This is a genomic window from Streptomyces sp. NBC_00536, from assembly GCF_036346295.1.
In the GTDB taxonomy this organism is placed as follows: domain Bacteria; phylum Actinomycetota; class Actinomycetes; order Streptomycetales; family Streptomycetaceae; genus Streptomyces.
Genome location: NZ_CP107819.1, coordinates 1,433,976 through 1,491,372, shown reverse-complemented (window position 1 = coordinate 1,491,372; position 57,397 = coordinate 1,433,976). Strand labels below are relative to the sequence as shown.

Annotated in this window: 47 protein-coding genes, 2 rRNA genes and 1 pseudogene (2 of these 50 only partly in view); 29 read left to right on the top strand and 21 right to left on the bottom strand. The window is 73.2% G+C overall.

The genetic code is table 11. The annotated features are described in order from the left end of the window. Positions 1–78: the start of an AAA family ATPase gene (locus tag OHS33_RS06245; RefSeq protein WP_330329370.1), read on the bottom strand. 1,878 nt of this gene lie to the left of the window's left edge; only the first 78 of its 1,956 coding nucleotides appear in the window; the start codon lies at positions 76–78; its stop codon lies beyond the left edge, outside the window. A 390-nt stretch (positions 79–468) separates the two neighbouring features. Continuing rightward, positions 469–1,086 (bottom strand): uridine kinase family protein, encoded by a 618-nt coding sequence (locus OHS33_RS06240; protein ID WP_330334929.1) that lies wholly within the window; start codon positions 1,084–1,086, stop codon positions 469–471. A gap of 246 nt (positions 1,087–1,332) precedes the next feature. On the opposite strand from OHS33_RS06240, the gene OHS33_RS06235 reads away from it, so the two are divergent. The 3 genes from OHS33_RS06235 to OHS33_RS06225 all read left to right on the top strand — a co-directional run bounded on the left by OHS33_RS06235 (position 1,333) and on the right by OHS33_RS06225 (position 3,539). Then, a complete protein-coding gene (locus OHS33_RS06235; RefSeq protein WP_330329369.1) occupies positions 1,333–2,712 on the top strand; it encodes a peptidase C39 family protein in 1,380 nt (459 codons plus the stop codon). Between the two features lie 91 nt (positions 2,713–2,803). Further along, complete coding sequence (locus OHS33_RS06230; RefSeq protein ID WP_330329368.1) at positions 2,804–3,238, top strand: SPW repeat protein; 435 nt, start codon at positions 2,804–2,806, stop codon at positions 3,236–3,238. 148 nt (positions 3,239–3,386) lie between these two features. Beyond that, a complete protein-coding gene (locus tag OHS33_RS06225) occupies positions 3,387–3,539 on the top strand; it encodes an SCO1431 family membrane protein (protein ID WP_330329367.1) in 153 nt (50 codons plus the stop codon). Here the strand turns inward: OHS33_RS06225 and OHS33_RS06220 are convergent. The 3 genes from OHS33_RS06220 to OHS33_RS06210 are packed head-to-tail and all read right to left on the bottom strand — an operon-like array spanning position 3,517 to position 6,067. Continuing rightward, entirely contained in the window at positions 3,517–4,467 is a 951-nt protein-coding gene (locus tag OHS33_RS06220) for a hypothetical protein (RefSeq protein ID WP_330329366.1), read from the bottom strand. The genes OHS33_RS06225 and OHS33_RS06220 overlap by 23 nt on opposite strands. Beyond that, complete coding sequence (locus tag OHS33_RS06215) at positions 4,464–5,432, bottom strand: DUF6114 domain-containing protein (RefSeq protein ID WP_330329365.1); 969 nt, start codon at positions 5,430–5,432, stop codon at positions 4,464–4,466. The genes OHS33_RS06220 and OHS33_RS06215 overlap by 4 nt, the downstream gene beginning before the upstream one ends. Further along, on the bottom strand, positions 5,423–6,067 hold the full coding sequence (locus OHS33_RS06210) for a DUF6230 family protein (RefSeq protein WP_330329364.1): 645 nt from the start codon (positions 6,065–6,067) through the stop codon (positions 5,423–5,425). The genes OHS33_RS06215 and OHS33_RS06210 overlap by 10 nt, the downstream gene beginning before the upstream one ends. A 114-nt stretch (positions 6,068–6,181) precedes the next feature. On the opposite strand from OHS33_RS06210, the gene OHS33_RS06205 reads away from it, so the two are divergent. The 6 genes and pseudogenes from OHS33_RS06205 (at position 6,182) to OHS33_RS06180 (ending at position 12,056) form a co-directional block, all read left to right on the top strand. Beyond that, a complete protein-coding gene (locus tag OHS33_RS06205) occupies positions 6,182–6,871 on the top strand; it encodes a TetR/AcrR family transcriptional regulator (protein ID WP_330329363.1) in 690 nt (229 codons plus the stop codon). Between the two features lie 164 nt (positions 6,872–7,035). After that, complete coding sequence (locus OHS33_RS06200; RefSeq protein ID WP_330329362.1) at positions 7,036–8,208, top strand: acyl-CoA dehydrogenase family protein; 1,173 nt, start codon at positions 7,036–7,038, stop codon at positions 8,206–8,208. 84 nt (positions 8,209–8,292) lie between these two features. Further along, positions 8,293–8,802: pseudogene (locus tag OHS33_RS06195) on the top strand (GNAT family N-acetyltransferase); the annotation flags it as partial. Between the two features lie 6 nt (positions 8,803–8,808). Next, positions 8,809–9,312 carry a GNAT family N-acetyltransferase gene (locus OHS33_RS06190; RefSeq protein WP_443065418.1) on the top strand — a complete coding sequence of 168 codons (504 nt, stop codon included), beginning with the start codon at positions 8,809–8,811 and terminating at the stop codon, positions 9,310–9,312. 442 nt (positions 9,313–9,754) lie between these two features. Further along, positions 9,755–10,888 (top strand): hypothetical protein, encoded by a 1,134-nt coding sequence (locus OHS33_RS06185; RefSeq protein WP_330329361.1) that lies wholly within the window; start codon positions 9,755–9,757, stop codon positions 10,886–10,888. A gap of 67 nt (positions 10,889–10,955) precedes the next feature. Then, positions 10,956–12,056, top strand: coding sequence for a phosphotransferase family protein (locus OHS33_RS06180; protein WP_330329360.1), 1,101 nt, complete (start codon positions 10,956–10,958; stop codon positions 12,054–12,056). Positions 12,057–12,074: 18 nt separating this feature from the next. On the opposite strand, the gene OHS33_RS06175 is transcribed toward OHS33_RS06180, so the two are convergent. Then, complete coding sequence (locus OHS33_RS06175) at positions 12,075–12,518, bottom strand: hypothetical protein (RefSeq protein WP_330329359.1); 444 nt, start codon at positions 12,516–12,518, stop codon at positions 12,075–12,077. Between the two features lie 213 nt (positions 12,519–12,731). Here OHS33_RS06175 and OHS33_RS06170 point away from each other — a divergent pair, with 213 nt between their 5' ends. From OHS33_RS06170 to fxsA, 4 genes are all read left to right on the top strand, one after another. After that, positions 12,732–13,172: an Lrp/AsnC family transcriptional regulator gene (locus OHS33_RS06170; protein WP_330334927.1), complete on the top strand. Its 441-nt coding sequence runs from the start codon at positions 12,732–12,734 to the stop codon at positions 13,170–13,172. 188 nt (positions 13,173–13,360) lie between these two features. Beyond that, on the top strand, positions 13,361–14,983 hold the full coding sequence (locus OHS33_RS06165) for an amidohydrolase (protein WP_330329358.1): 1,623 nt from the start codon (positions 13,361–13,363) through the stop codon (positions 14,981–14,983). A gap of 343 nt (positions 14,984–15,326) precedes the next feature. Next, positions 15,327–16,091: a polyprenol monophosphomannose synthase gene (locus OHS33_RS06160; protein ID WP_330329357.1), complete on the top strand. Its 765-nt coding sequence runs from the start codon at positions 15,327–15,329 to the stop codon at positions 16,089–16,091. A gap of 70 nt (positions 16,092–16,161) precedes the next feature. Further along, on the top strand, positions 16,162–16,728 hold the full coding sequence (gene fxsA / locus OHS33_RS06155; protein WP_330329356.1) for an FxsA family membrane protein: 567 nt from the start codon (positions 16,162–16,164) through the stop codon (positions 16,726–16,728). 108 nt (positions 16,729–16,836) lie between these two features. On the opposite strand, the gene OHS33_RS06150 is transcribed toward fxsA, so the two are convergent. The 3 genes from OHS33_RS06150 to OHS33_RS06140 form a co-directional block, all read right to left on the bottom strand. Next, the gene (locus tag OHS33_RS06150; RefSeq protein WP_007262928.1) at positions 16,837–17,211 is read right to left on the bottom strand and encodes an RNA polymerase-binding protein RbpA; all 375 of its coding nucleotides are present in this window, start codon (positions 17,209–17,211) and stop codon (positions 16,837–16,839) included. Between the two features lie 312 nt (positions 17,212–17,523). After that, the gene (locus OHS33_RS06145; RefSeq protein ID WP_330329355.1) at positions 17,524–18,963 is read right to left on the bottom strand and encodes an MFS transporter; all 1,440 of its coding nucleotides are present in this window, start codon (positions 18,961–18,963) and stop codon (positions 17,524–17,526) included. A gap of 67 nt (positions 18,964–19,030) precedes the next feature. Then, positions 19,031–19,801, bottom strand: a complete 771-nt coding sequence (locus OHS33_RS06140; protein WP_330329354.1) for a glycerophosphodiester phosphodiesterase family protein — start codon at positions 19,799–19,801, stop codon at positions 19,031–19,033. A gap of 161 nt (positions 19,802–19,962) precedes the next feature. On the opposite strand from OHS33_RS06140, the gene OHS33_RS06135 reads away from it, so the two are divergent. Then, positions 19,963–21,465 (top strand): SCO1417 family MocR-like transcription factor, encoded by a 1,503-nt coding sequence (locus OHS33_RS06135; protein ID WP_330329353.1) that lies wholly within the window; start codon positions 19,963–19,965, stop codon positions 21,463–21,465. A gap of 220 nt (positions 21,466–21,685) precedes the next feature. Here OHS33_RS06135 and OHS33_RS06130 read toward each other — a convergent pair whose 3' ends face one another. Further along, positions 21,686–23,317, bottom strand: coding sequence for a hypothetical protein (locus tag OHS33_RS06130; protein WP_330329352.1), 1,632 nt, complete (start codon positions 23,315–23,317; stop codon positions 21,686–21,688). Between the two features lie 53 nt (positions 23,318–23,370). After that, on the bottom strand, positions 23,371–23,565 hold the full coding sequence (locus OHS33_RS06125) for a hypothetical protein (protein WP_008743136.1): 195 nt from the start codon (positions 23,563–23,565) through the stop codon (positions 23,371–23,373). Between the two features lie 303 nt (positions 23,566–23,868). Between OHS33_RS06125 and OHS33_RS06120 the strand changes: the two genes are divergently transcribed. Further along, the gene (locus OHS33_RS06120) at positions 23,869–24,312 is read left to right on the top strand and encodes an ankyrin repeat domain-containing protein (protein ID WP_330329351.1); all 444 of its coding nucleotides are present in this window, start codon (positions 23,869–23,871) and stop codon (positions 24,310–24,312) included. A 304-nt stretch (positions 24,313–24,616) separates the two neighbouring features. After that, a complete protein-coding gene (locus OHS33_RS06115; RefSeq protein ID WP_330329350.1) occupies positions 24,617–26,014 on the top strand; it encodes a HEAT repeat domain-containing protein in 1,398 nt (465 codons plus the stop codon). Positions 26,015–26,475: 461 nt separating this feature from the next. Here the strand turns inward: OHS33_RS06115 and OHS33_RS06110 are convergent, their stop codons facing one another. From OHS33_RS06110 to OHS33_RS06100, 3 genes are all read right to left on the bottom strand, one after another. Beyond that, complete coding sequence (locus tag OHS33_RS06110; protein WP_443065417.1) at positions 26,476–27,324, bottom strand: biotin-dependent carboxyltransferase family protein; 849 nt, start codon at positions 27,322–27,324, stop codon at positions 26,476–26,478. A gap of 62 nt (positions 27,325–27,386) precedes the next feature. Continuing rightward, positions 27,387–27,998, bottom strand: coding sequence for a 5-oxoprolinase subunit B family protein (locus OHS33_RS06105; protein ID WP_330334926.1), 612 nt, complete (start codon positions 27,996–27,998; stop codon positions 27,387–27,389). Between the two features lie 125 nt (positions 27,999–28,123). Beyond that, positions 28,124–28,996, bottom strand: coding sequence for a LamB/YcsF family protein (locus OHS33_RS06100; protein WP_330329348.1), 873 nt, complete (start codon positions 28,994–28,996; stop codon positions 28,124–28,126). Between the two features lie 73 nt (positions 28,997–29,069). Here OHS33_RS06100 and OHS33_RS06095 point away from each other — a divergent pair, with 73 nt between their 5' ends. The 4 genes from OHS33_RS06095 to OHS33_RS06080 all read left to right on the top strand — a co-directional run bounded on the left by OHS33_RS06095 (position 29,070) and on the right by OHS33_RS06080 (position 36,455). Then, on the top strand, positions 29,070–30,620 hold the full coding sequence (locus tag OHS33_RS06095) for a hypothetical protein (RefSeq protein ID WP_443065248.1): 1,551 nt from the start codon (positions 29,070–29,072) through the stop codon (positions 30,618–30,620). Continuing rightward, on the top strand, positions 30,617–30,871 hold the full coding sequence (locus OHS33_RS06090; protein ID WP_330329346.1) for a hypothetical protein: 255 nt from the start codon (positions 30,617–30,619) through the stop codon (positions 30,869–30,871). Before OHS33_RS06095 ends, OHS33_RS06090 begins: the two co-directional genes overlap by 4 nt. Next, positions 30,868–31,767, top strand: a complete 900-nt coding sequence (locus tag OHS33_RS06085; protein ID WP_330329345.1) for a hypothetical protein — start codon at positions 30,868–30,870, stop codon at positions 31,765–31,767. The genes OHS33_RS06090 and OHS33_RS06085 overlap by 4 nt, the downstream gene beginning before the upstream one ends. 95 nt (positions 31,768–31,862) lie before the next feature. Beyond that, complete coding sequence (locus tag OHS33_RS06080) at positions 31,863–36,455, top strand: hypothetical protein (RefSeq protein WP_330329344.1); 4,593 nt, start codon at positions 31,863–31,865, stop codon at positions 36,453–36,455. 38 nt (positions 36,456–36,493) lie between these two features. On the opposite strand, the gene OHS33_RS06075 is transcribed toward OHS33_RS06080, so the two are convergent. Further along, positions 36,494–36,907, bottom strand: coding sequence for a hypothetical protein (locus OHS33_RS06075; protein WP_330329343.1), 414 nt, complete (start codon positions 36,905–36,907; stop codon positions 36,494–36,496). Positions 36,908–37,290: 383 nt separating this feature from the next. Here OHS33_RS06075 and OHS33_RS06070 point away from each other — a divergent pair, with 383 nt between their 5' ends. From OHS33_RS06070 to OHS33_RS06055, 4 genes are read left to right on the top strand one after another with little or no spacing between them, the layout of a single operon-like run. Next, on the top strand, positions 37,291–40,161 hold the full coding sequence (locus OHS33_RS06070; RefSeq protein WP_330329342.1) for a sensor histidine kinase: 2,871 nt from the start codon (positions 37,291–37,293) through the stop codon (positions 40,159–40,161). Beyond that, a complete protein-coding gene (locus OHS33_RS06065) occupies positions 40,158–40,598 on the top strand; it encodes a roadblock/LC7 domain-containing protein (protein WP_330329341.1) in 441 nt (146 codons plus the stop codon). The genes OHS33_RS06070 and OHS33_RS06065 overlap by 4 nt, the downstream gene beginning before the upstream one ends. 10 nt (positions 40,599–40,608) lie before the next feature. Continuing rightward, the gene (locus tag OHS33_RS06060) at positions 40,609–41,082 is read left to right on the top strand and encodes a DUF742 domain-containing protein (protein ID WP_330329340.1); all 474 of its coding nucleotides are present in this window, start codon (positions 40,609–40,611) and stop codon (positions 41,080–41,082) included. After that, the gene (locus OHS33_RS06055) at positions 41,063–41,683 is read left to right on the top strand and encodes a GTP-binding protein (RefSeq protein WP_330329339.1); all 621 of its coding nucleotides are present in this window, start codon (positions 41,063–41,065) and stop codon (positions 41,681–41,683) included. The genes OHS33_RS06060 and OHS33_RS06055 overlap by 20 nt, the downstream gene beginning before the upstream one ends. A 227-nt stretch (positions 41,684–41,910) precedes the next feature. On the opposite strand, the gene OHS33_RS06050 is transcribed toward OHS33_RS06055, so the two are convergent. The 3 genes from OHS33_RS06050 to OHS33_RS06040 all read right to left on the bottom strand — a co-directional run bounded on the left by OHS33_RS06050 (position 41,911) and on the right by OHS33_RS06040 (position 44,369). Then, positions 41,911–43,110, bottom strand: a complete 1,200-nt coding sequence (locus OHS33_RS06050) for a lipid-transfer protein (protein WP_330329338.1) — start codon at positions 43,108–43,110, stop codon at positions 41,911–41,913. Further along, entirely contained in the window at positions 43,107–43,592 is a 486-nt protein-coding gene (locus tag OHS33_RS06045; protein WP_330329337.1) for a Zn-ribbon domain-containing OB-fold protein, read from the bottom strand. Before OHS33_RS06045 ends, OHS33_RS06050 begins: the two co-directional genes overlap by 4 nt. Positions 43,593–43,661: 69 nt before the next feature. Next, complete coding sequence (locus OHS33_RS06040) at positions 43,662–44,369, bottom strand: M15 family metallopeptidase (RefSeq protein ID WP_443065246.1); 708 nt, start codon at positions 44,367–44,369, stop codon at positions 43,662–43,664. A 23-nt stretch (positions 44,370–44,392) separates the two neighbouring features. Between OHS33_RS06040 and OHS33_RS06035 the strand changes: the two genes are divergently transcribed. After that, positions 44,393–44,965: an NUDIX domain-containing protein gene (locus tag OHS33_RS06035; RefSeq protein ID WP_330329336.1), complete on the top strand. Its 573-nt coding sequence runs from the start codon at positions 44,393–44,395 to the stop codon at positions 44,963–44,965. Between the two features lie 164 nt (positions 44,966–45,129). On the opposite strand, the gene OHS33_RS06030 is transcribed toward OHS33_RS06035, so the two are convergent. Further along, positions 45,130–47,508, bottom strand: a complete 2,379-nt coding sequence (locus tag OHS33_RS06030; RefSeq protein ID WP_330329335.1) for a glycoside hydrolase family 31 protein — start codon at positions 47,506–47,508, stop codon at positions 45,130–45,132. A 302-nt stretch (positions 47,509–47,810) separates the two neighbouring features. Between OHS33_RS06030 and OHS33_RS06025 the strand changes: the two genes are divergently transcribed. Further along, the gene (locus OHS33_RS06025) at positions 47,811–49,793 is read left to right on the top strand and encodes an acetoacetate--CoA ligase (protein WP_330329334.1); all 1,983 of its coding nucleotides are present in this window, start codon (positions 47,811–47,813) and stop codon (positions 49,791–49,793) included. Positions 49,794–49,851: 58 nt separating this feature from the next. Continuing rightward, positions 49,852–50,808, top strand: coding sequence for a hypothetical protein (locus OHS33_RS06020; protein WP_330329333.1), 957 nt, complete (start codon positions 49,852–49,854; stop codon positions 50,806–50,808). Between the two features lie 67 nt (positions 50,809–50,875). Here OHS33_RS06020 and ptsP read toward each other — a convergent pair whose 3' ends face one another. Both ptsP and OHS33_RS06010 read right to left on the bottom strand, forming a co-directional pair. Then, entirely contained in the window at positions 50,876–52,546 is a 1,671-nt protein-coding gene (gene ptsP, locus OHS33_RS06015) for a phosphoenolpyruvate--protein phosphotransferase (RefSeq protein ID WP_330329332.1), read from the bottom strand. A gap of 88 nt (positions 52,547–52,634) precedes the next feature. Next, a complete protein-coding gene (locus OHS33_RS06010) occupies positions 52,635–53,084 on the bottom strand; it encodes a PTS sugar transporter subunit IIA (protein WP_330329331.1) in 450 nt (149 codons plus the stop codon). 724 nt (positions 53,085–53,808) lie between these two features. On the opposite strand from OHS33_RS06010, the gene OHS33_RS06005 reads away from it, so the two are divergent. Together OHS33_RS06005 and OHS33_RS06000 are read left to right on the top strand one after the other, a co-directional pair. Next, positions 53,809–55,333 (top strand): 16S ribosomal RNA (locus tag OHS33_RS06005). 288 nt (positions 55,334–55,621) lie between these two features. Further along, positions 55,622–57,397, top strand: a 23S ribosomal RNA gene (locus OHS33_RS06000); it runs 1,347 nt beyond the window's last position. The 16S and 23S rRNA genes sit together here, the layout of an rRNA operon.

Below are 57,397 nucleotides of genomic sequence, written 5' to 3'. Positions count from 1 at the left end.
CATCGTGCAGGCGTCCACTCCGCGCAGCCAGGCGAGTTCGGCCGGGGCGTAGGCGCTGCCCGGCATGCCGAAGTCCATCACATCCCCCACAAGCCTGCCCCCGTGGTGCGCGGCAACCCCCGTGTCGTGCACGCGAGTTGCCCCATGCGCCGATGAAATCAGGGTGGCATCGTACCTGCGGTCCCGGGCCATACCCAGGGTGCGGTGGACACGTGTCGGTGGTGCGCCCCGGGCGCGAGTGCTGACGGAAAGTGAAGGTTTGCGAGGGGGTCGGCGGCCTGGAGGGCCACCAGGGAGGGGCCCGGGGGCAGAACGAAGCCCCCGGTCACGGGGGAACAACCGGGGGCTTCGCGTCTGCGGCGGCCCTGAAAAACCGCTCATTCAGAACGTAAGGCCGCTGCGGGGGCCAGGTCAAGCGGCCCGGGACGGCGCCCGGGACGGCGAACGGACGGCCCCGTCGGGCTCGGGTCAGGACCGGGGGAGTTCGTCACTCCGGGTGACGAAACCGGCTCGCTGGGCGGTCGCACCCGTCCCGGAAGACCACTCGTATCCCGTACCGCTCTGGCGCACCACAGTGTCCGCGAAGGGGCGCGAAGGGTCGTCCGCGAAGTGCGCGCGCTCCGCGCGCTCCCACCCGTCCCAGAAGAGCGACAGTTCGCGCCCGTCCCGGTCCCGCCCGCGCCCCCACGACTGCTCCCGGGGCATTTCCATCCACACCAGGCGCGCCAGGTACGGCCGCAGCGCCCGGCGGCCCGCGCCGACACCCTCGACGAGCAGCACCGGAGCCGGTTCCAGCACCCGCTCGGGCCCGAAGCGGCGCGCCACCCAGTCGTACGGCGCCCAGTGCGCCGCCCGCCCGGCCGCGAGGGGGCCGAGGACCTGGGCGCGCAGCCGCTCCGTCCAGCCGAACAGCTCCTCGTGCGTGGCCACGTCGTCGAGGTGCAGGACCGGGGCGCCGCCCAGGGCCTCGGCCAGCCGCCCGGCGAAGGTGCTCTTCCCGGATCCGGCGTGCCCGTCGATGCCGATCACCCGTACGGGCCCCAGTGACGGCGCCAGGGTGACGAGTTCACGGGCGAGCGGGGCCAGGGAGGCGTGCGGGGCGGGGGGCGCGTGCGAGGTGAGCGGGCTGTGCGGGATCTGTGGTTCCACTCCGCCAGCCTAGTGCCGGCCCGCGACACGGCCCCGGCACCCTGGCCCCGGCCGCCCGCGAACTGGGAGGCTGAGCCGTCCGGCCGGGCCGCCGCGCGCGACCTCGGCAGACCGTGCGCCACCGCCGCCGACCCGCCCGCTCACCCGTACGTACGCCCGCCCGCACCACTGGGGGTTCCGCCCATGACCGCATTCACCCCGCGCCGGGCCGTCCTCGCGGCGGCCCTCGCCGCCGCCACGGCCGCCACCGTCTCCGCCACCCCGTCCGCGGCCGCGCCCGCCCCGAAGGGCGCCGGGGGAGCCCCGGCCCCGGGCAAGACGGTGGACAACCGGTTCTGGTACTCGTACGGCCACTGGCAGGCCGGGACGCACCAGGGGACCGCCGCGGCCGCGGGCCCGCTCCCCGGGCTGGGCATCGCCACCCCCGCCGGGCGCACCGAGTACGCCGACCCGCACACCGGGAAGAAGAGCACCTGGGAGTACGCGACCTGGACCTCCCCGGTGCACCGCAGCGCCGTACCCGCCACCGAGGCCATCGCCTCCTGGAACGCCCTCACCCCCGCCGGGACCTGGATCCAGACCGAGCTGCGCGCCACCTACACCAGCGGGGTCACCGGCCCCTGGTACGTGATGGGCCGCTGGGCCTCCGGCGACGGCGACATCCGGCGCACCTCGGTGGACGGCCAGACCGACGGCACCTCCACCGTCTGGACCGACACCCTCGCCCTCGACGGCTCCGCGAGCGCGAGCGGCCTGCGGATCGCCGCGTGGCAGCTGCGCCTGACCCTGCACCGCCGCCCCGGCGCCCCGCTCGGGCCGGTGGTCCGGCTGGCGGGCGCGATGGCCTCGGGCGTCCCCGACCGCTTCACGGTGCCCGCCTCGGTGCCCGGCGCGGGTGGCGGCACGGGCCGCGAGCTGCGCGTTCCGCGCTATTCGCAGGAGATCCACGCGGGCCAGTACCCCGAGTACGACAACGGCGGCGAGGCCTGGTGCAGCCCCACCTCCTCGCAGATGATCATCGAGTACTGGGGTCGCGGGCCCAGCCCCGCCGCCCTGGCCTGGGTCAGGAAGGAGTACGCCGACCCGCAGGTCTGCCACGCGGCCCGCGCCACCTACGACGCCGCCTACAAGGGCTGCGGCAACTGGCCGTTCAACGCCGCCTACGCCGCCTCCTACCCCGGCCTGGCGGCCGTGGTGACCCGGCTCGGCTCCCTCACCGATGTGGAGACCCTGACCGGGGCGGGCATCCCGGTCATCACCTCACAGTCCTTCCTCAAGGGGGAACTCGACGGGGCGGGCTACGGCACGGCGGGCCACCTGATGACGGCGATCGGCTTCACCCGCGAGGGGGACGTCGTCGCCAACGACCCCAACTCGCCCACGAATCCGGCCGTGCGCCGGGTCTACAAGCGCCGCCAGTGGGAGAACATCTGGCTGCGCACCAAGCGCTACAACGCCTCCGGCAAGGTCGTCTCGGGCAGCGGCGGGATCTGCTACCTCTACGCGCCGTCCGCCCCGAGCGCGGCGCAACTGCGGGCGCTGCGCGCGGTCGGAGTGCTCTGAGGACCGTGCCCTCCATGCGTTTCCGGCGCACGGAAGCGGGCACATACTGGGTTAAAGGGTACATAAAGGCTCCCGTAGGAGGCGGCCCGCCATGACCACCCACCCGAACATCGAACTGCACCCCGACCTGGCCGAGATGCGCACCCGCTTCGAGCGGGTCACCACCACCCCGCTCGCACAGGCCGTGGAAGCCCTCGCGCTCGTCACCGGCCTGTACATCGCCGCCTCGCCCTGGATCGCGGGGTTCAGCGGACTCTCCTCGCTGGCGATCACGAACCTGATCGCGGGCCTGGCGTACTGCCTGTGCATGGGCGGCCTCGGCTCCGCCTACGAACGCACGCACGCGATGGCCTGGACGGCCGTCGCCATCTCCGCCTGGACGATCGTCGCCCCCTGGGTGATCTCCGGCGACGTCTCCACCACGCGGACCGTGGTCAGCAACGTCATCGCGGGCGGCGTCGGCCTGGTGCTGGCCCTCGCCATGGCGGGCATGGCCGGCCGGGAGCGCACGACGCGCGCGGGCTGACCGCCCGTACGCCCCGAGGACCCCGGGTCCCGGCCGCACGGGCGGCCGGGACCCGGTGGCGTGCCCGGCCGGACAGGGGCTGTGACCGGCGCCACCAGTGACCATCGTCTCTACCGCGAAGGCGCGGAACGCTGTCACATTGGACGGTATGACCGCACACACCGCCGCTCTGACCGCCCGTGCCCGCGACCTCGTCCGCACCGGTGGCCCCAAGGACGATTCCGCCTGGCTGGAGCACGTGCTCGGCTGGACCCTGGTGGTCGTCCTCGCGATGCTCGTCACCCAGATCGGCTGGCTCTGACCGTCCCCCCGGAGGGCTGATCGCCGTCCGGCTCCGGCTCCACCCGCCAGTGCCGGTGCGGGACGCCCACCAGGCCGTAGAGCCCGCGCACCGGTGACCACCGCGGCAGCAGCACCACCCCGGCGAGCCCCGCGAAGAGGACGCCTCCCGGGGCCCAGCCCAGCAGCCGTACGAGGACGCTCGCGCCCAGCGCCCCGGCGAGCGGCAGCCCGTACACCCCGGCCCCCGCGATCATCACGGCCAGCGGCCGGGACACCCTGAGGTCCGCCGCCGCCCCTGGCAGCCGCCAGCCCTCCACCAGCCAGCCGATCTGGATCAGCAGCATCACCCCGAGCACCGCCGCGCCCAGGACCACCAGGGCCAGGAAGGTCCCGGAGGTGGCGAAGCGCAGGCAGTGGTTGACGAACGCCCGGCCGCCCGCGCCGCCCGCGCCGTCTGTCCCGCCCGCGGACCAGTCGGCGTAGCTCCCCGCGCCGGTGCTCAGCACCCGCCGGTAGCCCGTGCCGTCCCACCCGTGGATCAGGGTGAAGAACATCAGGAAGTACCCGGCGACGGCCTGCAGGTACCCCCAGTACCCGGCCCCCACCAGCACGAACAGCCGGGCCGCCAGGAATCCGAGCAGGGCGCCGACCACCACCGAGCCGGTCTGGAAGAGGGCGAACCCGGCCCACACCCCGCGGTGGTCGTGCGCCACCTGCATCGTCGCCCAGGCCGGGTTCTGCCACAGCAGGTAGGCCCCGCTCGGCGCGAGCAGCAGCGCCGCGTACAGCACGGTCAGCGCCAGGTAGGGCTGCGCCGCGCGGCTGCGCGTACGGACCCCCTCGCCCCGCACCGACCGCTCCCACCACTGGAGCTGGCGCCCGGCGGCGACCGCGAAGGTCGCGCCGATCCCGTAGGCCCACAGCGGCGCGGCCTGGACGGGGATCACGTCGCCTCCAGCCGGAGCCCGTCGGTGACGATCAGGTCGGAGGTGACCAGGGCCTGTTCGGCGCTGACGTTCGTCATGAAGACGAAGGGCGGGATGACGGGCGGCGCGGGCAGTCCGTCGGGGGAGAAGGTGACGCACAGCAGTCCCTCGATGCAGCCGCTGAACCTGGTGAGGTACAAGGTCACGTCACCGCTCAGGTCGAGGGTCCGGGCGGCGAGCCCGTACTCGTCGCGGCCGTCCCGGGTGCGCAGCCGGTAGTCGGTCAGCGTGGCCGCCCGCATCTTCAGCACCAGCACCCGCAGCGGCCCGTCCACCGTGGGCACCTGGGTGACCCCGGCGAGGGTGAAGCCCTGCGGGGCGAAGAGCGAGGTGGTGACCGTCGGGGGAACGCGCGGGGCCATCGGCGGACCGCCGCCCGCCGCCGCCCGGGCCGGGGGCGCGCCGCCCGCCAGCGCGGCGAGCAGCACCACCGGCAGCGCGGCGGCCAGCGTGCGCGGCCCGCTGCCGTCCAGGCTGGGTCGGTAGGGACTCTCCTCGCCGCGCTCCGGATCCGGCAGCGGGGTCCAGCCGAAGGCGAGGGCGCTGCCCGTGACGCCGAGCAGCATGCCGAGCAGGAAGCCGCCCAGGTTGGTCGCGACGAAGGACAGCACCGAGAGCAGCAGGGCGTGGATGCTGACGTACGTACGGGCCTGCGGCAGGAACCACAGGAAGAGGCCCGCGGCGATCAGGGCGAGCCCGATGCCGATCGCCGCGATCCCGCCGAGGCCCAGGCTGACCAGGATGGTCAGCGGGGAGAGCGGGACCAGCAGCAGCTCGGCCCCGCCCAGCACCAGCAGCAGCCCGCCCCAGAACGGCCGGGTCCGGCGCCAGGCCCGCAGCCGGGCCCGGCGCGCGGGCCAGGGCAGCCGCCGCTCCAGCCATCCCGTGGGCGGGCCGTCCCCCGCGGCGCGGCGGCCTAGAAGCACTGCTTGCCGTCCAGGGCCACGTCCAGCTTGAGCCCCCTGAGCCGGAAATCGCCGCCGGTCGCCGACCAGGCGTGCGAGCGCACGCCCGCGACCTCGATGTCCCCGGCCTGCAGGCCGAACTTCCCGGCGTCGCCCTTGACCCCCTCCACCTGGTCCAGGGTCGAGGCGTCGCGGCCGATCTGGGCGGTGCCGAAGCGGGCGTCACCGGTCAGGTCCTCGCCGTCGATGACCAGGTTGGTCGCGGTGACGTTCCCGGCGGGTCCGCCCGCGGTCAGTTTGAAGACCACCTTGCCGACCGGGGTGTCGACCACCGCGGACTGGCAGATGTCGGAGAGCGTCGCCTGCCCGATGCCGAGCAGGGCGACGGGGTGCCCCTTGCCGTCGACGGAGCGGTCCGTCTGCACGTAGGAGGCCAGGCCCTTGCTGCTGAGGTTGGAGGAGGAGACCTGGAAGCTCGTGCCGGAGACGGCGAAGGAGGCGGCGAGCGCGCCCTGGGCCATCACCATCGCCATCGCGCCGACCGCGACGAACGCGGGCAGTGCGGCGACGGCCGTCCTCTTCCAGTTGACCCGGCCCTCGGCCGGATTTCGGTCTGCGGTGCTCTTGGCGGCTGTGCTCATGGCGGTGGGGCTCATGGCGGTGGGGCCTCCCGTACGTCGTCCGGTGCGCAGGGGAAGTGCGAAGGAGCGGGGCCAGACAGGTCTGCCATACTGCGGGCATCCTGTGGCAGTTCGAGGCTAGGGCTGAATTTGAATAATAGTCAACAGCGCGGCAAGACCGAGCGATCGCAGGTCCGCCGGGCCGAACTCATGGCGACCGGCCGGAAGTTGTTCGCCGACACCTCGTACGACGCCTTGTCGATGGACGACATCGCCAAGCAGGCCGGGGTCGCCAAAGGGCTGATCTACTACTACTTCACGAGCAAGCGCGGCTACTACCTCGCCATCGTCGAGGACTCCGTCAACGAACTCGTCGCCCGGGCCGGCGGGGACACCGACCTGCCCTCCGCCGAGCGGGTCCGCCGCACCATCGACGGCTACCTCCACTACGCCGAGCAGCACCACGCCGCCTACCGCACCATCGTCACCGGCGGCGTCGGCTCCGACGCCGAGGTCCTCGCCATCCGCGACGCGGTCCGCGCGGAGCTGGTCGCCACCATCGCCGAGGGCGCCTGGGGGCACCGCGCCGTGCCCCCGCTCGCCCGGCTCGCCCTCGTCGGCTGGCTCTCCGGGGTCGAGGGCACCACCCTCGACTGGATCGGCACCGAGGGCGAACCGGACCGGCCCGACCGCCCCGCACTCGGCGCCCTGCTGGTGCGGCAGTTGCGCGCGACGCTGACCGTGATCGAGGAGTTCGTCCCGCAGTGCCCGGCCCCGCCGCAGGCGGAAGAGCTCGCCGGATCCGGCCCTGACCTGGGCAGCGATCAAGTGCACCCGTGACGGAACGCCCCCGATCGGGCATACTCAAGCCGCCGCAGCCGCTGGTCAGGCCCTTCTGTGATCCGGGAAGGCCCCATCGGCTGTAAGAGCACCGAGACCCGGCGGCGCGTCCCACCCCCTGTAGCGCGCCGCCGCCGTGCCCGATGAGGGAGGAGAGCGCCGCCATGACCGACCGCGCCCCGCAGCCGGTGGACCGTCAGCTGCCCACCGAGGAGTCCCGCGACCTGATCGCGCTCGTGCGCGAGATCGCGCAGCGGGAGATCCGCCCCCGGGCCGCCGAGGAGGAGGACTCCGGCCGGTTCCCCCGCGAGGTGTTCACCCTCCTCTCCGAGGCCGGGCTGCTGGGCCTCCCGTACGCGGGCGAGTTCGGCGGCGGCGAGCAGCCGTACGAGGTCTACCTCCAGGTACTGGAGGAACTGGCCGCGGCCCGGCTGACCGTCGGCCTCGGCGTCAGCGTGCACTCGCTGGCCTGCCACGGCCTGGCCGGGTACGGCACCAAGGAACAGCAGGGCGAGCACCTGCCCGCGATGCTCGGCGGCGGGCTCCTCGGCGCCTACTGCCTCTCCGAACCGGCCGCCGGTTCGGACGCCGCCTCGCTGTCCACCAAGGCCGTCCGCGACGGCGACGACTGGATACTGACCGGCACCAAGGCGTGGATCACCCACGGCGGGATCGCCGACTTCTACACGGTCCTCGCACGCACCGGCGCGCCCGGCCCCAAGGGCATCACCGCCTTCCTGGTCCCCGGAGACGCGCCGGGCCTGACGGCCGCCGTCCCCGAGAAGAAGATGGGCATGAAGGGCTCGCCCACCGCCCAGCTGCACTTCGACGGGGTACGGGTCTCCGACGCCCGCCGCCTCGGCGAGGAGGGCCAGGGCTTCAGCATCGCCCTGGCCGCCCTGGACGCGGGCCGCCTCGGCATCGCCGCCTGCGCGATCGGCGTGGCCCAGGCAGCGCTGGACGAGGCCCTGGCGTACGCCCTGGACCGCAAGCAGTTCGGGCACCCCATCGCGGACTTCCAGGGGCTGCGCTTCATGCTGGCCGACATGGCCACCCAGATCGAGGCGGGCCGCTCCCTGTACCTGGCGGCGGCCCGGCTGCGCGACGCGGGCAAGCCGTTCTCCCGCCAGGCGGCCATGGCGAAGCTCTTCTGCACCGACGCGGCCATGGCCGTCACCACCGACGCCGTCCAGGTCCTCGGCGGCTACGGCTACACCGCCGACTTCCCGGTCGAGCGCCTGATGCGCGAGGCGAAGGTGCTGCAGATCGTCGAGGGCACCAACCAGATCCAGCGGATGGTCATCGCCCGCCACCTCGCGGGGCCCGAGTCCCGCTGAGCGGGCGGCGTCCTGGCCGCCGGACCGTACCCGCGGGCAATATCCGGGTGCGGTCCGCGCGGCCGCTCTGATAGCCATCGGGTCATGGACGACCTTGTGACCGATGACCTTGTGCCCGTGCCCGGTGCGCCCGCGGCCGGTGAGCCCGCCGCCGGCGACCTCGTGACGGAGCGGCTCGTGCTCCATCCCTTCAGTCCCGCCGAGGCCGAGCGGATACTCGCCGGGGAGCGGGACGCCGCGGTGCCGTGGGCGCCGGGATACCCCTCCGAAGGCGACCTGGGCGTCCTGCGCCGGTTCCTGCGGACCTGCGCGGAGGCCGGGGACCCCCGGCCCTTCGGCCCGTACGAGATCCGGCTGCGCGGCGACGGCTCCGGGGCGGGCGGCGCGGCCGTGGGCGGGGTGGGCTTCCACGGGGTCCCGGACGCGGCCGGTGAGGTGCGGATCGGCTACGGCCTCGCGCCCTGTGCCCGGGGCCGCGGCCTCGCCACCGAGGCGCTGCGCGCCGTGCTCGCCCTGGCGCGCTCCCTGGGAGTCGCGGCCGTGGCGGGCGACGCCGACCTGGACAACACCGCCTCGCGCCGGGTGATGACCGCCGCCGGGATGCGGCCGACCGGGCAGGACGAGCGCCTGGCCCACCACCGGACCGACTGGGACGCGGTGGACCCCGCCGCCCCGGCCGGGCAGCCGCCGCGGGAGTGGGAGATCTCCACGGACCCCGCGCGCCTCGACGCCGCCCGGATCCACCGCTGGCTCTCCGAGGACGCCTACTGGGCGCTCGGCCGCCCGCGCGAAAAGCAGGACCTGGCCATCGCTAACTCCCTCAACTTCGGCGCATACGACCGCACTTCGGGCGACCAGCTGGCGTACGCGCGGGTGCTGACCGACCGGGCCACCTTCGCCTGGCTCTGCGACGTCTACGTCGACCCGGCCGCCCGCGGCGAGGGCCTGGGCACCGCCCTGGTCACGGCCGTCCGCGACCACCTCGCCCCGTACGGGCTGCGCCGCATCCTGCTGGCCACCGAGGACGCCCACGGGGTCTACGAGAAGATCGGGTTCGCCCCGCTGGCGGAGCCCCGGAAGTGGATGGCCCTCGGCGCCCAGTAGGGTCCGCGGCCCCGCCCTACCCGCCGTAGAGCGGTCCGCCGGGCCAGACCGGGGAGGAGGCGATCCGGGACCACTCCGGGTCGCGGCGGCCCGGCAGGGTGCGTCCGTCGTCCGCCCAGCGGGCCAGCATCGCCCGGTAGATGGGCGGGTCCGCGGGGCGATGAACCGATTCTTCGAAACCGGGCGGCGTGGGTCGCCGCCGCCGTCCCGTGGAAGCCTCAAGCGTGTCCATGCCCGGCCAACGCGGCGCGCGCGGACCGGGTAATCGCCCCCGCCGTACGCGTATCCGTTCGAGGTGTCCCCTGCGCGGCCTCGGTCCGGGCGGCCTCACCGCGCCACCCCCGCCGCTGATCTGTCAGCCAATGACACGACTCTGGCCCCGGGCCCGGTATCTGACGTACCGTCATATCCGCCGAGCCGACCCGTGCCCAGGAGGTTTGCCATGCCCGCGGACCGACCCATCCCCCTTGACGAATACCCCATCCACCAGGCCCCGTTGTCCATGAAGCACGTCGCCACCGGCGACCGGAACGCCTACGACCGGTGCATCTTCCACGTCTTCGACCACGCGGGCCGGGCCGTCCTCATCCTCGGCCTCGGCGTCTACCCCAACACCGGGGTCATCGACGCCTACGCCACCCTGCGCCTCGGCGACGAACTCCTCGCCGTCCGCGCCTCCGACGCCCTCACCGACGACCGGATGAACCTGTCCGTCGGCCCGCTGCGGATCACCGTGGACGTACCGCTGTCCACCCTGCGCCTGCACTGCGACGCCGACCCCGACGACCCGGACGGGCTCTCCTACGACATCACCTGGACCGCGGCCTTCCCCGCCGTCTGGGAGCCGCACCACGTCCAGCGGCGCGGCGACCGGCTGATGCTCGAAGGCCGCCGCTTCGTCCAGGCGGGCACGGTCACCGGCACCCTCCGCGCCAAGGGCGAGGAGATCCGCCTCACCGAAGGCGAGTGGACGGGCACCCGGGACCGCAGCTGGGGGGTGCGGCCGATCCCCGGCGAAGAGGGCGGCCGCGCGGCCGAGGAGCACCGCACCGAGGGCTTCCACTGGCTCTGGGTCCCGGTCCGCTTCGAGGACCGCTTCCTCATGGTCATCGTCCAGGAGGACGCCGACGGCCACCGCGCCCTGAACGAAGCCGTCCAGGTCTTCCCCGACGCCGCCGGGCGCGGCGACGTACAACTCGGCTGGCCCCAGGCCGACATCCGCTACCGGCCCGGCAGCAGGCACCCCGAGAGCGCGGTCGTCCACCTCACCGATCCGGCGCGCAAACCGCTCGAACTGGGCGTGGAGATCCTGAACTCCTCGCCGCTCGCCGTCGGCGCCGGATACCCGCCCGCCGCCGACTGGCAGCACGGCACCTGGCAGGGCCGTGGCTGGACCGACCGCCGGACCTACGACCTCTCCGACCCCGCCGCCCACCCGATGGCGGCCTACGGGGTCACCGACCACTCCGCCCGTTTCACCCTGGAGGGGCGGACCGGTTTCGGCATCTTCGAACACGGCAGCTTCGGCCGGCACGACCCGAGCGGCTTCACGGACTACGGCTCCGTGGCGCCGTAGCGCCGTAGCGCCGTAGGAACAGGACAGACAGGACAGGCAGGACAGGCAGGACACGAAAGGGGTGGCCATGGCCACGGCACCACGTCCCCGCACCTCCACCCGGGAACCCGGGGAGCTGGGCCGCCGCCTCGCGGCCTGGCTCGGTACCCGCCTCCCCGGAGCGGAGGTCACCAACATCTCCGTCCCCGGCTCCAACGGCATGTCCAGCGAGACCCTGCTCTTCGACATCGAGCACCCCGACACCCCGGTACGGGCCTGCGCGCTGCGCCTGGCCGCGGACCCGGCGGCCTACACCGTCTTCCCCGCCTACGACATGCCCCGCCAGCACCGGGTGATGAGCCTGGTCGCCGAGCACACCGACCTGCCCGTCCCGCGCGTGCAGTGGCTGGAGACGGACCCCGGGCCGCTCGGCGCGCCGTTCTTCGTGATGGCCCGGGCCGAGGGCCGGGTGCCGCCCGACGTCATGCCGTACACCTACGAGGGCAACTGGCTGCACGCGGCGAGCGACGCCGAACGCGCCGGGCTCCAGGAGGCGAGCATCTCGCTGCTCGCCCGGCTGCACGACCAGTTTCCCGCGAAGGAGGCCGAGTTCCTGCTCCCGGAGGGCGTCGGCAGCCCGCTGCGGCGGCACGTCGACGCCCAGCGCGCCTACTACGAGTGGGTGGTGGCCGGACTGGCCCGGTCACCGCTGCTGGAGCGGGCCTTCGACCGGCTGGAGGACATCTGGCCCGCCGACGAGGGGCCCGCCGTCCTCAACTGGGGCGACGCCCGGATCGGGAACGTCATCTACGACGGCTTCCGGCCGGCCGCGGTCCTGGACTGGGAGATGGCGGCGTACGCCCCGCGAGAGGTGGACCTCGGGTGGACCGTCTACCTCCACCGGTTCTTCCAGGACCTCACCGTCGGCTTCGGTCAGGCCGGGCTGCCGGACTTCCTGCGCCGGGACGACCTGGAGCGCCGCTACGCGGAACTGACCGGGCACACCCCGCGCGACATGGACTTCCACACCCTCTACGCGGCCCTGCGGCACGGGATCGTGATGCTGCGGATCGCCTACCGCCAGGCCCACTTCGGCGAGGTGGAGATACCCGCCGACCCGGACGGCCTGATCCTGCACCACGCCAGCATCGCCGCCATGGTGCAGGGAACCTACTGGAACCGGGACTGACCCGGAACGGCGTCGGGCTCAGGCCGCCTGGACGTGCTGGACGGGGCGCGAGCCCGGACCGCCGACGTGCGAGAAGGGCTGCGTCCGCCAGTCGAGGCCCTGGGGGAGCGTCAGGACCGTGAACTGCTCGGCCTCCCGCTCCGCGACGGCGGCCTCGGCGGCCTCCCGCGCGTCCGTGGCGGGCCGCCCGGTGCCCGCGCACACGGTCAGGCCGAACGGGTTCCACGGGCTCAGGCAGAGCCCGTGCTCCGGCAGGAACTCCTCGTCCGCGACCAGCGCGATCGACTGGCTGCAGTCGGGGCAGACGGCGTGGTGGATGTCGAAGGCCTCGGCGCTCGCGTCGAAGTCGGCGAAGTCGGCGAAATCGGCGTCCTGGTCGAAGTCGCCGTACTCGCCGCCCTGCGGTTCGGGCCGTTCGTGTGGCGCAGGTGCGGTGCGGCCCGCGCGCTTGGTGTTCTGCATGGATGTACTCCCCCTTGGGTGGGCCGGGCGACACGTTCGGCCACGGCCACAGCAAGCACTTCCCGTCGCGCGGCACGAGTAACCACAACCACACCGCGTACGCCTGCATACCCCTGTGGCCTTGGTCACATGCCCGCCGCAGGTGCCACTTGTCCGTGGACACCACTGGGCCTGGAGCGCCCTGGGGCAATAGGTTGGGCGGCTATGAGCGCAATGGAGGAGCTGGACCGTCAGATCGTGGATCTGCTCGTGCGGGACGGGCGGATGAGCTACACCGACCTGGGCAAGGCCACGGGACTGTCCACGTCCGCGGTGCACCAGCGGGTACGCCGTCTGGAGCAGCGCGGGGTGATCCGCGGCTACGCGGCCGTGGTCGACCCCGAGGCCGTCGGGCTGCCCCTGACCGCATTCATCTCGGCGAAGCCGTTCGACCCGAGCGCGCCCGACGACATCGCGGACCGGCTCGCCGGAGTCCCCGAGATCGAGGCGTGCCACAGCGTGGCGGGCGACGAGAACTACATCCTCAAGGTCCGGGTGGCGACCCCGCTGGAGCTGGAGGACCTGCTGGGCCGGGTCCGCGCCCTGGCCCACGTCTCGACCCGCACGACGGTGGTCCTGTCCACCCCGTACGAAGCCAGGCCGCCCAGAGTGTGAACCGCCCCGCCGGGGTGCGGTCCGAGCGGGGCGGCCGGGCATGGCCGAAACTGGGCTCCGCCCAGACCCGGTCCTCAATCGCCGGACGGGCTGAAATTGCCCTGCGGGCAATCCAGCCCCGCCCGCCGGGGCGCGGTCCGGCCGGGCCCCGGTCGGACCGCGCCCCGCGGACCCGCGAGACTGGTCCCATGACCGACCGCGCCGCCGCTTCCGCCGCCGACCTGCCCACCGTCCTGCTCCGCCGGGGTGAGGTGCACAGCCCCGCCGACCCCTTCGCCACCGCGATGGTCGTCGAGCGCGGCCACATCGCCTGGGTGGGCTCCGAAGGCGCCGCCGACGCCTTCGCGCAGGGCGTCGACGAGGTCGTCGACCTGGACGGCGCGCTCGTCACCCCCGCCTTCACCGACGCCCACGTGCACACCACCGCCACCGGCCTCGCCCTCACCGGCCTGGACCTGACCGGCGCCCGCTCGCTGCCGGACGCGCTGGCGCTCGTACGGGCGTACGCCGCGCGGCGGCCCGCCGACCGGGTGCTCCTCGGACACGGCTGGGACGCGGCCCGCTGGCCCGAGCGGCGCGCCCCGCGCCGGGCCGAGCTGGACGAGGCGGCCGGCGGCCGCCCGCTCTACCTCAGCCGGATCGACGTGCACTCGGCCGTGGTCAGCACCGCCCTGCTGGACCTGGTTCCGGGCGTACGGCAGCCCGCGGAGTCCGATGAGCCGCTGACCCGCGAGGACCACCACGTGGTGCGCGCCGCGGCGCTCGCCGCCGTCACCCCCGTCCAGCGCGCGGAGGCCCAGCGGGCCGCCCTCGACCACGCGCTCTCGCTCGGCATCGGGTCCGTCCACGAGTGCGGCGGCCCCGGCATCTCCTCGCCCGAGGACTTCCACGACCTGCTGAACCTCGCGCGCGAGCGGTCCGGCCCGCGGGTCTTCGGCTACTGGGCCGACCGCGACCTCGAACTGGCCCGGGAACTCGGCGCGGTCGGCGCCGCGGGCGACCTCTTCGTCGACGGCGCCCTCGGCTCGCACACCGCCTGCCTGCACACCCCCTACGCCGACGCCGCCCACACGGGCACCGGGTACCTCGACGCGGCCGAGATCGCCGCGCACGTGGCCGCCTGCACCGAGGCGGGCCTCCAGGCCGGCTTCCACGCCATCGGGGACGCCGCCCTCACCGCGGTCGTCGACGGCGTCCGCGCGGCGGCCGAGAAGGTCGGCCTGGCCCGCGTGCGCGCCGCCCGGCACCGGGTCGAGCACGCCGAGATGATGACCCCGGCCACCATCGCCGCCTTCGCCGAACTGGGCCTCACCGCCTCCGTCCAGCCCGCCTTCGACGCCGCGTGGGGCGGCGCGGAGGGGATGTACGCCGACCGGCTGGGCGCCGGGCGCGCCGCCACCCTGAACCCCTTCGCCGCGATGCTCAAGGCGGGCGTCCCGCTCGCCTTCGGCTCGGACGCCCCGGTCACCCCGCTCGACCCCTGGGGCACCGTCCGGGCCGCCGCCTTCCACCGGACCCCGGAGCACCGGATCTCCGTACGGGCCGCCTTCACCGCGCACACCCGGGGCGGCTGGCGCGCCCTGGGCCGCGACGACGCGGGCGTCCTGGTGCCCGGCGCCCCGGCCGACTACGTCCTGTGGCAGACCGACGAGCTGGTGGTCCAGGCCCCCGACGACCGGGTCTCGCGCTGGTCCACCGACCCCCGCTCGGGCACGCCCGGACTGCCCCGGCTGGACCCCGGCGCCGATCTGCCGGTGTGCCTGGCCACCGTGGTCGGCGGCCGGGAGGTATTCGTACGCCCACAGGGGTGATCCGCCCGGCCTCGGTTCGGCAGCGGCGCCCGGACCCGGATAGGTTCGGCCGGGTCCACCACAGGACGACCGTGCCGGACGGATCCGTCTGCTCAGCGCGCCCGCGCCTCGGGGGCGAGGGAAGGTTTCGCCGGACGGGGGTCCCCCCTGCTCCGAAAGGGTCCGGGGGAGGGTGGACCTGATCGGGGCCCGGAGCCCAGTAGACAACGGTCACGGCGGCCCGCAGCCAGTGGGAGCCGGGCCGGCCCGAAGGACCCCGGGCCCCGATTCTCCGCCGCACCCCTCCCGCTGTTCTAAAATCGGTTCGCAGTGACGGGACGGGGAGAAGCGAAAAGGGGAATCAGTGAGTGACGGCGGTGAGCGGCGCCACGGCCCGCTGGGCACGGTGCTGGTGATCATTCCGACCTACAACGAGGCGGAGAACATCGGCCCGATCGTCTCCCGCGTACGCGCGGCGGTTCCCCGGGCGCACGTCCTGGTGGCGGACGACAACAGCCCCGACGGCACCGGGAAGCTCGCCGACGAGCTGGCCGCCGCCGACGACCAGGTGCACGTCCTGCACCGCAAGGGCAAGGAAGGCCTCGGCGCCGCCTACCTGGCGGGCTTCGCCTGGGGCCTGGAGCGCGACTACGGCGTCCTGGTCGAGATGGACGCCGACGGCTCCCACCAGCCCGAGGAACTGCCCCGGCTGCTCACCGCCCTGGGGGGCGCCGATCTGGTGCTGGGCTCGCGCTGGGTGCCCGGCGGCCGGGTGGTCAACTGGCCGCGGCACCGGGTGCTGCTCTCGCGCGGCGGTTCGACCTACTCCCGGCTGATGCTGGACGTGCCGATCCGCGATGTCACCGGCGGCTACCGGGCGTTCCGCCGGGAGACCCTGGAGGGGCTGGGTCTGGAACAGGTCGCCTCGGCCGGGTACTGCTTCCAGGTCGACCTGGCCCGGCGCGCGGTCGGCGCGGGCTTCCGCGTGGTGGAGGTGCCCATCACCTTCGTCGAGCGCGAGTTCGGCGACAGCAAGATGAGCCGCGACATCGTGGTGGAGGCGCTGTGGCGGGTCACCCAGTGGGGTGTCTCGGCCCGCGCCGCGAAGCTGTCGCCCCGGCGGCGCTGACGTCCCTTAGGGGGATGTCCCGTACTTCCGATTGAGGCGGCTTTTACGGGGGCCCAGGCACACTGGTGGTATGACGACCGGCGTTCCCACCTCGACGGCCCCCCGGCGGCGCTCGCCCGCCCGCACCTTCCTCCCCCTGGCGGTCGCCGCCTGGCTCATCCTGGAGATCTGGCTGCTGAGCCTGCTCGCCGGGGTGGGCGGCGGCCTCGCCGTGGCCCTGGTGATCGCGGGCGGCCTGCTGCTCGGCGTGGTGGTCATCAAGCGCGCCGGACGGCGCGCCTTCCAGAACCTCACGCAGACCTTCCAGCAGGCTCAGGCGGGGGAGCGGCCGACCCCGCAGCAGCCCGGTTCGGGCAACGGCCTGATCATGCTCGGCGGCCTGCTGCTGATCCTTCCGGGCCTGATCTCCGACGTGGCGGGCCTGCTGCTCCTGCTGCCGCCCGTGCGCGCCTGGATCGGCCGCCGCGCGGCCGGGTCCCTGGAGCGCAAGATGGCCGCGGCGCCCGCCGGCTCCTTCGGCGACGCCTTCCAGCAGGCGCGGATCCACCAGCCCGACGGCATGGTGGTCCAGGGCGAGGTGATCCGCGAGGACGCGGCGCCCCGCGAGAGCGGCCCCCGCCCGCCGCTGGCCCCCTGAACGACGCAACGGCGTACGGAACGACGTAACGACGCACGGCATGAAGAAGCCGAGGGCCCCCGCCACACGGAATGTGGCGGGGGCCCTCGGCTTGTTCGTGTCCGGGTGTCAGGCGGACTTGCGGCTGTCCCGCGGATGCACGGCAATGTTCATGGCGCCGGAACGAAGGACCGCCAGCCTCTCGGCCAGCACTTCCTCCAGCTCCTCGCGGGTGCGTCGCTCCATGAGCATGTCCCAGTGCGTTCGCGCAGGCTTGCCCTTCTTCTCTTCGGGCCCGTCGCCGTCCACCAGAAGTGCCATGGCGCCGCACGCCTTGCACTCCCACTCCGGCGGAATTTCGGCCTCAACCGAGAACGGCATCTCAAATCGATGTCCGTTCTGGCATGCGTACTCCACCGCCTGGCGCGGGGCCAGATCGATGCCGCGGTCCGTCTCGTAGCTGGTAACCACGAGGCGCGTACCGCGGAGAGCTCGCTCACTCATGAATCGTGCCTCCCGGGCTTGTCGCCCACAGGACAGGTGTCGCTGTCGTCGTCATCCGGTCAACGTCCGGTCGGCGGTATTGATTCCCGCTCCGGGTCATGCGTCGCCCGTCGTACCGCCCCTTGTTGTACCCACCAATGCCCGTTTTGTCACATCTGGCAGCAGATGTCACCCAGCGTCTCCAATGATTGAGTACGCAGTAACGGTCCGCCTGGCAGGCCAAAGGCGTACACTACCGGCCCTTCGCTTCAACGTCTAAATTTGTTCGGAACTCGTTCGCCAGATCGGCTGGACGGGCCACTCGGTGGCCGCTCAGATCCTTTCCGGAACAGGATTCCCCGCGGCCTCCACCGCGCGCCGCACCGGCACCCGCGCGAGCAGCACGAATCCCAGTGCGAAGAAGACCACGAGCGAGATGATCGCCGTCCGGTAGCTGCCCGTGACCTGGTACGTCAGGCCGAAGACCAGGGGCCCCACCCAGCTCAGGCCGCGGTCGCTCATCTCGTACGCGGAGAAGTACTCGGCCTCCTTGCCCGCCGGAACCAGGTGCGAGAACAGCGAGCGCGAGAGCGCCTGGCTGCCGCCCAGCACCAGTCCGATCATGGACGCGAGTGCGAAGAACCACACCGGCGTCCGGGCCGGGAGGAAGTACCCGGCGGCCAGGGTGAGCCCCCATGCGGCCAGCGAACCGAGGATCGTCCGCTTGGCTCCGTACGACCGGGCCAGACGGCCCATCCCCAGCGCACCCGCCACCGCGAGCACCTGGACCAGCAGCACCGCCACGATCAGCGTGGACTGCTCCAGCTCCAGCTCCTCCGAGCCGTAGATCGAGGCCTGCGAGATCACCGTCTGCACGCCGTCGTTGTAGATCAGGTACGCGAGCAGGAACGACAGGGTCAGCGGATAGCGCCGCATGTCCCGCAGGGTCGCGATCAGCTGCCGCCAGCCGCTCACGGCCGGTCCCGTGCCCGCCCCCGCCTCCCGGACCACCTTCCGGTCCCGCAGCCGGCGCAGCGGGATGATCGCGAAGGCGCCCCACCACAGGCCGGCCGAGGCCAGGCAGATCCGCACCGCCATGCTCTCGGAGAGGCCGAAGGAGTCGTGGCCCTGGAACAGGACCAGGTTCAGCACCAGGACGAAGGCGCCCGAGGTGTAGCCGAAGGCCCAGCCCCGCGAGGAGACGGTGTCCCGCTCGTCCGGCTCCGCGATCTGCGGCAGATAGGCGTTGTACAGCACCATCGAGACCGCCAGCGCGGCGTTCGCGACGATCAGCAGCAGCCCGCCCAGCAGGTAGCGGTCGCCGCCGAGGAAGAACATTCCGGCCGTGGCCGCCGCCCCCGTGTACGCCGCCGCCGCGAGCAGCGGCTTCTTGCGCCCGCTACGGTCCGCGACCGCGCCCACGATCGGCATGATCAGGACGGCCACGATCACCGAGGCCGACACCGAGTAGGCGAAGAACGACCCGGCCCGCAGGGGTATCCCCAGCGGATGGACATAGCCGTGGGCGTCCGCGGCGGCCTTGGCCACCGCCGTCAGGTACGGCCCGAGGAACACGGTGAGCACGCTCGTCGAATACACCGAGCAGGCGAAGTCGTAGAAGTACCAGCCGTGCTGCTCGCGCTTGCGCGCGGCCTTGCGCGCGGCGGCCGAGGCCTGCTCGCCCGCCACCGCTCTGCCGCCGTCGGCCGCCTCGCCGCCGCTGTCGCCGTCCCCCGCACCGGGTTCCGTTTCCGCTGTGGTCCGCGCACTCATCAGTGCCCCCTCGCTGGTCCCCGTACCGCACGGTCCGCCGCGCGCCGCGCGGCGGCATGCGGGCCTGTCAGGCCCAGGCCCCGCGGCGCTCCAGCACCGTGCGCAAGATGTCGATCCGGTCGGTCATGATGCCATCGACACCCAGGTCCAGAAGAGAGTCCATGCGTTCCGGTTCGTTCACGGTCCACACGTGCACCTGGAGCCCCCGCGCGTGCGCGGTCTCCACGAAGCGCCGGTCGACCACGCGGATGCCCGACTGGACCTCCGGAACCTGCGCCGCCACCGCGCCCACGCGCAGCGCCGCCGGGATCGCGTACGAGCGCAGCCGCAGCCCCAGCACGCCCCGCACCCCGTACGAGGTGGCCAGCCGGGGCCCCGCGATCCGCTGCGCCCGGGCCACCCGGCCCTCCGAGAACGAACCGACGCACACCCGGTCCCACGCCCCGGTCCGCGCGATCAGGTCGAGCAGCGGGAAGAGCGCGGTCTCCGCCTTGACGTCGACGTTCCAGCGGGCCTCCGGGAACTCCTCCAGCAGCTCCTCGAACAGCGGCAGCGGCTCGCTGCCCGCCACCCGGGCCGCGCGCACCGCGCTCCACGGCAGCTCGCCGATCCGGCCCCGGGCGTCGGTCACCCGGTCCAGGGTCGCGTCGTGGAAGGCGACGAGCCGCCCGTCGGCGGTGGCGTGGACATCGGTCTCGAAGTACCGGTAGCCCGCGGCCGCGGCCCGCCGGAAGGCGGCGGCGGTGTTCTCCAGCCCGTCCGCGGCCCCGCCGCGGTGCGCGAAGGGAAGCGGAGCCGGGTGGTCCAGGTAGGGGTGCCGAAGGCGTACGTGCGTCACGGCGGCAGTATGCACCGGCCGGCCCCGGTCCGCCTCGGGCGGGCGGGTGCCCCCTGGCCGCGGTGGCCCCCGGCGTGACACCCTGGAGTCGAAGAACCAAGCCAATCCCGGCCATGGCACCGCCATACCGGGGCCAATCCTTCGAAGGTGGACCGGACAGCATGGCTCAGTGGACCTCCGCGGTCGGCGCCGCACAGCTCGCCCGGCTCATCACCTCCCAGCAGCCGCAGCCCGCGGCGCCGGGCACCCGCAAGCCGCCCGCCTACCGCGCGCTCGCCGACGGGATCCGGCTGCTCGTCCTGGAGGGCCGGGTGCCCGTCGCGGCCCGGCTGCCCGCCGAGCGCGAGCTGGCCGTCTCCCTCGCGCTCAGCCGCACCACGGTCGCCGCCGCCTACGAGGCCCTGCGCGCCGAGGGGTTCCTGGAGTCCCGGCGCGGCGCCGGGAGCTGGACCTCCGTCCCGGCCGGGAACCCGCTGCCCGCCCGCGGCCTGGAACCGCTGCCGCCCGAAGCCCTCGGCTCCATGATCGACCTCGGCTGCGCGGCCCTCCCCGCCCCCGAACCCTGGCTGACCAAGGCCGTCCAGGGGGCCCTGGAGGAGCTGCCGCCGTACGCGCACACCCACGGGGACTACCCGGCGGGCCTGCCCGCGCTGCGCCGGATGCTCGCCGACCGCTACACCGAGCGCGGCATCCCGACCATGCCCGAACAGATCATGGTCACCACCGGGGCGATGGGCGCGATCGACGCCATCTGCAGCCTCTTCGCGGGCCGCGGCGAGCGGATCGCGGTGGAATCCCCCTCCTACGCCAACATCCTCCAGCTCATGCGCGCCGCCGGGGTCCGGCTGGTGCCCGTCGCCATGGCGGACGGCCTCGGCGGCTGGGACATGGCGACCTGGCGCCAGGTGCTGCGCGACGCCGCGCCGCGCCTCGCGTACGTCGTCGCGGACTTCCACAACCCCACGGGGGCGCTGGCCACCGAGGAGCAGCGCCGCGAGATGGTCGAGGCCGCCCGCTCGGCGGGCACCGTCCTCGTCGTGGACGAGACCATGGCCGAACTGCGCCTGGACCCCGGCCTGGCGATGCCCCGCCCGGTCTGTTCCTTCGACCCCGCGGGCAGCACCGTCGTCACCGTCGGCTCGGCCAGCAAGGCGTTCTGGGCGGGCATGCGGATCGGCTGGGTCCGGGCCGCCCCCGACGTCATCCGCAGCCTGGTCGCCGCCCGCGCCTACGCCGACCTGGGCACCCCCGTGCTGGAGCAGCTGGCGGTGAACTGGCTGATGCGCACCGGGGGCTGGGAGGAGGCCGTGGAGATCCGCCGCACCCAGGCCCGGGAGAACCGGGACGCGCTCGTCGCGGCCGTGCGCCGGGAGCTGCCGGACTGGGAGTTCGTGGTGCCGGGCGGCGGGCTGACCCTGTGGGCCCGGGCGGGCGGGCTGTCCGGATCCCGGCTGGCGGAGGTGGGCGAGCGGGTCGGCGTCCGCGTCCCCTCGGGCCCCCGGTTCGGGGTGGACGGCGCCTTCGAGGGCTACGTACGCCTGCCGTTCACGGTGGGCGGCCCCCTGGCCGACGAAGCCGCGTCCCGCCTGGCCGCGGCGGCCCGCCTGGTCGGCACAGGCGCAGGCGGCAGCGGCGCGGAGCCGCCCCGCACGTTCGTCGCGTAACGCCGACCCGAGCCCAACTCAGCCCGCCCGGCGTTTGAGGGCCCGCCGGGGGCACGTGCACCGCACCCCGAGACCCGGCCACACGGCTACCCCTGGGCGGTGCCTTCGCCCGGGCTGAGATGCCGGATGCCGGCCCGAGCCACATCAGCCTGCCCGGCGATTGAGGGCCCGCCGGAGGCAGGTGCACCGCACCGCACCCCGCGACCCTGCACGCGCACCACTACGGCGCGTCCGCCGCGACCTCAGGGATCTCAGAGGCGTCGATCGCCTCGATGGCGTCGACCGAGTGGCCCTGGGCCGGGGCCCGGTCCGGGTGCGGGCGCGGCGCCTTCGTCAGCGTGGTGTGCGTCCGCTCGGGCAGCAGCTCCCGGACGGCCTGGCGGTGCACCGGATGCGCCGCGTCGTCGTACGGGTCCGGGGTCGCAGGCACCTGGAGCCGGTGCACCGGCCCCGCCCCGAGCCGGGCGTATCCGCGCCCCGGCGGGACCTGCGCGGTCGGGGTGGTGTGCGGCGGCAGCCCCAGCACCTCGGCGATCTGCGGGATCGTGGCCGGCCCGAGCACGGCCCGCGCCCGGGTGTGCTGCCACACCGCGTCGCTGAGCAGCTCCAGGTGGTCGAACTGCTCGGCCACCACCACCGTGACGTTCGCGGCCCGCCCGTGCCGCAGCGGGACCTGGAGCAGGCCCAGCGGATCGGCCCGCCCCTCGGCCGCCGCCAGGTGCCCGAGCACGCTGGGCCGGTCCAGCAGGATCCACAGCGGCCGCCGGACGTCCTCGGGCGCGGGCTGCCCCGCCTCGCGGGCCCGGTGCCCGGCGATCAGCCGCCGTTCGGTCTCGTGGGCGGCCCACTCCAGGATCGCGAGGGCCCCGGCGGGCCCGCTCTCCACGGCGAGCACGCCCGTACGCCCCGAGAGGCAGGAGTACTCGCCGCTGCCGCCGCCCTCGACCACCAGGACGTCACCGCCGTGCCGGAGGGCCTGGAGGGCGATGGAGCGCAGCAGGGTGGAGGTGCCGCTGCCGGGCTGGCCGACCGCGAGCAGGTGGGGCTCGGCGGAGCGGGGGCCGGTCCGCCAGATCACCGGCGGCGCGTCCCGGGTCTCCTCGCCGTCGGCCACCGGCAGGGTGCGCTGCACCGAGCCCGCGTCCGTGAAGCCGAGGACGGTCTCGCCGGGCGAGGTCACGAAGGGCTGGGCGGCGATGCTCGTCGGCAGCGCGGTCAGCACGCTCAGGTCGAGCTGGTTGCCCTCCTCGTCCCAGTCGAAGAGGTACTCCCGCCCGCGCCCGGACTTGGCGTGCAGCAGGGACTCGATCCGGGCCCGGGAGGAGGGTTCGCCGTCGGTGAAGTAGGCCGGGTAGCGGATCCGCAGCCGGGTGATCCGGCCCGCTCCGTCGAACTCGTAGTCGCTGAAGGCCTTGTCCCACTCGCCGCCGTGGGCGAAGAGCGGGGTGGGGTCCTCGGGGATGGAGAAGTACGGGACGAGGGCCTCGTAGAGGGAGGTGAGCCGTTCGGTCTCGGCGTCGCCGGGCCCGGTCGGCGCCGGGGTGCGGTCCCGCCCGTGCCAGGCGGCCGCCGCCATGAGGGCGATCAGGGCGGTCAGCGGCCCGTACGGCGCGAGGACGATCACGAGCACGCAGGCCGCGGCCAGGAACAGCGCAGGACCACGCTTGTCCTTGGGGGTCCCGGCCCACCTGCGGCGCCCCGCCGTGGCCAGGACGCGTAGGCCCCGCCCGATGGTCAGCAGCGGATGGAGGACGTCCGTGGCGTTGTCGGCGGCCGTGCGAGCGAGGTCGCGGCCCCTGCTCAGCGACGCGTTGCCGCTGATGAGGATGCGGGGAAGTGGGCGCCGGGCCACGGGCGTCTCCTGGGTTCTTCGTGTGCTGCCGGTACGGGCGGGGTGCGGGGCGGTCAGAGCTTGATGCCGCCGAGGAGGCTCGCGAGGCTGGCCGTACTGGCCGTGATGCTCGGAGCGATGGCCGATCCGGCGAGGAAGAAGCCGAACAGCGCGCAGACGAACGCGTGGGACAGCTTCATCCCGTCCTTCTTGAAGAAGAGGAAGCAGATGATGCCGAGCAGGACGACACCTGAGATGGACAGGACCATAAGAAGCTCTCCAAGCTCTCCTGGTGGGTGGGGACAGTCACCATCAGTTGTTCCAGGCTCACAGGAAGTATCAATGCGATAAAAGGTGCAGATGGGTGATTTCTGTAATTTTTCACCGATCCGGCTCAACCGGACCCGCTCCCGCCCCCGGGGGTGATCTTTGCCTCGGTCCGGCCCCGCCATGTCCCGGCCCGGGCAGTACTCTGTCGATTCACCCGTACGGACGTAGTGCCGTGCGTTCCCCTGCCCTCCCGGCCTGGGGAAACTTCACGCCAGGCATCGCATGAGAGGCGGTACGACCCGATGAGCGAGCACGCCGAGCACGGCCACCCGGACGTCCCCGAGAACGCCGGGAACCCCGGGGTTCCCGACGAGGACGTCATCGAGCTGGCCACCAAGATCTTCGACCTCGCCCGCCAGGGCGACACCGAGACGCTCACCGCGTACCTCGACGCGGGCGTCCCGGCGAACCTCACCAACGACCGCGGCGACACCCTGGTCATGCTCGCCGCCTACCACGGCCACGCCGAGGCCGTCACGGCCCTGCTCGCCCGCGGCGCCGAAGGCGACCGCGCCAACGACCGCGGCCAGACCCCGCTCGCCGGCGCCGTCTTCAAGGGCGAGGAACCGGTGATCCGCGCGCTGCTCGCCGGGGGAGCCGACCCGAACGCGGGCACGCCGTCGGCCGTGGACACCGCGCGCATGTTCGGGAAGGACGATTTGCTCGAACTCTTCGGAGCCAAGTAGTCCGTTTTCACGGGGGCGTACATCCCGGGTTGGTCACGGCGGCCTTAAATGTGGTCGCGGTGCACAAACCGGCTGGGTCATCATGGCGACGGATTCGATTCGCGAACCAGGCGGACGGGCAGGAACGGGCAGGACAAGACAGGTCCCCGCCCGGTCCGGCCGCCGGCCGCGACGCACCGAGAGAGTGAGAAGGCAATGGTCTACATCGAGCGGAACAAGACGGCGAACGTCCTCACATGCTGTTACGCGGCCCTGTGAATCCCGATTCCCGGTCGCGTCCCCAGCTTGATTTGAGGCCCTTCCCATGTTCGAACCAGTCATAGCGCCGAGCGGGACCCTGCTCGGTCTCCTCCAGCGCGGCCGCGGCGACGGCACGCTGCACGCGCTCGCCGCGCCCCGGGCGGAGGCCCTCGCGGCCCTCAACCAGTGCGTACTGCGCGATCCGCGCCAGGACTGGCAGGTCGAGAACCGCTCGCTGTACTACGCCCGCCTGTACCTGGACCTCAGCGGTCCGCTCGGCGAGATCGAGGCGCACCTCTTCAGCGCCGACGACCTCCTCGACGACAGCGACAGCCGCACCGGCCTCGCCCTGTCCGTCCTCGGCCACCTGGCCTCGTACGGCCGCGACGACGCGCTGATGCTGCTGCGCCGCTACGCCGCCGCCGGATCGAACTGGGCCTGGGCCCTCGACGAACTCGCGCTGCGCGACGACGACGCCGGGCTCCGCGCCCTGGCCAGGCCCGTGCTCGCCCGGTTCCCCGGCACCGCCGAGGGCGCGGCGCTGCTCGCCGCCGCCGTCCGCGACGCCTACGAACCGCGCCCGTGGCGCCTGTGGGAAGAGGGACCCGAGTTCGGCGAGCGGCTGCGCGCCGCCCGCCAGCAGGGCTCCTTCGACCGCTGGCAGCGGCAGCTGACCCCCTCCGGGCCCCGCCCGGGCTGGGGCGTCCAGGCCGTCTTCGACTGGGCCGACGACGGGCTGCGCCGCGGTACGCCGCTGCACGTGCCCGCCGCCCGCTGCCTGGCCGCCGTCGCGACCCCCGAGGACCGGCCGGCGATCCTGGCCGCCGCCGCGGGCGCGTCCGGCGAGGCCGCCCGGGCCACCGCGCTGCACCACCTCGTCCTGGCCGAGCCGGAGAACCCGGCCGTCCTCGACCTGATCGAGGCCGCAGGCGACGAACCCGCCGTGGCCGCCTACGAGCGCATGGGCGGCCCCGCCGCCATCGACCGGGCCCGGAGCTGGGTGCACCGCCCCGACGCCCTGGGGGCGGCCGCGGCGGCCCTGCTGGCCGCCCGTGGCGGCGCCGAGGACGCGACCCTGGTGCTCGGCGCGCTGCGCACGACGGTCCGCGCCGCCGGACCCGACACCGTACGGCTCTTCACCCTGGTGGACGGGGCGGGACGGCTCGCCATCGGCTGCGCCGCGCCCGTACTGCGCCACATCTACCGCGAGACCGCCTCCTCCCACCTGCGCGGCCGCGCGGCCCGTGCCCTGGCCAGCACCGACCCGTCCTTCGCGGCGGGCTTCGCGGTCGAGTGCCTGTGGGACTGCGAGGAGACCACCCGCGAGGTGGCCGCCCACCACGCCGAAACCGCCGACGCCCGCGTGGCCCCCCGCCTGCGCCGCCTCGCCACGGACCCGGCGGAAGAGGAAGATGTCCAGTCGGCGGTCCGCAACCGAATCACCCCGGAATCGGCGGTGTAGCCGACCGAGGGGCGGGGCCGAGGGACCGCATACCGCCCCGCCCGCCCCCGCCCCGGCCGCCAGGCGGCACGGCAGCCGGGCAGGCGGACACATCCAGCCCGCCCGGCGTTTGAGGGCCCGCCGGAGGCGCATCGGGCGGGCGGACGGCGTCCTGGCTCGGTACCGCGCCCGGCGGCCGCGCGGGCGGCTCATTGGCCTTGGGCCCCCGCCGGGACCTGGTGTGCAGCTTCAGCCCGCCCGGCGTTTGAGGGCCCGCCGGAGGCGCATCGGGCGGGCGGACGGCGTCCTGGCTCGGTACCGCGCCCGGCGGCCGCGCGGGCGGCTCATTGGCCTTGGGCCCCCGCCGGGACCTGGTGTGCAGCTTCAGCCCGCCCGGCGTTTGAGGGCCCGCCGGAGGCCCATCCGGCGGACGGGCGGCGTCCCGGCTAGGCACAGCACCCGGCGGCCGCGGCCATGCCCCCTCACCCCCGCGGGACGAACCGCACGGGCGTCCCCGGCCGGGCCTGCGCGGCAAGGTGGAGGGCCGCCACCGGAACCACCCCCAGCACCGGATACCCACCCGTGACCGGGTGATCGGCCAGGAACACCACCGGCATCCCGTCCGGCGGCACCTGCACCGCCCCCCGCACCATCCCCTCGCTCGGCAGCTCGCCGCCCCGGGCACGCACCAGCGGCGGGCCGCCCTCGGTGCGCAGCCCGATCCGGTTGCCCGCCGACGAGACCCGGTAGCGCGCCCGCCCGAGCGCGGCGACGGACGCGGCGGTGAACCAGTCGTCCCGGGGCCCCAGCAGCACCGGAAGGACCAGTTCCACCGGAGGCGCGGGCAACCGGAGCACGTCCGCCCCGCAGACCGGCCCCCCGGGCGGCGGCCCCACCGGCAGGACCGTGCCCGCCGTCAGCACCGCCGGTCCCAGCCCCGACAACAGGTCCGTCGAGCGGCTGCCCAGCACCGGCTCCACCGCGAACCCGCCCCGCACGGCGACGTAGCCGCGCACACCGCGCAGCGCGGGCCCGACCTCCAGCACCGCCCCGGCCGCGAGCCGTACCGGCGCCCCCCACGCCGCCGGGCGCCCCGCCGCCCGTACCGCACAGGGCGCTCCCGTGACCGCCACGGTGACCGGGGCCAGGGCACGCAGCGCGACCCCGTCGAGGGTGGTCTCCAGCGTCGCGGCGCCGGGCGGGTTGCCCAGCAGGCGATTGGCGAGGGCGTGCGCGGGCACGTCGAGTGCGCCGGAGTGCGGGACCCCCAGGTGCGCGAACCCGGGCCGCCCGAGGTCCTGCACGGTGCTCAGCGCCCCGGCCCGCACCACTTCGACCCCCGTCGCGGGGCAGTGGCCGTGGGGCGGCGCGACCGTACGGCCCTCTGCCCGCGTCACGCGGCCGCCTCCACGAACCGGACCCGCACGCCGGGCGCGAACAGCGCCGCCGGTTCGCGCGCCGGGTCCCACAGCACCGCGTCGGTGGAACCGATCAGCTGCCAGCCTCCGGGGGAGGAACGCGGGTACACCCCCGCGTACTCGCCCGCCAGCGCGAGCGAGCCCGCCGGGACGGCCGTACGGGGGCTGGCCCGGCGGGGCGGGTGGAACCGTTCAGGGAGCCCCGTGAGGTAGCCGAAGCCGGGCGCGAACCCGCAGAAGGCCACCCGGAACTCCGTCCCCCCGACGATCTCCGGCACCCGCGCGGGCGGTACGTCCCACAGCGCGGCCACCTCGGCCAGATCCGGCCCGTCGTAGCGCACCGGCACCCGCACCAGCGGCCCCTCGGCGGGCGCGAGCGGCGGCACCCGCCAGCCGCCGATCCGGGCGGCGAGCACGGCGGGCTCCCGCACCCCGTCCAGCAGCACGGTCCGCGCGGCGGGCACGATCTCCCGTACGCCGCCCAGCTCGCCGAGGTCGCGGCGGCGCAGCAGCTCCGCGTGCAGGGCGGCCACCCCGGCCGCCGAATCCAGCTCGCACAACAGCGCCTCACCGCCGACGCGCAGCACCCGCGGCCCCCCGCGCCCACCACCGTCACCAGACCCGCCGCCCCCGGCGCGCCCCCGCGCCGACCCGGCGGTCGGGCCACCCCTGCGGCCGCCCGAGCGCCCGGCGTCACCGCTCTCGCCCGGGCTCACGCGAAGGCCTCCACGTGGATCCCGGCGTCGTCCAGGGAGTCCCGTACCCGCCGGGCCAGGTCCGCCGCGCCCGGCGTGTCTCCGTGCAGGCACAGGGAGCGGGCCGTCACCGCGACCCGGGTGCCGTCGACGGCCGTCACCGCGCCCCCGGCGGCCAGTGCCAGGGCCTGTGCGACCACCGCCGCGGGGGTGCCCAGCACCGCCCCCGGCCGGTCCCGCGGCACCAGGGTCCCGGTCGGCGTGTACGCGCGGTCGGCGAAGGCCTCCGGGACCGCGGTCAGCCCCGCGTCCGCGGCGGCCGCGAGCAGCAGCGAACCGGGCAGGCCGAGCACCGGCAGGTCCGCCCCGGGCCCGGCCGCCAGCCGCACCCCCGCGACCACCGCCTCCGCCTGCGCCGCGTCGTGCACGGTCCGGTTGTAGAGCGCACCGTGCGGCTTCACGTACGAGACCCGGGACCCGGCCGCCCGCGCGAACACCTCCAGCGCCCCGATCTGGTAGGCCACCTCGGCCGCCAGCTCGCCCGGCGGCACGTCCATCGCCCGCCGCCCGAAGCCCGCCAGGTCGCGGTAGGACACCTGGGCCCCGATCCGTACGCCCCGCTCGGCCGCCAGCTCGCACACCCGCCGCATGATGGACGGGTCCCCGGCGTGGAAACCGCAGGCCACGTTGGCGCTCGTCACCACCGACAGCAGCGCCTCGTCGTCGGTGAGCGTCCAGCGGCCGAATCCCTCGCCCAGATCCGCGTTGAGGTCGATGACGGGTCCGGCCGCGTCGGTGCGAGGGCCCGGCGCCGCCCCGGCGGACGTGATCGCCGACGTGCTCGCCGAGGGGACCGCAGGTGGGACCGCGGGTGTGATCATGGATGCCATGCGGCGAGCGTAGAACGCGGCGGGCCCGCCCGTCCGGTCCGGCGGACGATCCGGCGGACGATCCGGCCGAACCATGCCGTTTGGGATGTTGTCCGTGTCAGCGCCTAGTCTTTCCGTCGTGACTTTCCCTGCCCCGGCGAAGACCCATCCCTCCCCGGCGCCGGGCCCGGCCGCCGACGAGGGCCTGGCCAGGCGCCTGCGCGCGCTCGCCTGCACCGCCCCGCTGCACGACCTCGACGTGCGCAAGGCCAATCTCGCCGGCGAGTACGGCGGCTACGCCATGGCCGAGGTCGCGCTCGCCGCGATCGACCTGGTCACGCTCAACATGGACTTCGACACGGGCGCGGACCACGAGCAGATAGTGGCCAGGCTGCTGCCCCGCGTCGCCGCCCAGGCCCCCGGCCGCCCGGCCGCCGAGCACGAGCGCGTCGCCCGCTGGGTCCTGGAGAACCTGATCAACGTCGGCAGCGTCGACCGCGGCTTCCGCGCGATCTACGGCACCTTCGGACCCGACGGGGTCTACGTCCGCCGCGACTACGACTTCAAGCTCATCGAGGAAGTCCCCGGCTACGGCGGCGCGGTCTACCTGCGCACCACCGACGAAGCCGTCAACGTCCTCGTCGGCGCCCTCGACACCGATGTCACCAGCGCCCAGATCGCCGCCGAGGTGAAGCTGGAGGTGCTCATCAGCCGGGGACGGCTCGCCGACGCCCAGCTCGCCGCCGAACAGGCCCGCTACCGCACCGTGCAGTACGCCGAGACGCTGCGCCGGACCCTGGACGCGACCCGGCGCAACGTGCGCGCCGTGGACTGGCTCCAGGCCGTCCCGGACATGATCGCGGAGGCGCTGGACCACGTCGCCGACCGCTACCGGCACGAGAACGCGATCCTCACCAACATCCGCAAGGCCCGCGACGAGGCCGAGGACCCCGAGAACAAGCGGCGCGCCGCCGAACTCGTCGACATCGTCAAGGACTGCATCCGCCGCCACACCCAGCTCCAGTCCCGGCTGCTCGACGCCGGGCCGCTCTTCCGCGCCGAACAGGACCGCCAGGCCTTCGCGGCGCCCGCGCCGCGCTCCGGCATCGACCTGTACGGGCAGCTCGTCGCCCCCGTCCTGCCGCTGCCCGTGTCGCACGCGTGCCGGGTCACCGACGCGTTCTTCGCCGCCGGGACCGGACTGCGCACCCCCGTCTCGGTACGGGTCGCCGACCTCGTGGAGATCCTGCTGACCCCGCCCGTCGAGCGCGAGCACCTCGGCATCGAGATGCCCGAGCCGGACCTGATCGCCACCCCCGACGACAGCAGGTTCAGCGAGGAACAACTGGCCCGCGCCATGGGCCTGCTGGACCTCCCGCACGACGCCCCGCGCCGGCTCTCCGGCCTGCTGGCCGAGGCCCGGCTGCACGACCCGGACCTGCCGTACCTCGTCGCGCTGCTCGCCGTACACGCCGCGAGCCCGGCGGTCGGCACCGCTTACCGCCAGGGCGAGGAGCGGCTGCTGTTCGCGGTGGACGACGGTACGGAACTGGACGACCCGGAGTTCGGCGGCGCCGACCTCATCGTCGGCACGGCCCTCCTCGACTCGGCAGCCATGACCGCGGACCGCACGGAAGCCGCATGACCCCGCCGTCCCGTCCCGTCCCCCTGCCCTCTGGTCCCGGCCTCCCGGCCCCGGCGGCCCGGGTGGCAGCGGCCGCGCGGCCGGGCCCGCTGCCCCCGGCCGTTCCGACTGCGCGGCACCGTCTCCCGGCCCCGGCGGCCCCGGCCGGTCCGCCCGTGCGGCACGGCGTCCGGACGCCGACCCCCCGCACCATCCCCGCCCGCCCCGCGAGCATCCGCATCCGCACCGCCCCCGAGGAGACGTACCCGTGAGCGACCACCACGCCGAGCACCCCGCGTGGAGCGAGCCCGACGCGGCGTCGGCCCCGGCCCACGTCCAGGCCGCCGCCGTCACCCCGGCCGACGCCGCCGACGCGGCCCGGCTCGTCGCCTTCGGGCTCCAGCCCAAGCTGCTGCCCGCCCGGGACGCCGAATACGCCGAACTGCTGCGCCGCTACCGCGAGGACCCCGCCTTCGCGCGGCTCGCCGACGCCGTCGCCACCGGCCTCGGCCTGGTCGTCCTGGAGGTGTCCACCCGGGCCGGGATGGCCGTCGCCGCGGGCGAGGACTCCGTCTTCGCCGTCCGCATGGGCGACTACGCCCGCCGCACCACCGCCGACTCCGCCGACCGGTTCCTGCACGGCCTGGCCCACCTCGCCGTCGCCGCCCTCGCGTTCCCCCGTCCCGAGGACCTCGCCGACGACGGCTACATCGGCCGGATCACGGTCAACGGCGTGGACGCCTTCGTCCGCCAGACCTGCCGCCGCCTGGAGGAGCGCGCCGACGAGCAGGGCGAGAACACCGACCCCGCCACCGACGCCCCCGGCCTGGAGGCCGCCTGGCGGGTCTACTCCCGGCGCAGCGCCACCGGAGCCACCAAGGACGCCCGCCGCCTCGCCGGTTCCACCACCGGCATCGTCGGCAAGGCCGCCGCCTTCCTCACCGATTCCGGTTTCCTCCAGCGCACCGGGGACGACTCCGGAGGCACCTACCGGACCACCCCCCGCTACCAGCTCCAGGTCCGGGACATGGCCGGCAGCGCCGCGATGGCCGAACTGCTCGAACTCGGCGTGGTCGCCGTCAGCGACGGCTCCGCCACCCTGCTGCCGCCCCCCGAGGGCGACGACCTGGAACTCGCCGCCGACGCGGGCCTCCCCTTCCACACCTGAGCCCCTTCCACGCCTGAGCCCCTCCCGGCAGCGCCCCGCCCGCCGCGCCGACCCCGCCACCCGCCCTCCGTACCAAGCCATCACGAGAGTCCGCCATGTACGAGCTGTCCCGGATCCGCCTCTACTCCATCGGACCCGCCGGTGCGCGCTACGCCGACACCGTGCTCGACCTGCGCGGAGTCGGCGAGCCGGTGCCCCACCCGGCGCCCACCCAGGCGGAGTTCTTCGAGGACGAGCCGTCCGGCCCGCCGCGGCGCCCCGCGCCCGCCGGGGTGCTGTTCCTGGAGAACGGCGGCGGCAAGTCCGTCCTGCTCAAGCTGATCTTCTCGGTGATGCTGCCCGGCCACCGCAACACCCTGGGCGGCGCCAGCTCCGGCGTCCTGCGCAAGTTCCTGCTCGCCGACGACTGCGGTCACGTCGCCCTGGAGTGGCAGCACACCCGCACCGGCGAATGCGTGGTCGTCGGCAAGGTCAGCGAATGGCGCGGCCGCCAGGTGTCCAACGACCCGCGCAAGTTCGCCGAGGCCTGGTACTCCTTCCGGCCCGGCCCCGGGCTGAGCCTGGACAACCTCCCGGTCGCCGAATCCACCGCCGTGCGCCCCGTCGCCGAAGGCGTCTCGGGCGCCCAGGGCCGCCGCCGCACCATGAAGGGCTTCCGCGACGCGATCACGGAGGCGGGCAAGGCGTACCCGCACCTGGAGGTCTCCTGGGAGGAGATCCACGACCGCTGGAACGAACACCTCACCGACCTCGGCCTCGACCCCGAACTCTTCCGCTACCAGCGCGAGATGAATGCCGACGAGGGCGAGGCGGCCGGCCTCTTCGCGGTCAAGAAGGACTCCGACTTCACCGACCTGCTGCTGCGCGCCGTCACCGACACCCGCGACACCGACGGCCTCGCCGACCTGGTCCACGGCTTCGGCAACAAGCTCGGCCGCCGCGCCGAGCTGATGGCCGAACGGGACTTCACCGCGGGCTCGGTGGACCTCCTCGGCCGGATCGTGGACGCCGCCGAAGCGCGCTCCCGCGCCCGCGACGTCCACGCGGGCGCGGAACGCCGTACGCGCACCCTGGCCCGGCGGCTGTCCGCCCGCGCCGGTGAGGAGCGCGGCCGCGCCGCCGACCTCGCCCAGCGGGTCACCGACGCCGCGCACCAGGTCACCGCCGCCGAAGCCGCCCGCGACCGCAGCGCCGCCGTGTCCGCCGAACTCGCCTACCGGCACGCCTCGCTGGCCCTCGCCGTGGCCGACAAGGCCGCCACCGCCCAGCGCCGCGAACTCCTCGAAGCACGCACCCTGCACTCCGCCTGGCAGGCCGCCGAGTCCGTCCTGCGCCACCGCGCCGCCGCCGACCGCTCCGCCCGCGTCGCCGCCGCCATCCTCGAAGCGGAACGGGACGCCGCCCCGGCCCTCGCCGCCCGCGCCACCGCCGCCGCCGCGCTCGTACGGGCCCTGCACACGGCCGCCGAAGCGGGCGAGGAGGTCGCCAACGAGGGCGAGGAACGCAGCGCCGCCCTCCAGGAGCTGGGGGAGAGCGCCCACCGCGACGCGACCGCCGCCGCCACCGCCGCCCAGCGCGCCCGCAGCGAGGCCGAACACCTGCGCGCCCGGCTCGCCGAGGTCGAGCAGGAGACCGCCGAGGCCGTCCGCGCGGGCTGGCTCGACGACACCGCCCCCGACGCCGACCCCGCCCGCGCCGCCCTCGCCGCCAGCGACGCCGAGAAGAGCGCCGTGGCCGGCTGGGACGAGGCCCGCGAGGCCGCCCGCGCCGCCGCCGACACCGCCCGCGAGGCCGCCGCCGCACAGTCCCGCGCCGAACTGACCGCCGCCCGCGCCGCCGACGCCGCCGACGCCGCGGAGGCCGCCCACGACGCGGAGCACCGCGCCGCCGCCTCCCTCGCCGCCGCCCCGCGCCTCGCCGATCTCCTCGGCCTCCCGGCCGCCGACGCGAGCGCCGACGCCGCCCCCGGCCTCACCCCCGAGGACCTCGACCGCGGCGCGGACGAGCTGCGCGAACTCCTCGACACGGGCGTGGCCACCGCCGAACGCCAGCTCTTCGACCTGCGGACCGCCGCCGCCGACGACGCCCGCATCCTCGGCGCCCTCGGCGACGGTGGCCTGCTGCCGCCCGGCCCCGACGTCCTGGCCACCGTCGAATACCTCGGCGAACACGGCATCCCGGCCCTTCCCGGCTGGCGCTACCTCGCCCAGGCCGTGGACCCGGCCGACCACGCCGCGGTCCTCGCCGCCCGCCCGGAACTCGTGGACGGCGTGGTCATCACCGACCCCGACACCCACTCCCGGGCCCGCGAGGTCCTCTCCGCCGCCGCCCTGCTGCCCCGCTCCGCCGTCGCCGTCGGCACCGCCGCCGCCCTCCTGGCCCCGGTGCCCCCCGCCGGGTCCGACGACGGCGCCGGCGTGTTCCTCGTACCGCCGAACCCGGCCATGCACGACGAGCACGCCGCCGACGAGGAGCGCCAGGCGCTGCGCGCCCGCGCCACCGCCCGCGACACCGAGATCCGGGAACTGGCCGCCCGCCTCGGCGCGGACCGCGCCCTCGCCGCCCGGCTCGGCTCCTGGCGCACCGGCTGCCCGCCCGGCCGCCTCACCGAACTGGCCGGCCAGGCCGCCGCCGCCCGTACGTTCGCCCAGGAAGCCGAAGCCGAACTCGCCGAGGCCCGCACCGCCCGCGCCGAAGCCGACGAGAGCGCCGCCGACGCCGCCCGGGTCCGCGAGGAGCGCCAGGACACCGCCCAGCGCGCCCGCCGCGCCGCCGACGCCCTCGCCGGGCTCGCCTACCGGCTGCGCGAGCGGGCCGGCTGGCAGGCCAGGCTGCGCGAACTCGCCGACGAGGCCGCCGAGTCCGAGGCCCGCGCCGAGGCCTGCCTCGACCGCGCCCGGTCAGCCGACGAGGACCGGCGCGCCGCCCAGCGCGCCGCCGACGACGCCCGCCGCACCGCCCGCGCGCTGCGCGCCGAACGCACCGAGATCGCCGGCGCCCCCGAACACCTCCCCGCCGACGAGGGCGCGGCCAGGACCCCGCTGCCCGACCTGCGCGAGGCCTACCGGGCCGCCTCCCAGCTGTACGAGAAGGTCGGCGTCGGCGCCGACCTGCGCGCCGAACAGGCCCGCGCCGAGACCAACGAGAGCGCCGCCCTCGCCGACGTCGACCGGCTCACCAACAAGGTCCGCACCCGCGCCGCCCAGCTCCTCGAAGGCACCGACGGCTCCGACGGCCCCTCCCGGCAGGCCGCCGCCGCCCGCGCGGAGGAACTCGTCCAGATGCTGGAGACCCGCGCCTCCACCGCCAGCGAGCACCTCGGCCGCCTGCGCGGCGAAGCCGAGCGGCACGCCCCCGCCGAGGGGACCGCGCACGCCGACCTCCCCGAGGAACTCGTCCCCGACGACGTCGAACGCGCCCAGGCCCTGCTGCGCACCGCCACCGCCCAGCTCGCCGCCCACAGCTCCGCCGTCGAGGGCGCCCGCGCCGCCCACGCCGACCTGCTGCGCGCCCACCGCGCGGCCGAGGACGGAGCGGGCGGCTTCGACGAGACCGCCGCCCTGCTGCGGGACCTGATGCGCGACCAGAGCCCGCAGGAGGAAGCCGACGAGCAGGGCTCGGGCGCCTTCCCGGGCAGCCTGGAGGAGGCGCGCCAGAGCGCCGCCGAGGCCCGCCGCTCCCTGCGCGGTTTCGCCGGCGACCTCTCGGCCGCCGAAGCCGCGGTCCGCGAGGCGAGCGACATCCTGGTCCGGCAGGCCAACGCCACCCGCTACGAGGCCGTACGGACCCCCGCGCGCCAGCAGATCCGCGAACTCCCGGCGGCTTCGCTGCCCGAGCACGCGGCCTCCTGGGCCACCGCCTTCGCCCCGCGCCTGCGCGTCCTGACGGACGAGCTGGAGCAGCTGGAACGCAACCGCGACAGCATCGTGGACCGGCTGCGCGGACTGGTCGAATCCGCCCTGGCCACCCTCCGCTCGGCCCAGCGCCTCTCCCAGCTCCCCGAAGGCCTGGGGGAGTGGTCGGGCCAGGAGTTCCTGCGGATCCGCTTCGAGGAGCCCGACCAGGCGACCCTCGCGGAGCGCCTCGGCGAGGTCATCGACGAGGCCACCCGAGCGGCCGTGAAGAAGAACAGCACCGCCTCCTTCGGCGAGGGCCGCCGCGACGGCATGTCCCTGCTGCTGCGCGGGGTCCAGGCCGCCCTCGAACCCAAGGGCATCGCGGTGGAGATCCTCAAGCCCGACGCCGTACTGCGCGCCGAGCGGGTGCCCGTCGGACAGATGGGCGACGTCTTCTCCGGCGGCCAGCTGCTCACCGCGGCCATCGCGCTCTACTGCACGATGGCGGCCCTGCGCAGCAACGACCGCGGCCGCGACAAGCAGCGCCACGCGGGCACCTTGTTCCTCGACAACCCCATCGGGCGCGCGAACGCCACCTACCTGCTGGAACTCCAGCGGGCCGTCTCCGACGCCCTCGGGGTCCAGCTGCTCTACACGACGGGCCTGTTCGACACCACGGCCCTGGCGGAGTTCCCGCTGGTCATCCGGCTGCGCAACGACGCCGACCTGCGGGCCGGGCTGAAGTACATCAGCGTCGAGGAGCACCTGCGCCCCGGCCTGCCGCAGCAGCGCCCGGAGGGCGAGGCGATCCACGGCGAGATCACCGCGACCCGCATGTTCCGCCGCAGCTGAGCCCGACCGAGCCCGCCCGGGCCGGCCCGGCCCGGCTGTCAGCGCATGCCGCCCGAGGCGACGGGTATGTGCCCGGACCGGGCGGCGCGCCGGGCCCTCCTCCGGTCCCGGCGCAGCTCGCGCGCCGTGCTGCTCGGCACCGACACCACGCCGTACCGCTGGTTCCACGTCTGACGGGTGATCCAGACGTCCAGCACCCCCCAGGTGGCCACCACGGTCCCGGCTATCGCGCCCAGCGCCATCGGGAAGGAAAGCCAGGACCCGGCCACGGCCAGCAGGAACGCGACCGTGGCCTGCGTCAGCGTCACGGCCACGATCAGGACCGCCCGCACGGCGGCCGTACGCACGGGATCGGGCATCCGGCGGCGCCGCGCCGGTTCCTCCACCCACAGGGGCCGCGCCCGGGGGACCGCCCCTCGCCTGTTCTCGTTCTCGTACACACCGCTGCCCATGCTCCGCTACTCCCCACCAGACGGCTCGCCATGCCGCCTCGAACAGATAGACGCTCGAAGGGGGTTGGAGATTCCCGGATCAGTACGATTTCACTGCCGGTCCACGATGATCCGGCCGCACGCCCCCCGCTCCCCGGAACGAAGAATTCCAGCCATCCCTGTGAAACGGAGAACTGACACCCCACCAGGTGTCATCTGTCACATATCGGGCCGCACTTGACCGGAAGTACCGGACAACTCGTGATCTTCATCCGGGAGTCCGGCCGAAAACGTCCGGACACTCCTTCGATGGGTGCCCCTGGCAGTAGTAGGCTCACGCCGTTTAATTGACGGAACACCGACCCCCCGGCAGCGGGGTTGAGCTGGGGGAGGCTGGGGAGGCCATGCGCTTTCGCGGGAAATCCATCCGCCGGAAGATCGTGGCGTTGCTCCTCGTGCCGCTCATCTCCCTGACCGCCCTCTGGGGCTTCTCGACCGTCATCACCGGTCGGCAGGCCGTCGAACTGCTCGATGTGAAGTATGTGATCGACAAGGTCGGCTACCCCATCGAGGACGTCGTCCGCGTCCTCCAGAAGGAGCGCCGCCAGACCCTCGTGGTCCTCGGCGACCCGCGCTCGGCCACCGCCACCGCCGAGCTGGCCCAGCGCCGCGTCGCCACCGACGCGATGGTCGCGGACATCACCCGCAACGCCACCGACCCGGACGTCGTCGGGGAACTCACCCCCACCGCCGCCCAGCGGCTGCGCTCGATCCTCGACGCCTTCCACGGCATCGGCGCCCTGCGCCACTCCGTCGACCAGACGACCCTGGACCCGACCCAGGCGCTGGACCTCTACAGCCGCCTCGTCGACCCCTGCTACGACTTCCTCGTGAACCTCCACGCGCTCGAAAACGTGGAGATGGACAAGGAGGGCAGGGCCCTGGTCGGCATCACCCGGGCCCGCGAGGCGCTCTCCCGCGAGGACGCCGTCGTCGCCGCCGCCCTGGCCGCGCACAACATCAGCGCCAAGGACACCCGCACGATCAGCGACCTCATGGCCAACCGGAAGCTGCTCTACGACATCAACCTCGCGATCCTCCCCTCCGACGACCGCGAGCTGTTCGAGCAGTACTGGAGCGGCCCCGAGACCAGGGCCCTGCGCGACGCCGAAGAGCGGATCGTGGTGGCCGGTCCGATCAGGAACCCGCGCATGGCCGGGGAGAAGTGGGACGAGGCGGCGGTCAAGGTCCTCGAAGACCTCGCCACCATGGGCACCGCCGCGGGCGACCGCTACCAGAAGCGCGTCGAGCCCGTGGCCATGGACGTCCTGGTCAAGGCGGCCGTCGCCGGTGTCCTCGGCTTCGTCGCCCTGATCGTCTCCCTGGTGCTGTCCATACGCATCGGCCGCGACCTGATCCGCGACCTCTCCCGGCTCCGCAAGGAGGCCCACGAGGTCTCCGGCGTCCGGCTGCCCGGCGTGATGCGCCGCCTCGCCGCCGGAGAACACGTGGACGTGGACACCGAGGCACCGCGCCTGGAGTACGAGAAGGACGAGGTCGGCCAGGTCGGCATGGCCCTCAACCTGCTCCAGCGGGCCGCCGTCGAGGCCGCCGTCAAGCAGGCCGAACTGCGCCGCGGGGTCTCCGAGGTGTTCGTCAATCTCGCCCGCCGCAACCAGGTCCTGCTGCACCGCCAGCTCACCCTCCTCGACACCATGGAGCGGCGCACCGAGGACTCCGACGAGCTGGCCGACCTCTTCCGCCTCGACCACATGACCACCCGCATGCGCCGCCACGCCGAGGGCCTGGTGATCCTCTCCGGCGCCGCGCCCTCCCGCCAGTGGCGCAAGCCCGTCCAGCTGATGGACGTCGTACGGGCGGCCGTCGCCGAGGTCGAGGACTACGAGCGGATCGAGGTGCGCAGGCTGCCGAGGCTCGGCATCACCGGCCCCGCCGTCGCCGACGTCACCCACCTCGTCGCCGAACTCCTGGAGAACGCCACGGTGTTCTCGCCCCCGCACACCGCCGTCCAGGTGCACGGCGAGCGCGTGGCCAACGGCTTCACCCTGGAGATCCACGACCGCGGCCTCGGCATGCACCCGGACGCGCTGCTCGACGCGAACCTCCGGCTCGCCGAGACCCCCGAGTTCGAACTGTCCGACACCGACCGCCTCGGCCTCTTCGTCGTCAGCCGGCTCGCCCAGCGCCACAGCGTGAAGATCTCCCTCCAGCCCAGTCCGTACGGCGGCACGACCGCGGTCGTGTTCCTCCCCGTGGCCCTGCTCACCGAGGCCCCCGAGACCAACGGCGCCGGCCTGCGCCTGGAAGGCGCCGGACGGGCCGCGGTGGGCCGCGGCCCGTCCCCGCGCGCCCACGGACTCGGCGCGGGTGCCGGAGCCGCGAACGGGAACGCGAACGGGAACGGGAACGGGAGCGGAAACGGTACGCCGCTCAGGCGTCCGGTGTCCGCCGCCCTGCTCGACGGTCCGGTCGAGCTGGAGGCGCCCCTCGGCGTCCTCGGCCTGGACGCACCCGCCCCGGGCAACGCAACGGGCAACGGCAGCGGCGGCGCCACCGGCACCGGCGCGGGCCTCGGCACCGGCCCCGCCCGCCCCGCCATGGCCACCCTGGACGACGAGACCCCGCCGAACGGCACCTCCCGCAGCAGCCTGCTGGGCCTGCGCCACGCGGACCGCGACCGCGGCCACGCCCGGAACCCCGCCCACGACCCCGCTCACGACCCGGCCCACGACCCCGCCAGGGACGCCCGCCGCGAGCAGCAGGCCCCCACCGGCCCCGTCCGGCTGGGCAGCGCCCCGGACACCGCCGCCCGCCCCGCCTCCGGCGCCGTCCCGCTCCCGCGCCGCCACCGCGCCCCCACCCTGGTCGCCGAACACGGCCGCCGGGTGGACACACCCCGGGCCGCCGCGGCCCCGCAGCCCGCGTCCGCCGCCCCCGTGCCCCCGCCCGCCTCCGCTCCCGCGCCCGGCGCCGGTCCCGGCGGGCCCGCTCCGACCGGCCCCGGCGGCCTGCCCCGCCGGGTCCGCCAGGCCAGCCTCGCGCCCCAGCTGAAGAACGCCCCGGCCCCCATGTCCGCCGACGCCACCGTCGACCCGGCCGCGGACCGCGACGCGGAGACCGTACGCACCCGTATGTCCGCACTCCAGCGCGGCTGGACCGCGGCCCGCGACCAGCACGCAGAGCAGTCCGGGACCGGTGCCGACAGCGCTGCCGGGACCGGTCCCGAGCACGAGAACGAGGGGGACGGTCGATGACCGCACCGCAGACCGCAGGCAACGACTCCCGGGGCCGTGGCCCCGGACAGCTGAACTGGCTGCTGGACGAACTGGTCGACCGCGTGGCCAGCATCCGCAAGGCGGTCGTCCTTTCCGGCGACGGCCTGCCCACCGGCACCTCCAAGGACCTGACCCGCGAGGACAGCGAGCACCTGGCCGCCGTGGCCTCCGGTTTCCACAGCCTCGCCAAGGGCGTGGGACGCCACTTCGAATCCGGCCAGGTCCGCCAGACCGTGGTGGAGCTGGACGAGGCGTTCCTGTTCGTGATGGCCGCGGGCGACGGCAGCTGCCTCGCGGTGCTGTCCGACGCCGACTCGGACGTCGGACAGGTCGCGTACGAGATGACCCTGATGGTCAAGCGAGTGGGCGTCCACCTGGCGACCGCACCGCGCACCGGGCTGCCAGCCGGAGGGTGAGCCGGACGGCATGAGGGATCCAGGCCACGAACCCGACCACCGCGCGCCCGCATTCGACGCCGAACCCGCCCACCCCGGCTATCCCGCCCACCCCGGCCATCCCGCCCACCAGGCCGCCTGGTTCGACGCCGACGCCGGTCCCGTGGTCCGTCCGTACGCGATGACCCGCGGCCGGACGAGCCACGCGGGCCAGCACCGTCTCGACCTGATCGCCCTCGTCGTCGCCGAAGCGGCGGCCGACGATCCGGTCTGGGACATGACCCTGTCCCCCGAACACGCCCACATCCTCGGGCTCTGCAAGGAACGCCCCCAGTCGGTGGCCGAACTCGCGGCCGACCTCGACCTCGCGGTCGGCGTCGTCCGCGTCCTGATCGGCGACCTCGTCGACGACGAACTGGTCCACGTGACCCGGCCGGTCCCGCCCGCGGAACTTCCGGACGAGTCCATTCTGCGTGAGGTGATAGATGGCCTTCGGGCGCTCTAGCCGCACCGGTGCCATGCACGCGGTGTCGCCGGTCGAACCGCTGACCTTGAAGATCCTGGTCGCGGGCGGCTTCGGGGTGGGCAAGACCACCCTCGTCAGCGCGGTCAGCGAGATCCGCCCGCTGCGCACCGAGGAACAGCTCTCCGAGCCGGGCCGCAGCGTGGACGACCTCGGGGGAGTGGAGGGCAAGAGCACCACCACCGTCGCGATGGACTTCGGCCGGATCACCCTGCGCGACGACCTGGTCCTCTACCTGTTCGGCACGCCCGGCCAGGACCGCTTCTGGTTCCTGTGGGACGAACTGGCCACGGGCGCCCTGGGCGCGGTGGTCCTCGCCGACACCCGCCGGCTCGCGGACTGCTTCGCCGCCGTCGACTACTTCGAGCGGCGCGAACTGCCCTTCGTGGTCGCGGTGAACTGCTTCGACGGAGCCGACCGGCATCCGGTGGTGACCGTACGGGAGGCCCTCGACCTCGACCCCGAGGTGCCGGTGCTGATCTGCGACGCGCGCGACCGGGAATCGGTCAAGGACGTACTGGTCGGGGTGGTGGAACACGCCATGTCCCTGGCCCGCGCCCGCCGCAGCCCCACCCGGGCCTGACGGGGGAGACCGGCCCGGCATGGAGGCGGTCCGTACCCCCGCCGACTGGGGTACGGACCGCGGCTCACATGGGGGGTCCGCCGGGCGCGCCCTGGGGCCGACCGTGCAGGAAGTGTGAACCCGCCACCGGGGGCCGTCAAGCGTTCGTGCAACAGGCCCTGTTCACGCCGTACGTCCGCCGTACGTCCGCGCTGCTTCCGCTCTGCGTCCGCCGCGCGCCCGGTGGCTCACCGCACGGCGACGACCGCCGAACCGTGGCCGAACAGCCCCTGGTTCGCGGTGATCCCGGCCCGCGCCCCCGGCACCTGGCGCTCCCCGGCGGCGCCGCGCAGCTGCCAGGTCAGCTCGCAGACCTGGGCGATGGCCTGGGCCGGCACCGCCTCCCCGAAGGAGGCCAGACCGCCGCTCGCGTTGACCGGTATCCGCCCGCCGAGCGCGGTCGCGCCCTCCCGGACCAGCTTCGCGCCCTCGCCCTCCCCGCACAGGCCGATGTCCTCGTACCACTCCAGTTCGAGCGCGGTCGACAGGTCGTAGACCTCGGCGAGCGAGAGGTCCTCGGGCCCGAGCCCGGCCTCCTCGTACGCCGCCCGCGCGATCGAGGACCGGAACGACCCGGTGTCCGGCGGGACGGAGGTCCCCACCGCGGAATCGGTGGCGATGTCCGGCAGGTCGAGCACCGTCCGCGGATAGGTCGGCGTCACCGTCGACACCGCCCTGATCCGCACCGGATCGGCGGCCCCGCGCGCCCGCGCGAAGTCCATGCTGGACAGCACCAGCGCCGCGGCCCCGTCCGAGGTCGCGCAGATGTCCAGCAGCCGCAGCGGATCGGCCACGACCGCGGAGGCGGCGACCTCCTCCGCGGTGACGGCCTTGCGGTAGCGGGCGTTCGGATTGAGCAGCCCCGCCGCCGCGTTCTTCACTTTGACCAGTGCGAAGTCCTCGCCGGTGTCCCCGTACAGGGCCATGCGCCGACGCGCGTACAGCGCGAAGTACGCCGGATTCGTCGCCCCCAGTACCCGGAAGCGCAGCCAGTCCGGATCGTCGGGCCGGTCCCCGCCCGCCGGGGCGAAGAACCCCTTGGGCGCCGCGTCCGCGCCCACCACGAGCACCACGTCCGCCAGCCCCGCCAGGATCTGCGCGCGGGCCGCCCCGATCGCCTGCGCCCCGGAGGCGCACGCCGCGTACACGCTGGTGACCCGCGCGCCCTGCCAGCCGAGCGCCCGGGCGAAGGTCGCCCCGGCCACGTACCCGGGATACCCCGAACGCACCGTGTCGGCGCCGACGATCGACCCGACGTCGGTCCAGTCGAGGCCCGCGTCGGCGAGCGCGGCCCGCGCCGCGACGCGCCCGTATTCGACGAAGCTGCGCCCCCACTTGCCCCACGGATGCATCCCGGCCCCGAGGACCGCCACGTCACCGCCGCTCATGCCCGCACCCCGCTGCCACCGTCGTCCGCGACCGGCCGGAAGTGCCAGGTCGTCCAGGTCGTGGAGGTGTCCGGGTCCTCGTTCAGCACCCCCGGCACCACCTCGACCGCCATCCCCACGGCCAGATCGGCCACGGTCACCCCGGGCGCCGCCTGCCCCAGGACGACCATCCGCTCGGCCTCCAGCTCCACCGCCACCAGCGTGTACGGAGCCCAGGGCAGGTCCGGGTCGGAGACGTACGGGGCGGGCGGCCGGTAGCGCCCGTCGGTGTAGGACCAGACCCGGCCGTACCGCGAGAGCGGCACCTCGGCCAGCTCGCCGCCGCCCGCGCAGCCGGGATTGCGGCAGAAGGCGTCCTCCCGCGGGAAGTACACCGCGGCGCAGGCGGAACACCGGGTTCCGAGCAGCCGGAAGTCCGCTCCGGTACTGGTATCGGTGTCGGTGAACCACCCGCTCACGACGGGTGTGCGTGTCCGTTCCAAGACCCCTCCTGACAACGACTCACTGATCTGACTGACCGTCAGGAGTCTGTCACGAGCGGCCCGTCCGGGTCACCGGTTGTCGGCGAGCCACTTCCCGGCGAGCGGGAAGTCGAAGTACGTGTCGGGGAAGGCCTCCGGCCGGAAGGTGAAGTGCCACCACTCCTCCGGCAGGTTCACGAACCCCTGCTCCCCGAGCACCCGCCCCAGGAACCGCCGGTTCTCCCGCGCCGCCCCGGTCACCTCCGGACTGTCCGTGTGCGACAGCGGATCGAAGAAGTCGAAGGGCGTCCCGCAATCCACCGGACGCCCCAGCGGCAGCCGCAGCAGGCCCACATCGACCGTACTGCCCCGGCTGTGCCCGGACCGCGCCGCGATGTAGCCCTCCGGGATCAGCCGGTCCTTCGCCACCCGCGGGTAGTACGCCGCCTTCGTCCGCTGGTCGGCCGCGTCCCCCGCCCACCGCACGAACCGGTCCACCGCCCGCTGCGGCCGGTAGCAGTCGTACACCGTCAGCGTGTACCCGCGCGCCAGCACCGCGCGCTGCGCCCGCGCCAGCGCCTCGGCGGCCGGCCGGGCGAGCAGGCACACGGGCTCCTCGTACCCGTCGACCACGGCGCCCGTGAAATTGTCCGCCCCCGCGTACCGCATCTCCTGCCGGACCGTCGGGTCCACCGAGGCGAGCGCCACGAACCCGTCCGGCACGGGCCCCGTGACGGGGGGAGCCGGGATTCCGCCCCAGGCGAGCATCACCAGGGCAACAACAGCCAGCGTTCTCATACCCCTTCGTCTACCATCGCGGGATGCCCGCGCCGCTGATGAACTCGCACTGTTCCGCCTGCGGAACTCCGTTCGCCACCGCCGACTGGCCGCGTAGGTGCGCCGACTGCGGGACGACCGCGTACCGCAACCCCACCCCCGTGGCGGTGACCCTGCTCCCCGTCCGGGACGACCGGGGCACCGGCCTCGTGGTCATCACCCGCACCATCGAACCGGCCCTGGGCGGCGTCGCCCTCCCCGGCGGCTTCATCGACCACGGCGAGGACTGGCGCGACGCGGTGGTCCGCGAACTCCGCGAGGAAACCGGCATCCACGCCCCGGCCTCGGACGTCACGCTCGCCGACGTCCTCAGCTCCCCGGCGGGCCACCTGCTGGTCTTCGGCCTCCTCCCCGTCCGCCCGGCCACCACCCTCCCCCCGTCCACCCCCACGAACGAAACGACAGGCTGGCACCTCCTGCACACCCCGGAGCCGCTGGCCTTCCCCCTCCACACGCAAGCAGCCGCCGCCTGGTTCGCGGGCCACTACGCCAATCCCAGCCCCACCCAGGGCAAATCCAGCCCCGCCCAGGGAAACTCCAGCCCCGCCGGCGTTTGAGGCGCGGGGCCCGGGGCGGAGCCCCGATCAGGAACCCGCACCCACCCGCGTCCCTCCGCGACCCAAATCCAGCCCCGCCCGGGGCAAATTCCAGCCCCGCCGGCGTTTGAGGCGCGGGGCCCGGGGCGGAGCCCCGATCAGGAACCCGCACCCGCCCCCGCCCCCTAAAGCCCCCGCACCGTCACCCCCGCGACACGGTCACCACCCTCCGCCAAAACCACCACCTCATCCCCGGCCCACCGCGAGGTGTACCGCTCGACCACCCCCACCTCGAACCCCACCCCCGGTTCCCGGATGACCACCCCACCCCCCGTACGCCCCCGGGCCGGAGCCCACACCTCCAGCGCGACCGAGGAGCCGTCCGCCGCAAGGACGGGAATCACCGAACCGGCCCGCGCCAGCACCGGAATCCGCCCCAGCGGCGCGTCGATCAGCACCTGACCGGGCCCCTCGTACGCCACCCCCGTCACCGTGTCGTACCACCGCCCCCGAGGCAGCCGCACCGCCCGCCGGTCCGCCCCGCACTCCAGCACCGGCGCCACCAGCAGCGCGTCCCCCAGCAGGAACGCGTCCTCGCAGTCCCGCAGCCCCCGCTCCTCCGGCGACCCCCACCACAGCGGCCGCACGTACGGCGCCCCCGTCCGCCGCGCCAGGTGCGCCAGCGTCACGAAGTACGGCCGCAGCCGCTCCCGTTCGGCCAGCGCGGCCCGCGCGTGCTCCTCCACCTCGGCCCCGAACTCCCACGGCTCCCGCCGCCCCGCCCAGATCGCCGCATGCGTCCGGAACAACGGCAGGTACGAGCCCAGCTGGAGCCACCGCAGGTACAGCTCCGGCGACGGCGACCCGCCGAAGCCGCCCACGTCCGGCCCCGAGTACGGCACCCCGCACAGACCGAGCCCCAGCACCAGCGCCAGTGACGCCCGCAGCCCCGGCCAGCTCGTCTCCACGTCACCGGACCACGTGCCGCCGTACCGCTGCATCCCCGCCCATCCCGACCGGGAGAACAGGAACGGCCGTTCGTCCGGCCGCAGCCGCACCAGCCCCTCGTACCCGGCCCGCGCCATCCCGAGCGCGTACACGTTGTGCGCGGCCCGGTGGTCGCCGCCCGCCCCGTCCAGCGCGTGCCGCGCGGACCTCGGCAGCGTCGTGTCACCGAGCGGGGCGAAGGACACCGGCTCGTTCATGTCGTGCCAGACACCGGCGAAGCCGTTCGCGAGCCGCTCCTCGTACAGCCCGCCCCACCACTCCCGCACCGCCGGATCGGTGAAGTCCGGATAGGCGCAGCTCCCCGGCCACACCTCGCCCCGCACCTCCCGCCCGCGCGCGTCCCGTACGAACGCCCCCGCGTCCCCCACCGCACCCCCGGCCTCGTACACCGCCTCACCCGGCCCCGCCTTCACCGCCGGGTCCACGATCGACACCAGCCGCACCCCGCCCCGTGGCAGCTCCCGCAACTCCCGCGCCAGCCCCGGCAGATCCGGGAACCGCTCCGGATCCACCGTGAACACCCGGTGCCCGTCGTAGTGGTCGATGTCCAGGTGTACGGCCGCCAGCGCGATCCCCCGCGAGACGTACCCCCGCACCACGCGCCGCACCTCCGCCGCGCTCCCGAACCCCCACCGCGCGTGCTGGTACCCCAGCGCCCACTCCGGCGGCACCGCCGCCGCCCCGGTCAGCCCCGACCAGCCCTGGAGCACCCGGGCCGGCGTCCCCACCAGCACCCAGCACCGCAACGGCCCGCCGTCCATGCGCAGTTCGCTCACCCCCGGCCGGTCCGCACCCGAACCGGCGCCCTCCTCGCCCTCGCGCAGCGACACCCGCCCGTCCCAGCTGTCGTCGTAGAACACCAGGTGCGTCCCCGCGTCGGCGACGACCAGCTGCACCGGCATCGTGATGTACAGCGGATCGTCGCCCGGCCCGAAACCGCCCCGCGGATCGGTGTTCCACAGCCGGTACACCCCGTCCCGCAGCCGCGGCCCCGAGGCCCGGCCGCCCAGCCCGAAGAAGCGCGCGTCGGCCGGCACTTCGGACCGCAGCAGCCAGCGCGCCCCGGCGCCCCCCTCCGCACCCTCCACCGGCTGGACCGGCTCCCACCAGCGCGGCGGCCGCTCCCGCCGCAGCACCGCGCCGCCGGGCGTGCGCACCTCCACCTGACCGTGCCGGGACACCGCCACCGTCACCCGCTCCGACACCACCCGCCAGCCGCCCCCGGTGTCGGGCTCCAGCACCGCCCGCGGATCCGGCTCCGGCCCCCCGCCCAGCACGGCGCACGAAGGCGTCGGCCCGGCCCCGTCCCAGCCCCAGAAGACGGCGCCGCCCAGCGTCACCCGCACCAGCAGCTCCGAGCGCGCGAAACGCAGCACGCCACCGCCCGGCCGGGGCTCCGTACCCGTCAGCAGACCCGGCACCCGCGCCCGCTCCGCGCCCCGGCGCGGGAGCCCCTCCGCGTCCGCGCGCCGGTGGCGCCAGGCCGAGCGCCAGGCGCGCCGCCCGCGCGCCGTACCGATGTCCTTGACCGCACGCACCAGATCCTGACCGTTCATGCCGCGCACTCTGCCACCGGCCCCGGGCCGAGCGGGCTCCGTTCAGCTGCCGTTCACCCTTGAACCGATCACACCGGGCCGCCACCGGCGGCTCTGGTGCGGATGTCGATCACATGGCATGGTCCCTGTGAGCCGCCGCGCACACACCCCCCGCGCGATGGCACCGTACGCACACGGGCGCACCACGGGCCCGACGCGCACCACCAGCACCACCAGCACGACCCGCACCACCGCGCCATCCACGCACGAGCACGGGCACACGCACACGACGCGCGCGCCGCAGACCGACCGGGAGCCGACCCATGACCTCAGCCACTTCACCGGAACCCCTGTGGGCCCCGGGCCCCGACCGGATCGCGGCGGCCCGGATCACTGCCTTCCAGGCCTGGGCCGCCGAATACCACGGCGCCCCCGCCACCGGCGGGTACCCGGCCCTGCACAGCTGGTCCGTGGATGAGCTGGACACCTTCTGGCAGGCCGTCGCCGAGTGGTTCGACGTCCGCTTCACCACCCCCTACACCTCGGTCCTCGCCGACCGGACCATGCCCGGCGCACGCTGGTTCACCGGCGCGACCCTCAACTACGCCGAGCACGCCCTGCGCGCCGGCGAGGACCCGGCGCGCGCCGGTGAGGCCGCCCTCCTCCACGTCGACGAGACCCACGAGCCGGTCCCCGTCACCTGGGCCGAGCTGCGCCGCCAGGTCGGCGCGCTCGCCACCGAACTGCGCGCCCTCGGCGTGCGCCCCGGCGACCGGATCAGCGGCTACCTGCCCAACATCCCCGAAGCCGTCGTGGCCCTCCTCGCCACGGCCGCCGTCGGCGGCGTCTGGACCTCCTGCGCCCCCGACTTCGGCGCCCGCAGCGTCCTCGACCGCTTCCAGCAGGTCGAACCCGTCGTCCTGTTCACCGTCGACGGCTACCGCTACGGCGGCAAGGAGCACGACCGCCGCGACACCGTCGCCGAACTCCGCGCCGACCTCCCCTCGCTGCGCGCCGTCGTCCACATCCCGCTGCTCGGCACGCCCGCCCCCGAGGGCACCCTTGAGTGGTCCGCCCTCACCGCGGGCGACGCGGAGCCCGTCTTCGAACCGGTGCCCTTCGACCACCCGCTGTGGGTCCTGTACTCCTCCGGTACGACCGGCCTCCCGAAGGCGATCGTCCAGTCGCAGGGCGGCATCCTGCTCGAACACCTCAAGCAGCTCGGCCTGCACTGCGACCTCGGCCCGGAGGACCGGTTCTTCTGGTACACCTCCACCGGCTGGATGATGTGGAACTTCCTCGTCTCCGGCCTGCTCACCGGCACCACCGTCGTCCTCTACGACGGCAGCCCCGGCTACCCGGACACCGGCGCCCAGTGGCGGATCGCCGAGCGCACGAAGGCCACGCTGTACGGCACCTCCGCCGCCTACGTCATGGCCTGCCGCAAGGCGGAGGTCCACCCGTCGCGCGACTTCGACCTCTCCGCCGTGAAGTGCGTGGCCACCACCGGCTCCCCGCTGCCGCCCGACGGCTTCCGCTGGCTCCACGACGAGGTCGCCGAGGACCTCTGGATCGCCTCGGTCAGCGGCGGCACCGACGTGTGCAGCTGCTTCGCCGGAGCCGTCCCCACCCTCCCCGTCCACATCGGCGAACTGCAGGCCGCCTGCCTGGGCACCGACCTCCAGGCCTGGGACCCGGCGGGCAAGCCCGTCATCGGCGAGGTCGGCGAGCTGATCGTCACCAACCCCATGCCGTCCATGCCGATCCGGTTCTGGAACGACCCCGACGGCAGCCGCTACCGGGACAGTTACTTCGACATGTTCCCGGGCGTCTGGCGGCACGGGGACTGGATCACGATCACCGACCACGGCTCGGTCGTCATCCACGGCCGCTCCGACTCCACGCTCAACCGCCAGGGCGTCCGGATGGGTTCCGCCGACATCTACGAGGCCGTCGAACGCCTGCCGGAGATCAAGGAATCCCTGGTCATCGGCCTGGAGGAGGCGGACGGCGGGTACTGGATGCCGCTCTTCGTCCACCTCGTGCCCGGCGCCGTCCTCGACGAGGACCTGCGGGGCCGGATCAAGGCGACGATCCGCGAGGAACTCTCCCCGCGCCACGTCCCCGACGAGATCATCGAGGTCCCCGGCGTCCCGCACACCCTCACGGGCAAGCGCATCGAGGTCCCCGTCAAGCGCCTCCTGCAGGGAGCGCCCCTGGACAAGGCCGTGAACCCGGGCTCCGTCGACAACCTCGACCTCCTCCACTTCTACGAGGAGCTGGCCCGCAGCCGCCGCAAGGGGTGACTGTCAGTGCCCGTGGTTACGCTGAGTGAGCATCGATCGGTGTCACTCAGGGGGAGCCATGGCAGACACGAAGAACACGGGCACGACCAGCACCAGCACCAGCAGTAGCACCAGCAGTAGCACCCGGGCCCGCGGCAGCACCCGCACCCGCACCCGCCGCGCCCTGCGCCGCGAAATCCCCGGCACCGTCGGCGTCATCGCCGACCCCGGGGACTTCGCGGCCATGCGCGGCTACCGGAGCTTCGCCTTCGACGACCACGAGGACTACCTCACCCAGGTCGACGGACTGCTCCGGTCCCGCGCCCTCCAGGGCATCCACACCACCGTCGTCCTCTTCGACCCCGAGGAGTACGCCGACCACTGCGCGGACCGGGGCACCGACCCCGACACCCCCACCGCCCGCACCCGCTTCACCGCGGAGCTGGCCGGCACCGCCGCCGGACTGCCCTACGGGGAGGGACCACTGCGCGCACTCCTACCGCGCCTCGTGGACGAGGCCGTCCGCCAGGCCACCTGGGAGTACGCCACCGTGCTGCTCTCCGGCGTCGGCAGCTGCGCGGACTGCGGGGAGGACATCGGCCACGCCTGCTTCGACCGGGCGGGCCAGATCCTGCGGCGCCTGCTCGACCGGGCCGGCCCCGGCCACCACCACCTGGTGTGCAGCGTCCCCACCGACGACGAGCAGCTCGTCGCAGTCCTGCATGCCGACACCGCCGCCGACCCGACCGCACCACCCCGCGTCGAGGGCCGCGAAAGCCTCGACTTCGTGACCGTACTGGCCACCGGCCTCGCCCTCGGCGGCACCGGGGGACTGGTCCTGCGCACCACCACCGGAGGCCCCGGCGACCGGGTCCACGGCTGGCGCCTGGACCGCGGCCGCCTGGTCACCCTCTCGGCCGCCGCCGTCTTCAACGCGTACTGCACCGACGCCGACACCGGAGAGCCCGTACCGCCGGAACCGGGCGTCGAGTACTGCCCCGGCTACGAGGTGGACGAACCGGGCCCGCCCCACTGAGCCGAACGGGCCGGGAACGGCCGAGGGGCCCCCGCCACCGGCGAAGGCCCCTCGTACCGACCACCGGCTATTCGCCGGACAGCACCGCCTGGGCGGCCACGCGGGCCTCCTCGGCGCTGTCCGCGGCGCGCGCGGCAGCGGCGGCGCGCTCGCACTGGGCGAGCGTGTACTTCGCGAGCGTCGAGCGCACGTACGGGATCGACGCGGCACCCATCGACAGCGAGGTGACACCCAGACCCGTCAGCACACAGGCCAGCAGCGGGTCCGAAGCGGCCTCGCCACAGACGCCACAGCTCTTGCCCTCGGCCCTGGCGGCATCGGCCGACATGGCGATCAGGTCGAGCAGCGCGGGCTGCCACGGGTCCTGGAGGCGGGAGACCGCACCGACCTGACGGTCGGCGGCGAAGGCGTACTGGGCCAGGTCGTTCGTGCCCAGCGACAGGAACTCGACCTCCTGCAGGATCGAGCGCGCCCGGAGCGCGGCGGAGGGGATCTCCACCATCGCGCCGAACTTCGCCTGCAGCCCGGCCGCGCGGCAGGCGTCCGCGAACGCCTTGGCGTCGGCGCGGTCGGCCACCATCGGGGCCATGACCTCCAGATAGACCGGAAGGCCCTCGGCCGCCTTGGCCAGCGCGGTGAGCTGCGTGCGCAGCACCTCCGGGTGGTCCAGCAGCGACCGCAGCCCGCGCACGCCCAGCGCCGGGTTCGGCTCATCGGCCGGCGTCAGGAACTCCAGCGGCTTGTCGGCGCCCGCGTCCAGGACGCGCACGACGACCCGGCCCTCGGGGAAGGCCTCCAGCACGCCGCGGTACGCCTCGATCTGCTTCTCTTCGGTCGGCGCCTTCTTGCTGTCGTCCAGGAACAGGAACTCGGTGCGGAACAGGCCCACACCCTCCGCGCCCGCCTCGACGGCCGCCGGCACGTCCGCCGGACCACCGACGTTGGCCAGCAGCGGCACCTTGTGACCGTCCGACGTGGCGCCCGGACCGGACGACGCGGACAGCGCGGCCTTGCGCGCGGCGGCCGCGGCCTCCAGCTCCGCACGCTTCTCCGGAGTCGGGTCCACGAACAGGTCACCGGTGCTGCCGTCCACGGCGATCACAGTGCCCTCGGGGATCTCACCGGCACCCGGCAGGGCGACGATGGCCGGCACGCCCAGCGCCCGCGCGAGGATCGCGCTGTGGCTGGTCGGGCCGCCTTCCTCGGTCACGAAACCGAGCACGAGCGCCGGGTCGAGCAGAGCGGTGTCGGCGGGAGCGAGGTCCCGCGCGATCAGCACGTACGGCTCGTCACTGTCCGGCACGCCCGGCATCGGTACGCCCAGCAGGCGGGCCACGATGCGGTTCCGTACGTCGTCCAGGTCGGCCACGCGGCCGGCCATGTACTCGCCGGCCCCCGCGAGCAGCTCGCGGTAGGCGGCGAACGCGTCGTACACACCGCGCTCGGCGGTGCTCCCGACAGCGATCCGGCGGTCGACGTCGGCCATCAGCTCAGGGTCCTGAGCGATCATGGCCTGAGCCTCGAGCACGTGCTGGGCCTCGCCACCGGCCAGCTGGCCGCGCGCGATCAGGTCGGCCGCCACAGCGTCCACGGCCTGACGGGCGCGCCCCTGTTCGCGCTCCGCCTCCTCCGCGGCGATCTGCTTGGCCGGCGGTTCGAGAACCGCCGTACCCATGTGCCGAACCTCGCCGATCGCCACACCGTGGCTCACGCCGACGCCTCGCAGCGTTGTCTCCATTTCACCCGTCTCCGATTGAGCGGCGGGACCACCCGCCGCGTTGGATGTCCGATCCGCCCGAGCAGGCGGATACGTCACTGCCAGTACGTCACTGCCAGCCGAAGAGGACGTCTCCGGCCTTGATGTCTCCGGCCTCGACGACGTCGGTGAGGGAGTCGGGAGTCGCTTCCAGCGCCACGATCGGGCAGATGGCGGACTTGCCGGCGGCCTCGACCGCGGCGGGGTTCCAACGGATGACGGCCTGACCGCGGGCCACGGTGTCGCCCTTGTTCACGAGCAGCTCGAAGCCCTCGCCATTGAGCTGAACGGTGTCGATCCCGAGGTGCGTGAGCACGCCGTGGCCTTCGGCGTCGACGACGACGTAGGCGTGCGGGTGCAGGGAGACGACCACACCGTCGACGGGGGACACCGCCTCCGAGGGCTCGCGCACGGGATCAATAGCGGTGCCCGGTCCCACCATCGCGCCGGAGAACACCGGATCGGGCACTGCCGCGAGTCCGATGGCGTTCCCGGCAAGTGGTGACGTCACGCTGGTCATGGGGGCCTCCCAGGGGTGGGGCTTCTACGTGTCGCCGTCACAACCTGTCCTGGACGGCGTACTTTGAGAAGGGTAAGTCATGAGACGTCCCGGTTCCGCACGAAGTGCGCCTCCTGACGGAGGCCCTACGCGCTCCCGCGACGACCTAGTGGACTAGACCATACGCCTGAATCGATTTGCCTGGGCATCGGCAGAGCTGTACTGTCGTGACTCCCGCCAGAACGCGTCGTGTGAACTTCTCACGAACCGCCGATGGACGGGATCCCTCCTCTTGAGTTGCTGATCTTCAGCCCGCCTTCCTTTCGCCTGCCTGTCGGCAGCCGGAGCGAGTGGTCGGGAAGCGGGAAAAGCGCTGATAGAGTGGGAATCGCCGGAAAGGAAAACGCGAAAGCGAAAACCTGGAAAGCGAAACCCGCTTCGACCGGGAATTCGGACACGAGAGAGTCTGATAGAGTCGGAAACGAAGAACGAAGCCCGGAGGAAAGCCCGAGAGGGTGAGTACAAAGGAAGCGTCCGTTCCTTGAGAACTCAACAGCGTGCCAAAAATCAACGCCAGAAGTTGATACCCCGTCCACTTCGGTGGATGAGGTTCCTTTGAAAAAGACCTGTGAGGCCTTCGGGTGCTTGCAGGCAACCACAACAGCGAGGACGCAGTGGACGGTCGGCCATATTCCGGCATGACTGTCCCGCTCAACGCGAGTGGGCACCCGATTACGGGTAAACATTCACGGAGAGTTTGATCCTGGCTCAGGACGAACGCTGGCGGCGTGCTTAACACATGCAAGTCGAACGATGAAGCCCTTCGGGGTGGATTAGTGGCGAACGGGTGAGTAACACGTGGGCAATCTGCCCTTCACTCTGGGACAAGCCCTGGAAACGGGGTCTAATACCGGATAACACTCCTGCCTGCATGGGCGGGAGTTAAAAGCTCCGGCGGTGAAGGATGAGCCCGCGGCCTATCAGCTTGTTGGTGGGGTAATGGCCTACCAAGGCGACGACGGGTAGCCGGCCTGAGAGGGCGACCGGCCACACTGGGACTGAGACACGGCCCAGACTCCTACGGGAGGCAGCAGTGGGGAATATTGCACAATGGGCGAAAGCCTGATGCAGCGACGCCGCGTGAGGGATGACGGCCTTCGGGTTGTAAACCTCTTTCAGCAGGGAAGAAGCGAAAGTGACGGTACCTGCAGAAGAAGCGCCGGCTAACTACGTGCCAGCAGCCGCGGTAATACGTAGGGCGCAAGCGTTGTCCGGAATTATTGGGCGTAAAGAGCTCGTAGGCGGCTTGTCGCGTCGGATGTGAAAGCCCGGGGCTTAACCCCGGGTCTGCATTCGATACGGGCAGGCTAGAGTGTGGTAGGGGAGATCGGAATTCCTGGTGTAGCGGTGAAATGCGCAGATATCAGGAGGAACACCGGTGGCGAAGGCGGATCTCTGGGCCATTACTGACGCTGAGGAGCGAAAGCGTGGGGAGCGAACAGGATTAGATACCCTGGTAGTCCACGCCGTAAACGTTGGGAACTAGGTGTTGGCGACATTCCACGTCGTCGGTGCCGCAGCTAACGCATTAAGTTCCCCGCCTGGGGAGTACGGCCGCAAGGCTAAAACTCAAAGGAATTGACGGGGGCCCGCACAAGCAGCGGAGCATGTGGCTTAATTCGACGCAACGCGAAGAACCTTACCAAGGCTTGACATATACCGGAAACGGCCAGAGATGGTCGCCCCCTTGTGGTCGGTATACAGGTGGTGCATGGCTGTCGTCAGCTCGTGTCGTGAGATGTTGGGTTAAGTCCCGCAACGAGCGCAACCCTTGTTCTGTGTTGCCAGCATGCCCTTCGGGGTGATGGGGACTCACAGGAGACTGCCGGGGTCAACTCGGAGGAAGGTGGGGACGACGTCAAGTCATCATGCCCCTTATGTCTTGGGCTGCACACGTGCTACAATGGCCGGTACAATGAGCTGCGATGCCGCGAGGCGGAGCGAATCTCAAAAAGCCGGTCTCAGTTCGGATTGGGGTCTGCAACTCGACCCCATGAAGTCGGAGTTGCTAGTAATCGCAGATCAGCATTGCTGCGGTGAATACGTTCCCGGGCCTTGTACACACCGCCCGTCACGTCACGAAAGTCGGTAACACCCGAAGCCGGTGGCCCAACCCGTAAGGGAGGGAGCTGTCGAAGGTGGGACTGGCGATTGGGACGAAGTCGTAACAAGGTAGCCGTACCGGAAGGTGCGGCTGGATCACCTCCTTTCTAAGGAGCATATAGCCGACTGCGAGCGAATGACTCGCACGGTTGCTCATGGGTGGAACGTTGATTATTTGGCGCGGTTCTCAAAGCATCCTGCAAGTACTGCCTTAGGGCGTGGAAAGCATGGATTGCGGCGGGGATCGTGCCTGGCACGTTGTTGGGTATCTGAAGGTACGGCCGTGAGGTTGTGCTTTCTGCGATGCCGGCCCCAGTGAACTCGCCAGATTGTCTGGTGGGGTGATGGGTGGCTGGTCGTTGCTTGAGAACTACACAGTGGACGCGAGCATCTGTGGCCAAGTTTTTAAGGGCGCACGGTGGATGCCTTGGCACCAGGAACCGATGAAGGACGTGAGAGGCCGCGATAGGCCCCGGGGAGCTGCCAACTGAGCTTTGATCCGGGGGTGTCCGAATGGGGAAACCCGGCAGTCGTCATGGGCTGTCACCCACTGCTGAACACATAGGCAGTGTGGAGGGAACGCGGGGAAGTGAAACATCTCAGTACCCGCAGGAAGAGAAAACAACCGTGATTCCGGGAGTAGTGGCGAGCGAAACCGGATCAGGCCAAACCGTATGCGTGTGATACCCGGCAGGGGTTGCGCATGCGGGGTTGTGGGAATTCTTTTGATCGGTCTGCCGGCCGGTCGGCGAGTCAGAAACCGTTGATGTAGTCGAAGGACATGCGAAAGGTCCGGCGTAGAGGGTAAGACCCCCGTAGACGAAACATCAGCGGCTTGCTTAAGAATCTCCCAAGTAGCACGGGGCCCGAGAAATCCCGTGTGAATCTGGCGGGACCACCCGCTAAGCCTAAATATTCCCTGGTGACCGATAGCGGATAGTACCGTGAGGGAATGGTGAAAAGTACCGCGGGAGCGGAGTGAAATAGTACCTGAAACCGTGTGCCTACAAGCCGTGGGAGCGTCGCTCATTGAGTTTACTCAATGGGTCGTGACTGCGTGCCTTTTGAAGAATGAGCCTGCGAGTTAGCGGTGTGTAGCGAGGTTAACCCGTGTGGGGAAGCCGTAGCGAAAGCGAGTCCGAATAGGGCGATTGAGTTGCACGCTCTAGACCCGAAGCGGAGTGATCTAGCCATGGGCAGGTTGAAGCGGAGGTAAGACTTCGTGGAGGACCGAACCCACCAGGGTTGAAAACCTGGGGGATGACCTGTGGTTAGGGGTGAAAGGCCAATCAAACTCCGTGATAGCTGGTTCTCCCCGAAATGCATTTAGGTGCAGCGTCACGTGTTTCTTGCCGGAGGTAGAGCACTGGATAGGCGATGGGCCCTACCGGGTTACTGACCTTAGCCAAACTCCGAATGCCGGTAAGTGAGAGCGTGGCAGTGAGACTGTGGGGGATAAGCTCCATGGTCGAGAGGGAAACAGCCCAGAGCATCGACTAAGGCCCCTAAGCGTACGCTAAGTGGGAAAGGATGTGGAGTCGCAGAGACAACCAGGAGGTTGGCTTAGAAGCAGCCACCCTTGAAAGAGTGCGTAATAGCTCACTGGTCAAGTGATTCCGCGCCGACAATGTAGCGGGGCTCAAGCGTACCGCCGAAGTCGTGTCATTGCAGCAATAGGGCCAACGCCCGCTGTGATGGGTAGGGGAGCGTCGTGTGCCGGGTGAAGCAGCAGCGGAAGCTAGTTGTGGACGGTTCACGAGTGAGAATGCAGGCATGAGTAGCGATACACACGTGAGAAACGTGTGCGCCGATTGACTAAGGGTTCCTGGGTCAAGCTGATCTGCCCAGGGTAAGTCGGGACCTAAGGCGAGGCCGACAGGCGTAGTCGATGGACAACCGGTTGATATTCCGGTACCCGCTTTGAAACGCCCAATATCGAATCCATTAATGCTAAGGCCGTGAAGCCGTTCCGGACCCTTCGGGGAAAGGAAAGTGGTGGAGCCGCTGATCCAAGGTGGTAGTAGGTAAGCGATGGGGTGACGCAGGAAGGTAGTCCAGCCCGGGCGGTGGTAGTCCCGGGGTAAGGGTGTAGGCCGTGTGATAGGCAAATCCGTCACACATTAAGGCTGAGACCTGATGCCGAGCCGATTGTGGTGAAGTGGATGATCCTA

Coding starts and splice junctions, on each gene's coding strand:
- OHS33_RS06030 (WP_330329335.1), bottom strand. CDS start 47,508: ATGAACGGTCAGGATCTGGTGCGTGCGGTCAAGGACATCGGTACGGCG.
- OHS33_RS06200 (WP_330329362.1), top strand. CDS start 7,036: ATGACCGACCGCGCCCCGCAGCCGGTGGACCGTCAGCTGCCCACCGAG.
- OHS33_RS06135 (WP_330329353.1), top strand. CDS start 19,963: ATGGCTCAGTGGACCTCCGCGGTCGGCGCCGCACAGCTCGCCCGGCTC.
- OHS33_RS06090 (WP_330329346.1), top strand. CDS start 30,617: ATGACCCCGCCGTCCCGTCCCGTCCCCCTGCCCTCTGGTCCCGGCCTC.
- OHS33_RS06070 (WP_330329342.1), top strand. CDS start 37,291: ATGCGCTTTCGCGGGAAATCCATCCGCCGGAAGATCGTGGCGTTGCTC.
- OHS33_RS06010 (WP_330329331.1), bottom strand. CDS start 53,084: ATGACCAGCGTGACGTCACCACTTGCCGGGAACGCCATCGGACTCGCG.
- OHS33_RS06055 (WP_330329339.1), top strand. CDS start 41,063: ATGGCCTTCGGGCGCTCTAGCCGCACCGGTGCCATGCACGCGGTGTCG.
- OHS33_RS06150 (WP_007262928.1), bottom strand. CDS start 17,211: ATGAGTGAGCGAGCTCTCCGCGGTACGCGCCTCGTGGTTACCAGCTAC.
- OHS33_RS06075 (WP_330329343.1), bottom strand. CDS start 36,907: ATGGGCAGCGGTGTGTACGAGAACGAGAACAGGCGAGGGGCGGTCCCC.
- OHS33_RS06165 (WP_330329358.1), top strand. CDS start 13,361: ATGACCGACCGCGCCGCCGCTTCCGCCGCCGACCTGCCCACCGTCCTG.
- OHS33_RS06080 (WP_330329344.1), top strand. CDS start 31,863: ATGTACGAGCTGTCCCGGATCCGCCTCTACTCCATCGGACCCGCCGGT.
- OHS33_RS06190 (WP_443065418.1), top strand. CDS start 8,809: ATGCGGCCGACCGGGCAGGACGAGCGCCTGGCCCACCACCGGACCGAC.
- OHS33_RS06040 (WP_443065246.1), bottom strand. CDS start 44,369: ATGAGAACGCTGGCTGTTGTTGCCCTGGTGATGCTCGCCTGGGGCGGA.
- OHS33_RS06025 (WP_330329334.1), top strand. CDS start 47,811: ATGACCTCAGCCACTTCACCGGAACCCCTGTGGGCCCCGGGCCCCGAC.
- OHS33_RS06115 (WP_330329350.1), top strand. CDS start 24,617: ATGTTCGAACCAGTCATAGCGCCGAGCGGGACCCTGCTCGGTCTCCTC.
- OHS33_RS06020 (WP_330329333.1), top strand. CDS start 49,852: ATGGCAGACACGAAGAACACGGGCACGACCAGCACCAGCACCAGCAGT.
- OHS33_RS06210 (WP_330329364.1), bottom strand. CDS start 6,067: ATGAGCCCCACCGCCATGAGCACAGCCGCCAAGAGCACCGCAGACCGA.
- OHS33_RS06095 (WP_443065248.1), top strand. CDS start 29,070: ATGCCGTTTGGGATGTTGTCCGTGTCAGCGCCTAGTCTTTCCGTCGTG.
- OHS33_RS06145 (WP_330329355.1), bottom strand. CDS start 18,963: ATGAGTGCGCGGACCACAGCGGAAACGGAACCCGGTGCGGGGGACGGC.
- ptsP (WP_330329332.1), bottom strand. CDS start 52,546: ATGGAGACAACGCTGCGAGGCGTCGGCGTGAGCCACGGTGTGGCGATC.
- OHS33_RS06235 (WP_330329369.1), top strand. CDS start 1,333: ATGACCGCATTCACCCCGCGCCGGGCCGTCCTCGCGGCGGCCCTCGCC.
- OHS33_RS06230 (WP_330329368.1), top strand. CDS start 2,804: ATGACCACCCACCCGAACATCGAACTGCACCCCGACCTGGCCGAGATG.
- OHS33_RS06065 (WP_330329341.1), top strand. CDS start 40,158: ATGACCGCACCGCAGACCGCAGGCAACGACTCCCGGGGCCGTGGCCCC.
- fxsA (WP_330329356.1), top strand. CDS start 16,162: ATGACGACCGGCGTTCCCACCTCGACGGCCCCCCGGCGGCGCTCGCCC.
- OHS33_RS06125 (WP_008743136.1), bottom strand. CDS start 23,565: ATGGTCCTGTCCATCTCAGGTGTCGTCCTGCTCGGCATCATCTGCTTC.
- OHS33_RS06175 (WP_330329359.1), bottom strand. CDS start 12,518: ATGCAGAACACCAAGCGCGCGGGCCGCACCGCACCTGCGCCACACGAA.
- OHS33_RS06060 (WP_330329340.1), top strand. CDS start 40,609: ATGAGGGATCCAGGCCACGAACCCGACCACCGCGCGCCCGCATTCGAC.
- OHS33_RS06035 (WP_330329336.1), top strand. CDS start 44,393: ATGCCCGCGCCGCTGATGAACTCGCACTGTTCCGCCTGCGGAACTCCG.
- OHS33_RS06185 (WP_330329361.1), top strand. CDS start 9,755: ATGCCCGCGGACCGACCCATCCCCCTTGACGAATACCCCATCCACCAG.
- OHS33_RS06170 (WP_330334927.1), top strand. CDS start 12,732: ATGGAGGAGCTGGACCGTCAGATCGTGGATCTGCTCGTGCGGGACGGG.
- OHS33_RS06225 (WP_330329367.1), top strand. CDS start 3,387: ATGACCGCACACACCGCCGCTCTGACCGCCCGTGCCCGCGACCTCGTC.
- OHS33_RS06050 (WP_330329338.1), bottom strand. CDS start 43,110: ATGAGCGGCGGTGACGTGGCGGTCCTCGGGGCCGGGATGCATCCGTGG.
- OHS33_RS06100 (WP_330329348.1), bottom strand. CDS start 28,996: ATGGCATCCATGATCACACCCGCGGTCCCACCTGCGGTCCCCTCGGCG.
- OHS33_RS06120 (WP_330329351.1), top strand. CDS start 23,869: ATGAGCGAGCACGCCGAGCACGGCCACCCGGACGTCCCCGAGAACGCC.
- OHS33_RS06180 (WP_330329360.1), top strand. CDS start 10,956: ATGGCCACGGCACCACGTCCCCGCACCTCCACCCGGGAACCCGGGGAG.